The sequence below is a fragment of the Collinsella tanakaei YIT 12063 genome (genome assembly GCF_000225705.1).
Lineage (GTDB): Bacteria > Actinomycetota > Coriobacteriia > Coriobacteriales > Coriobacteriaceae > Collinsella > Collinsella tanakaei.
In genome coordinates, this window is record NZ_JH126472.1 from 57672 (window position 1) to 115342 (window position 57671).

Consider the following 57671-nt stretch of genomic DNA (forward strand, 5'->3'; position numbering starts at 1 on the left):
CAAAATATAGGTGCCCTCGGGGCGACGCACGCCCACGTCCGGCAACTCGCGCTCAAAGAAATCAATCACGTCGTCGATGTTCCGGTCAATATATGCGCAGCACCGGTCAACCCACTCCTCGCCCTGGTTATACGCAGCGATCACCGCACTGATGGCAAAGGGGCTGGGCTCGGCATGGCCCAAAACGCGGCTGAACAAAGCCTTGTCCTTTGCATCGCTGAACACCAGGTTGGTGGCAGCAAGACCCGCCAAGTTAAACGTCTTGTTCACCGCGGTGCACGTCATCACGCGAGCGTGGGGCGCCACCTGAGCCAAATGATGCACCTTCACGCCAGCGCGCAACAGGTCGCCGTGAATCTCGTCCGCGATGATCATCACCCCGTTGCGCGTGCAGATATCCGCCACGCGAACAAGCTCGTCCACGCTCCAAACGCGGCCCACGGGGTTGTGGGGATTGCACAAAATCATGAGCTTGGCGTCATCTCGCTGGGCCAGCTCCTCCAGGCCGTCAAAGTCCATGGCGTAGTACAAGTCGCCGCACTCATCTTGATTAGTGTGGCGAATAAGCTGGTTGTTGAGTACGTTGCGCCCAAGCTCCTCAACGCTGTGAGTAAAGGGCGGGTAGACGGGACGCTGGATAATAACGCCATCACCCGGTTCGGTAAAAGCTTCGACAGCATACTCCAGCGCTCGGACGGTGCCCGGGCAATACAACATCAAATCCGTGTTGATGGTCCATTGGTCACGACGCGCAAACCAATCACGCACGGCGTCCGCATAGGACGGGCAGCCATCGATGGTGCTGTAGCCAAAAATGCCATGGTCAACCGTCGCGTGCAGCGCATCCAAAATGGCGGGCGCGCAGCGAAAGTCCATGTCTGCCGTAAAAAGAGCAATATGATCATCGGTAATCTCGCGCAAGCCGCAGTGCTCCGCGATCTCTCGAGACGTGCTCCATTTGCTGGAGTAGCTGTATGCGTCGTGCCTGCGATCAATGACCTGGTCAAAGTCGATGCATTTCTCTTGAGTCATGTTGCCCCCCCTTTTTTAACGCTTGCGTACTGCATGGTATCACGCTCGGCGCGCGATACCGCACCGCCACGGCAGACGGTAACGCGGCCTAGCGCCCCAACAGCAGCGCTCGCGCCGCCGTCTCACCCGCACACACCAGGTTATGGCGCGTCTCGCGAGGCTGCACGGCGCGATCAAGCGGCATGGGCCTGCGCAGCGCCGTCACCACCACATCGACGCCGCACTTGTACACCGGGTCCAGCTCATAGGCTCGCGACGCCGCGATCAGGGCCACCGGCTTGTGCTGGCGTTTCGCCCGCCTCGCCACGCCCACGGGGGCCTTCCCATCAGCCGTTTGGCCGTCCACGGCGCCCTCGCCCGTAATGATCAGGTCTGCATCGCGAATAAGGTTGTCAAAATCGAGCAGATCGAGCATGGCCTCGACCCCAGAGGTAAGGGAGCCTCCGCACGCAAGCACCGCTGCGCCCATGCCGCCCGCGGCGCCCGCCCCAGGAACCCCCGCCACGCTGCCAAAGCGCCTTGCTTTGGGCAAAGGTTCGGGCAGCAGGTGGGCATGGCGCTCGCGCGCATCATCAAGCAGACGGGCAAAGGCGATCATCCAGCGATCGTAGGATGCATAGGTGGTTGGATCCGCTCCGCGCGGGGTGGGCAGGTCTGCCAAACCTTTTTGCTCGCCAAAGACGCGCACCGCGCCGCGGCGCCCCACCAGCGGGTTGCTCACGTCGGTAAGGGCCACAAGCTCTACACCCGCGAGCACGCGTAGCGCCGGCTCCAAATCCAAGGCTGCAGCGCGCTCCAAGCCCGCGAGCCCCCACGGCACGTCTCGCCCTTCCTTGTCCAGGACGCGGGCGCCCAGAGCGCGCAAAAAGCCCTGTCCGCCGTCCGTGGTGGCGCTGCCCCCCAACCCCAGGTAGATAGCGTTCGCGCCGGCGCCCATGGCATCCATGACCAGCTGGCCCACGCCATAGGTGGAAGCTCGCAGGGCGGCATCATGCGTGCAATCGGAAAACTCTATGCCTGCGGCAGACGACATCTCGAGAACCGCCTGTCCTGCCGCCGTCAACAGGTAGCGCGCTTTTACGGGATTGCCCATGGGGTCCGCAACCTGGACAACGCGATAGGTTCCATCCAGCGCCGCGCACGCGGCGTCAACCGTGCCCTCGCCGCCATCGGCCAAGGGAATACACGTGATATTGGCATTGGGGAATACGCGGCGCACGCCCGTGGCGATCCAGCGCTCCGCCTCCTCGCTGGTAGCAGAGCCTTTAAACGAATCACTTGCCACAACAATGGCTGGCTCCAGGACACTTGGGTCCGCAGCGGCAGCGGATGCTCCCTGCCGGCGCCGGGGGTAATCATCCGGAATAACAAGGTTGCGCTCGCCGTGCGCGCGCTGGGCGCGAACTTGGGAGAAAAACCGGCTCAGCTGGGCTGCGCACTCATTTTCAAGCACTCCTTTGGTTACCGAGAACGCATGGTTGAGGCGCTGGTCGCTATTGAGGTTATAGAGGCTCCCCAGCGCACCGCCCTTGGGGTCCGCTGCTCCATAGACGCACCGGTCTATGCGCGCGTTGACCATAAGGCCCGCGCACATGAGGCACGGCTCCAGCGTCACGTAAACCGTGCAGCCCGCCAGGCGCCAGCGGCCCAGTACTCGCGACGCTTCCACCATGGCCGAAAACTCCGCATGGGCAGATGGGTCCTCATTGCATTCGCGCAGGTTGTGAGCGCGGGCGATAACCTCGCCGTTGTAAACCACCACGGCGCCAATGGGTACCTCGCCCGCGCGCGCAGCGGTTCGCGCCTGCTCCAGGGCCTCTTGCATAAAGCGTTCGTCTGCGGCGCGCTGGCCGCCCGCTGCGGCACCGCGTGTATCTTGTTGAAGCATCGAACCCCTTCTCGTCATTTTCTATGATTCGATGCTATCATTACCAAACACGGAGAGATGGCAGAGCGGTTGAATGCGGCGGTCTTGAAAACCGTTGGGCGCGTAAGCGTTCCGGGGGTTCGAATCCCCCTCTCTCCGCCATTTAAAAAACAAGCGCGCCGGGCCCGTTCTCAAGCCCGGCGCGCTTTTTACCTATTCGCCCAGCAGGCGCTCGGCAAGCTGGTTGCACGTGCGCACAAACTCATCTTTACCAGAGCGACGGTCCTCTTGGTCCCACCACAAAAGCAATAGGCGGATGATACCGCCGGCCGCGAATTCGCAACGGCAGATCAAGTCATCCGGGCCGGGAGCCTCTATCCTCAAGTCGTGAGCGGCCTTCTCATTAAAGGACTGGGCCATCTTTTCGCAAATCACCACAAGCATCATGCCACAGGTAGAGCTGCTAAAGATGTTGTCCATGAGCGTCTCGTGCTCAAGGAAGTAATCTGCCATGGCGTCCAGAATGGCAGCGCGCTCCGCGAAAGCGGTGTGGGCGGCGCCGGGTTCGAGCTCGTCGATGGCAAGGCGACCGCGCTCGACCATATCGCCGCGCAGGCTGTCGACGTAGAAGGAGAAGAACTCCGATTTGTCAGCAAAGTGCTTGTAGAAGGTGGTGCGCCTAATCATTGCCCTGTCGCACAGCATGGCAACGGTAATGTCCTCAAAGCGCATGTCAGACATAAGGTCCGTGCATGCGGCGATGAGAGCACTATACGTCTTACGCACGCGAAGATCCAATCGTATCCCCCGATCTTTATGGAAACATATGCAGCTAGTCATAGATTTTGTATTTTAGAAAACAATTGTCAACGAACAATTTCTGTGTGATAAAAGACTTTTCTAACGAGAATAATCTTTTCGCTCTTCCGGAACGGCTGTGGTGAGCAGTGCATCGCATGACGCGAGGGGAACGACGGTCTCGCGTGTGGCGCGACCGCGCTTTCGACCCCACCGTCTGGCGCCTTTTGCGCACGCGGTTATACTATGAAACATCTATATATCGCGCACTATCGACCGCGTGAGCAGGACAGGGGTAACTCATGGGCTGGATTATTGGAATCATCGTCCTTGTTGCGATCGGCATCGCCGTCGCCGGCATCTACAACAACATGGTCACCTTGCGCAATCGCATCGATAACGCATGGCAGAACATCGATACGCAGCTGCAGCGCCGCAACGACCTTATCCCTAACTTAGTAGAGACCGTCAAGGGCTATGCCGCGCACGAGAAGGAGGCGCTTGGCGCCGTGGTCTCCGCGCGCAACGCCGCCGTATCCGCCTCGAGCCCCGATGATAAGATCGCCGCGGACAACGTCCTCTCCGGCGCGCTTCGCCAGCTCTTTGCCGTCGCCGAAGCCTACCCCGACCTTAAGGCAAACGCTAACTTTGCCCAGCTGCAGAGCTCTCTTGAAGATACCGAGAACAAGATTTCCTACGCTCGCCAGAGCTACAACGATTGCGTGCTGAACTACAACAACGCAATCCAGACCTTCCCCGGAAACATCTTCGCCGGCGTCTTCCAGTTTAAGGAGCGCTCTGGATTTGAAGCCGCCGAGGCTGCGCGCGAGGCGCCCAAGGTCAAGTTCTAACGCACACGAAAACCCGGGACGCCCCTTTGCCGCAAGCCTGCGCAAAGGGGCGTTTTTACACCGTCGACTCGCACCCAAACCGTACCAAAACCGCACCCCGCCACACCCAATGGACTGCATATGAATGAACAGCAGCTAGAACCCCATACCACCGCGAACCAGCCCGAGCCCCGGCCGATGCCTCAGGCGAGGCCCCAAGCCGCCCAAGCCGCCCATCACGCCTCCCGTCCGCACGCGTCGCAAACCAGGCCGACCGCGCAGGCAAGGCGGCATGCGCAAACCGGTCATCGTCCAAAAACCGAACACGCCCGCGCAAAGGCGGTGAAGGCGCCAAAAGAAAAGCCGCAAGGCGGCAGATCGCGCTACCTGCCGGCACTCGACGGCGTCCGCGCGCTGGCGGTTGTTGCCGTGGTTCTGTACCACCTTAACTTCACGTGGATTCAAGGCGGCCTACTTGGCGTCACCATGTTCTTTGTGATCTCCGGCTACATCATCACGCGCCTTCTTTTGAACGAATTCGAGCAGAGCGGGCGCATTGACCTTAAGTCCTTCTGGATTCGCCGCGCTCGGCGCCTGCTGCCCGCAATTGGCGTCCTTATGGTGGTCACCATTGTGCTGTGCACGTTCTTTAACCACGTGATGCTCACCAAGATGCGGCCGGACATACTGCCCTCGCTTTTCTTTGTGAACAACTGGTGGCAGATCGCGCAGAACGTCTCGTACTTCGACGCCCTGGGCGACCCCTCGCCGCTTACGCATTTTTGGTCGCTCGCCATCGAGGAGCAGTTCTACCTTATCTGGCCGCCCTTGCTTTTGGGCCTGCTCTCTATGCATGTGAAGAAGCCGACCGTCCGCCGCATAGTCCTGAGCTTGGCCGCTGTATCCGCGCTCGCCATGACGCTGCTGTACAACCCCGCCGTTGACCCCAGCCGCATCTACTACGGAACGGACACGCGCGTTTTCTCGTTGCTTTTGGGCGTTTGGCTTGCCTTTATTCCGCCGCGCGACATGTCTCCCGCACGCCTAGCGCGCGCCTTGGGCCTGGATTTGCTTGCGAACAAGGTCAAGGCCGCAGCGGAAAAGGAAAGCGCGCTCAAGGACACGGGTGCCACCGTGGCAAACGCCGCCGGTGACGCAACCATGGCCGAATCTCTCACCGATACGCCCGCGCGCGGCACCATCGCCCTCACTTCCGTCGACCTTGTTGGCGTGGCGGGGCTTGCCGGCCTGCTTGCCCTGTTTACCATGAGCAACGGCTACTCGGCCTTTCAATACCGTGGCGGAATGCTGCTGTGCTCCGTCTTCACCATGATGCTTATCGCCGCCTGCGTTCAGGACGATGGCCTGTTGGTGCGCTTGTTCTCACTCAAGCCCTTCATTTGGATTGGCAAGCGCTCCTATAGCATCTACCTGTGGCACTACCCCTTGCTGCTCCTTATGAACCCCGTTGCCGACATTCGCCAGACCCCTTGGTGGATGACGGCGATTCAGCTGGCCGTTGTCCTTGCGGTGGCCGAATGCTCCTATCGCTTCATCGAGACGCCGTTTAGGCGCGGGGCGCTTGGAGCGTTTTTCCGCCACGTCCGGCAGGGCGAGGAGCCGCTGCAAATCATTCAAAAGCACGTTATCCCCTTTGGCATCGCCGGCGCCACGCTGCTGCTTGCGCTGGGCGGCCTGGTATTTGTTCCCGACACCTCGGCGCTAAGTGAAAAGGGGGCAGCGTTGCTTGAGGGTAACGCCGGGAACGAGTCTCAGCAGCCGTCCGCAACCGCCGACGCACCCACGGACGGCGGCGAAGTGGAAACGGATAAAAACGGCTTTCCAACCGGCGCCTACGACGTGCTGATGATTGGCGACTCCGTGTCGCTGCGCACCATCCCCAACTTTGAGCAGACCTTTCCCCACGGCCACATTGACGCCGCCAAGAACCGGCAGTTCACCACGGGCGTTGACCTGGCGTCGCAGTATATCGCCGGCAATCAAGCGGGCAAGATCGTAGTTATTGCACTGGGCACCAACGGCCTGGTTACGGACGAGAACATCGACCAGATGATGAACCTGCTGGGCGACAAGCGCGTAGTGGTCTTTATAACAACGCGCAGCCCTCAGCCCTGGGTTGGACCGACCAACGAGGCCATCACCCGTGCCGCGGAGCGCTACCCCAACGTTCGCATCATCGATTGGTACGGCTATAGCGAGGGCCGCAACGATCTGTTCGACGGCGACGGCACCCACCTCTCATCCGACGGCGCCGCCCAGTTTATCCAACTGGTCTACGACGCGGTTCGCCCCGATTTGCCGCTGCACGCCGAGGACCACCCCGAGCAGCAGGTGATCGATAAGGTCAATCAGCTGGCTAACAGCGCCACGTCCTCCGTCACCGCAGCCGCCAAGGCGGGAGCCGGCCAGGAGCCCGCGAAGGACTAGGCGACGGCAGAACCCGCCTTCATTCATCCGAAACGCAATCGCGCGCCGACCCCTCCTTTGGGGGACGACGCGCGATTTTTTAACCCGTACGGTGTACACCTTGTGAATTACGCGCCGCACGCCGGAAGTTCAAAATCCTCGCTTGACAAAACCGGTTTACTAAGTTTGACTATGTATTGGGCAGCAACCCCCAGTTACACGCTGCCCACTCTTCGATAATCCGGCTTGGAGGTTCATTATTATGGCAGAAGAAACCGGTTTTGCATTCTCTATGGACAGCTTCCGCCTCGACGGTAAGGTTGCCCTGGTTACCGGCGGCAGCTATGGCATTGGCTTCGCCATCGCCACCGCCCTTGCCCAGGCGGGCGCGAAAATCGCCTTTAACGACCGTGACCAGCAGAAGCTCGAGGCAGGCCTGGCCAGCTACGCCGAGGCGGGCGTCGATGCCCGCGGCTACCTTGCCGACGTCACCGACGAGGCCCAGGTTGCCGAGCTCGTCGCCAACATCGAGCGCGACCTTGGCGGCGTCGACATCCTGGTCAACAATGCCGGCATCATCAAGCGCATCCCCATGCTCGAGATGAGCGTCGAGGACTTCCGCCAGGTTGTCGACGTCGACCTCAACGCCCCCTTCATCGTTGCCAAGGCCGTTCTGCCCGGCATGATCGAGCGCGGTCACGGCAAGATCATCAACATCTGCTCCATGATGAGCGAACTTGGCCGCGAGACCGTCGCCGGCTACGCCGCAGCCAAGGGCGGACTCAAGATGCTGACCCGCAACATCTGCTCTGAGTTTGGCGAGGCCAACATCCAGTGCAACGGCATTGGGCCGGGCTACATCGCCACCCCGCAGACCGCTCCTCTGCGCGAGCGTCAGGCCGACGGCTCCCGTCACCCGTTCGACCAGTTCATCGTCTCCAAGACGCCCGCTGCCCGCTGGGGCACCCCCGAGGACCTCAAGGGCCCCGCGGTCTTCCTGGCTTCCGACGCATCCAACTTCGTTAACGGCCACATCCTGTACGTCGACGGCGGCATCCTCGCCTACATCGGCAAGCAGCCTGCGTAACGCAGCGCCGACACGTCCGACACGCTTGCATACAGAGCCACGCGCGACCTTAGCCGCCGTGGCTCTCCTTTTAGCGTTTCACCCTTCTGCGAGCATTCGCCAACCCATGCTCTTACATAAGCAGCTTCGTTCTAAGGACTCCCCATGGCAACCATCACCCTAAGCCTCGTCAATAAAGACGGCGACGTTTTGGGAACATCCACCGGTGACACGCTGGTGCATCTCGACACCCGCTACTCCGAATACCAGCCGGGCGACATCCTCGTCCTTGAAAGCGACCAAGACTCCATCGAACTTGAAGTTCAGCTGGACGAGAGCCTGCCGCCAAGCGTCATCGTCCTCAAAGGCGGACGCTTCGAGTTCCCCATCCCCTTTTGTGCCGATCGCGACGGTTATCCCATCCAGGCCTTCACCGGCGACTGCCACTGGGGCTACGCGCGCGTGCTCGATCCGCGCGAGCGCTCCAACTTCCGTAACCTCGCCCTAAATTCCCACGACCTGATGGACCAAGCCGCCATCTATCCGCACGCGGTGACCAATACGGGCGCCACCAACCCGCGCTTCATCGCGCGCAATGCCATCGACGGCACTTTCCAGAGCATCCATCACGGACGCTGGCCCTATGAGAGCTGGGGCATCAACGGTCGCGACGACGCCTATCTTGAGATTCAGTTTGGCCGCACGGTCCACGCCGAGCAAGCGGCCATTGTGCTGCGCGCGGACTTTCCGCACGATTCCTGGTGGCAGCAGGTACGTCTTGTCTGCTCCGACGGAACCGACGTCACCGCGCGCCTCGAGAAGACCGGAATGCCGCAGCTAGTCGATTTGGGCGGTGTCGACATCGAATGGATCCGCCTGTGCGACTTGGTTCGCGCCGACGACCCCTCGCCCTGGCCGGGGCTTACCCAGCTGATGGTGTTGGGTCATCTGCTATAGACGCATCGAGGCGCTTTTTAGAAAAGAACGGCACGCTCCGATACCGATTTTCAAACGTGTATCGGAGCGTGCCGTTCTAGCGTTGCAGAACGGTCCGTCGCAACGCCTCCGCGCCTTCCCGCGGCGGGCATGCAACGGACCGCCTTTGATCTTAGGCGCGCATCAGATGAAGCGCTCGCTTGCCGTCGCGCTCTGAGACAACCGCCGCCTTGCCATGGAAGGAGACGCCCTCCAGCGCAAACGCCTTGACGCCGCTATACACTTCGCGGTGAAAGAACGCTACAGTGTAAACGGATCCGTCGCGCGTCGTGATGCGCAAGGCGCTTGCCAAGTCGCGCCCTACCGCCTCGTCCGCATTGCGCCACACCTGCGCGTCCTCCACGCGCACCCCCGCGGGCGCCACGCACCACAGCCGCGCCGCGCTGTCGGTAAACCCGGACGTCACCTTTGCGACCCGCTGAGTCGAGAGCTGGTTGTAGTCAAGCGAGCACTCGCCCTCCTCCACCGTGCAATCGCCCTCGGTGCAGAACACGGCGACCTCTTCGCCCGCACGGCGAACGGAGTAGCGAACGCCCAAATCCCCGTAGGCATCGTCCGCACCCTCTTCAGCAAGCGCCTCCAACTCAAGCTGTGGATCGAAATGGAACAAAGACGTTAGCTGATGGTCGCCCGTGCAATGCGCCTCGTCGCAACCCACCAAAATTCCCTCATCGATAAAAAGGGCCTTGCGCACCAACACGGCGCAGGGGTCATGCTCCACCACGGCGCCCTCCCAATAATGGAAGCGACCGCTATGGCGCGCGTAGGTCTTAAGCGGTTGGCAAAAATCGCTATAGCCCCAACTGCCCTTGGGCGCGCTGGACGAGGATCCGTCGACCATAAGGCCGTTGTGGGCAAACGGCCCTTTAAGCCACGGGCGCATATCCACGTCCTCGCGATAGGTGTAGCGGCCGGAATCCACCAGCACGGGCAGGCCGTCGACCCACAAGGAAACGTGCAGGTTATCGCTATGGCCGTGGCCGCTGCCAAGGGGACCGTTGAGGAACAGCGCCGCGCCGGCATGCTGGCCCCACGATCCGCGCGCCGTGTACGTGCCGGAATCCTCGCCATCAAAGAAGCGTTGCTGCGGCACCACGGCGGGTACGCCGCAAAGCGCGTCCGCCACACCGCAACCGTATGCCATAAGATCAAGGGCGTCCAAGGTTTCCACTCCGGAAATGTACTTGAGCTCGCCCGAACGCAACAACGCGGCGGAAAGGGCAACCACGCCGTTGACCGCTAAGCGGTCGGAATCGCCCACGGCATCGATGACGCAGCCGGGCATGGTCTGCATGGCAAGGCCCCGGGACAACCCGCGCGAGGCGCTGTCGATCAAAGAGGGAACCTCGAGACCGCAGCGCTCCAGAGCGGCGCGGGTTCCGAGCACGTAGAGCATGACCTCGATGTGATACATGGGAGAAAGCTCCCAATCCACGCCATCTGGGTAGACCTGTGCGGGCAGCTGGGACGCCAGGCGCTCCAGGGCCCACGCGTAACAGCCCTCGTCATTGCCGGCGCCCGCCAGCATCAGCACGGTCTCCACGATGGCGCAAGTCTGGATGCTGCCCCAGTTGCTGGTCTCGTACTTGGGCAGGTAGCGCTCCCCCAGATAATCGATCTGGTCGCCGGCGCTGCGCAGGATGCGAGCCATGGAATCAAGCCCCAGCACGCCGGCGAATTCAAACACGGGTAGCACGCGCGCCCAACTGCGCAGGCGAATGCCCGTATCGAGCGTACGGGTCGAAAGGCGCGGCTCGATCGCCGGATGCGCCGCCACCCAAGCAAGCACAAGGTCGAGGGCGTGGCGGGCGTATTCAACGTTTCCGGTCACCAAGAACGCGGCGGCAAGGTCCTCAAGGTAGTCCATGCGATTGAGCATGAAGCACCATTCCTCGTCGTCGTTGTTCACCACGCACCAGTCGATCTCATACGGATTGGCGGGCAGCTCGAACGGCGTGGCGCAGCGCTCCATGTCCCATGGTTTGGTGAAGTAGAAGACGCCGCGCATCACATCGCCGGCGCGATTCACGATCGAGGTCGTGTCCATCAGCGCCAAGCGAGCCGGCATCTCCCCCACGCGCAGGGTCGCGGCGGCGGCGCGAACATGTCCTAACGCGACGTCCGCCCCCACGTGGGCAAAAGCGGGTCGCTCCGCGTGGCGAACCAGGCCGGTAAGGGCTCCGCGCAAAGCGGGATGCTGGGTTTGTTCCATAGATCTCACCATTTCTGTCTCGGTTCCGCCGGTCGACGCCATCGCCTGGCGCCCCATGCGAAACGGTGCGGACGAGGATACCGCACGAAGAACTCTAAGAAAAAAGCGCCGCCCAGTGCAACTGGAACGGCGCTTTAAAGGGGGTGGGCTCTTTTAGATAAGAACGCCGGCGCAAGACAACGCGACACCGATGATAACCGTGAGGATTACCAGCTTGTAGGTGTTCCAGCCGCGCTTCTTGATGAGGTAGTACATGAGGAGCATGTACAGCATGGGCAGCAGCGACGGAGCGATGTTGTCCATCATGCCCTGGATGTTGACGGTGGACTGCTTGACGCCCTCCTCGACCGCACCGGCGGCGAACTCGACGCCGATGTTGATCTTGACGAAGGTGGCGGACAGACCGGCGATAACGGTGACACCGACCATGCTCGCGGTCTCGGAAATCAAGCTCATCGACTTGCTGAGCTTGTCGACGACCGCGGCACCCAGCTTGTGGCCAAGGTTACACATGACGGTCTTGATAGCCAGCAGGGTCGCGTTGATGGCCAGGAAGAAGGCGACGGGCGCAAAGGCCAGGCCGCTGGTGGCCAGGGACGCGAAGATGGTGGAGTACAGCGGGGCGATGCAGAACTGGGACAGGGAGTCGCCGATGCCGGCCAGCGGGCCCATGAGGGCCATCTTGAGGCCGCGGACCTCGTCGTAATCCATGCCCTGGTCGGCCATCGCGAGGTGCAGCGACGTGATGAACGGCACCAGGACGGGGTTGGTGTTGTAGAACTCGCTGTTCTTCTCCAGGTCCTCGCAGAGAGCCTGCTTGTCATCGCCGTGAATCTTCTTCAGCGCGGGGTAGATGACGTTTGCGTAGCCAAGGCCCTGGTAGTTGCTGTAGTTGAAGCCATTCTGCAGGAAGTAGGAGCGCAGCATGGTCTTGATGTAATCGCGGTTGGTCAGCACGGGAGTCTGAGCCGCGCCGGTGTTAGATCCAGTCATCGTGGTTTACCTCCTGAGCAGCGACGGGCGCGTTCTCCTCCTGCTTCTTAACATCGAAGTAGTGCTTGAGGGCAAAGACAAGGCCGACCATGGCGATGCCCACGACGGGAAGCTTGAGGTAGGCTGCGGCGATGTAGCCGAGCAGCGCGAAGGGGATGAACTCCTTGGAGAGCATGACGCTCATGATCATGGCGAAGCCGATGGCGGGCAGCATGCCGCCGGCGACGGACAGGCCCTTGGTGAGCCAAACCGGGATCATGCCGACGAGGGTCTGGAGCAGGGGCATGGCATAGGCGGCGAGGAAGCCCAGGGCGAAGCCGCCGATAGCGAACAGGACGACGGTGATGTTGGCGACGGTATGCCACTTACCGAGGTTGCCGCTCTCGAGGGCGCGCTTGGCAGCCTCGGGGTTGCCAGCGCAGGCGGTGTAGATAGCCGTCTGCAGGAACTGGATCGCCACGGCGAAGGGGATGGAGAGGGCGAGGGCGCTCTCCGGGGTCACGTCAGCAGACGTGATAGCAAGCAGGGTACCGACGATACCCGGGCCGATGGGGTTGGGGGGAACCGTACCGCCCGCGCCAACGCCGAAGCCCATGAATGCAAGCTCGCCAACCGCACCGACGGCCAGGGCCGTGGGAATGTCGCCAAGAATGACGCCGACGCCAAACGAAAGCACCAAGCAACGGTTGGAGTAGATACCAAACAGCATGCCCGACCAGCACACCGCGGTCCAAAGGCCGACCAGCACGGCCTGAATGAGAGAGATTTCCACCTTTCCTCCTTATAGGTTGAATCTCACGTACATATATGCGACTGCAGGCTTTTTCGCGCTACGCGGACTGCTTGCAGAAAGCAACCAGATCGACCTCGACGGTGCCATCGGCGCCGCTGGGAGTGGTCTTGGTGTTGAAGGTCACGCCGTACTTGTCAGCCATCTCGATGATGGCAGCCTTGTCCTCGGGGCCAACGAAGATGGAGCGGGTAACCTTCTCCTTGCCGTCGGCGTTGTGGATGTTGCCAACGTTGAGCTCGGTGATGGGCACGCCTCCCTCGACCAAACGCAGCGCGTTGGCCGGATTCTTGACGATCAGGAAGATAGTCTGGGCGGGAGCGGCCTTGTGGATGATATCGATAACCTTTTGGATGGTGAAAAAACGCATCGCGATGTTGTTGGGAATGACCGTCTTCATCAGGGTCTGCGCCATGGGGTCGGCTGCAGCCTCGTCATCGGCGACGATAACGGTGTTGACGCCGAGGGCCTTGATCCAAAGCTGGCCCTGGCCGTGAACCAAACGCTCGTCGACGCGAGCCATAACGATGTTGGGAGTGCTCATAATTTAATCCTCTCCTACCAGTACGGGTTCCAGCGCTTGCTGCTGCGAACCAAAGCTTCCATAAAGTAGTAGTCGCCCCAGATGTTGCCTTCGTCCACGCCCTTGCCGGAATGCCAGCTATAGACGCCGTGGTACAGGATCGGACGAAGAGGAGCGTGGTCATCAGACGTGTAGCCGTTGATCAGCGAGCGCATGATGGCGTTGCAGGCGCCAGCGTATACCGGCGCGTCGGCGTCATCGGCGTCCAGCATGGGGGCCATCTCCATCATGCCGCAGACCGCTGCGGCGGCGGCGCTGGAGTCGCGGGGCTGACCGGATCCATCGCCAAAGATGAGGTCCCAGTAGCAGATGGAATCCTCGGGCAGGCGGTTGAGGAAGTAATTGCTCATCGCTCGCCAGGTCTCCAGGTAGGACCTATCGCCCAGATAGCGCATGTTCAGCGGAATGCCGTACATACCCCACGCCTGGCCGCGGGCCCACGCCGAATCATCGGAGTAGCCCTGACGCGTCGCGCCGTGATCGGGGCCGCCGGTCTCAGGGTTCATGTAGTAGGTGTGGAAGGCGCTGCCGTCCTCGCGAATGATGTTGTCGCAGGTGGTCTTGAAGTGCATAGCGGCGATGTCGTGGTACTTGGGGTCGCCGGTCTCCTCGCTAGCCCAGTAGAGCAGTGGCAGGTTCAGCATGCAATCGATGATGAAGCGGTAATGCTCGGCGCTGTCGGTGGGACCCCAGGCCTGCAGGAACTTGCCCTTGGGCTGCCAGCGGGTGAGCAGCTGGTCGGCAGCCATGATCGCGGCGCGACGGGCACCCTGGTCGCCGGTAAGCTTGTATGCGGCGACGCAGGAGGGCGTGTACAGGAAACCGAGGTCGTGGTGGTCCAGCTCGATCTTGTTCTCGACGCGGTTGGTGAAACTCGAAACGTTCTCCATGGCACGCGCACGGTACTTCTCGTCACCGGTTACCTCGTAGGCGAGCCACAGCAGGCCGGTCCAGAAGCCGTCGGTCCATTCGATGTTCTCGATAATAGGGTACTCCAGGCCCTTGGTAGCGGACCAGGGGAACTTGGTGCCGAAGGCATCCATGTTGGCATCGATTTGGGCGATGCAGCATGCCAGGCCGCGGTCGATTTCTTCTTTAGTGAGTGGTGCAGCGGATAACCAGCGCTCGCGATCTGCGATCTTTTCCGTGTTCACACGACCCATAGTGCAGATTCCTTTCGCTCCTGAAAGCAGTTGCGGCTTCCTCCTAACCGTACTTGCCTCCATGTGGGTAAGCAAACCAGTTTGTGTTTTGCGAAACCGGTTTGCTGGTTTGTATATTGCCAATCACCACCTATTAACGCAATAGGAATGAAGTTTACTAAACTGCGAATGGTAGCATTTGGTCAATAAACGGTAAGAACGTGGTGTTTCTCCTGCACTTACATTCCTTTACTTGACAAACCGTTTTACTAATTAGATGCTGTAGTTACCAAGTAAACGCGGGTAAACCGATTCTTCAGTTAGGAGTTATAGCATCATGAAGATCGCCCTCATCAACGAGAACAGCCAGGCCGCCAAGAACGCCGTCATCGAGGAGGCACTCAAGAAGGTCGTCGAGCCCATGGGCCACACCGTCTACAACTATGGTATGTACACCGCTGAGGACACCGCCCAGCTCACCTACGTCCAGAACGGCATCCTTGCCGCCGTCCTGCTCAACGGTGGCGCCGTCGACTACGTCATCACCGGCTGCGGCACCGGCGAGGGCGCCATGCTCGCGCTCAACAGCTTCCCCGGCGTCATCTGCGGCCACGTCGCCGACCCCTTGGACGCCTACACCTTCGCCCAGATCAACGACGGCAACGCCATCTCCATGCCCTTCGCCCTCAAGAACGGCTGGGGCAACGAGCTGAACCTCCAGTACACCTTCGAGAAGCTTTTCTGCGAGGAGTCTGGCAAGGGCTACCCCAAGGATCGCGTGGTTCCCGAGCAGCGCAACAAGAAGATTCTGGACGTTGTTCGCGAGAACAACTTCAAGTCCTTCCCCGAGCTTCTCGACGGTCTGGACGCCGACCTGGTCAAGGGCGCCCTCGCGGGCGAGCACTTCCAGGAGCTCTTCTTTGAGAACGCCACCAACGAGGTCGTTATCGCCAAGGTCAAGGAGATCCTGGGCCTCTAAAGCAACACATTGCTTCCATTCGCCCCCTTTTCCTGCACCGGGCACGGCATTCAACACCGCCGTGCCCGGTGTTTTTCATTGACCGATGCTAAACTGGTTTGTATGACCGTGTCTAACCTTGGAGTTCCCTATGGCAAGCAGCAAGACCGCCGCTGGTAAAAAGCGAATCACCATCAACGATATCGCCCAGATGGCGGGCACTTCCAAGACCACCGTCTCCTTCTATCTCAATGGCAAGACGGACCGCATGTCAGAAGAGACCCAAAAGCGCATCCGCCTCGCTATCGATGAGACCGGCTACCAGCCCAGCCCGCTGGCACGCGGCATGAATGCCAAGCAGAGCAACCTCATCGGCGTCATTATCGGCGACATCACCAACACGTTCTCCAACCTCATCGTCAAGGGTATCGAAAGCGTTATCGATGACGAGGGCTACCGCATGCTGGTCTGCAGCTCGAACTTCGATAAGAAAAACGAGCTCGCCTATATCGACCGCCTGCTCGCAATTGGCGTCGACGGGTTCATCGTCCAGCCCACCGCGCAGTTTAGAGAGGTCAGCAAATCGATCCTCGATGCCGGCAAGCAGTTGGTGTTCATCGATTCCAAGCTATACGACCATGCATCGAGCTGGGTCAAGACTGACAACTACGAATCTTCTTATCAGGCGGTGGACCAGTGCATCCACAAGGGCTACGAGCGGTTTATCGTGGTGACAGCAGAACCCGGCCTGATCTCTAGCCGCATCGAGCGCTTCAGCGGCTTTGTCGACGCGCTCGAAGCCCACGGCCTTGGTTTCTCGCAGTTCATTCTCGAAAACGACCGCGTTGACCCAGAGGCACTCAAGGCGTACCTGGCCGAGCAGATCGACGGCGAGACCCCTACCCTTGTCTTCGCGCCCAACTGCTGGGCCCTGCCGGACATCTACCGCGCCTGCAAGGACTTCTACCCGCTCATGCCCGACCGCGTGGGCCTCCTGGGCTTCGACAACACCGAATGGGCCGAAGTCGCCTCCCCTTCCGTATCCGTTGTAGTGCAACCTGCCCATGAGGAGGGCGAAGTCGCCGCGAAGGTACTCCTCGACCAGATTCGCCAAAAGGGCGAGGTCGACCCGCACCAGGTGCTGGACTGCTCCGTTTTGTGGGGTGCCACCACGCTCTAGTTTTTGGACGATGTCCCGGCCGGGCGCCTTAAGGCCGGCGCGGCCGGTGCGACGACCTTAAGGCGACACCCCGCTGCCGCCGCCCGACGCCGCCGGCTATTGCCGCGCATGGCAAAACGCCTCAAGCACCTCGAGGCGCGGGCGCATGTCTTCGATAAGGTCCTCGGCAACGTAGGCGGTCGATTTGTAAGCGGCGTCGCCCTCGGCAGCCTCCTCGACCGCAGATGCAATACGTTTCACAATTGGCCCTGCAAGGCCCACAAGCGCCTTGGACGATATGCCCAAGTCTTCCGCCATACAAAATAGAGCGCCAACGTCCACATCATCAATTGAATGAGCACCACCGATTTGCATCGCAAGGTCTCTGCTGTATCGTGGGTAGAGTGTGGTGCTCACCAAATCATACGCGGGAGCAAGGCGAAGCGTTGTTCGACCCGATTCAGCACCCGACCGCGAGACGATGGAATAGTTCTTCAAATGACGATCGCAATCGCCAATAGCATAGGCGAACAGGAGCATTTTCGCGAACTCAGCGATGTCGTTAAGGGGACGGGCGCTTTTTGCTCTCAAGAAGGTCGAGATTGCCCTAACGCTTCCCCCTGGCAACTCCGCGTATTTACTGACGCTATTAACGCCAAAAGCCTGTGCCAGATCCTCTTGGTGTAGCCGCACAACACTGATGTTGCGTCCTGTGCCGCGCACGCGCCTATCAAAGCGTCGCACGGCGACCACAGGCACGCCAACGTCCACAAGCGCCACCTCCGCCGCATGAATGCCGCAAGCAGCAGCTGCGTTCATGCACAGGTACTCCACTTCTGGAACGCTCAGTATGTGACTGGTTTTTAAGATGTGCGTTGTGGCGGACCATCCCTTGGGCCTCATCCAGCCGCAATTCATATCCTGCGAAGGGTCGTGAGCCAGGCCAACCTTGTTTTGAGCCCCGGCCAAGGACAATCTCGAAGCCGCATTTTCCTTAGCTGCACTGGGAAAAGACTCAAACATCTGCCGCAGATCATCGCGCGACACGCCGTCATAGCCGGCCTTCATGGGCGCGCGCTGTATCGAGTCACCTATAGATTCGTCGGATATAACCACATCGCCAATACAGTCTTTTCCGCAGGCAGCAAGCAGGCTCAAATAGTCGTTTTCCGGAATTTGAAGCTGGCTCATAAGGGCCTGACGCGATACACCCTCGGCAAGCAGGCCTTCAAAGTACGGCCTAAACTCGCCCTCGTTAAAAGGCTCCGGTCTCAGCGGCAGGGAATTCGATAGGGGAATCGTGTTCGCCGCAGCAAGATAGCCCTCATCATAGATAAACAGGCCATGCTCCCGGTCAATTCGTCCAACTACCGTGGGACGGTCTGATGAAAGCCTGCTTATCTCCAGATCCCTCATGCGTCGCGCTCCTCGGCATACAAATCGACCCCCAACGTCATAAGAACGTTGATAACTTTGCCAATCTCTGCGGTTTCCTTGCCGTTCTCAAGCTGAGAGATAAACGTGATGCCCACGTTTGACATACCGGCAAGCTCCGCCTGCGTGGCGCCCTGCCTGCGGCGCTCCTTGCGAACCAGCTTTCCAATATCAGCCGTGGTCAAAAGGCGGTGCATGGTCATCTCCCTCTTTTTATGCGTTCGCATATAAACAAACCCTCATCCTCATTTTATATGCGTTCGCATAAATCAAGCTCGAAAGAAACGCTTTTTATGCGTTCGCATAAATCCTTAGCACAGCCCATACAAACGAACGCGCACTGCCGACCAGGGAGTTTTCGACAGCGCGCGTTCGCCTCTTATATCGTGAAAAGAACCGCGGCGAGAGCGGAAGCCCGACGCAACCGCCCCCGGGATTAGTTTAGCCGCGGATCTTTTTCACCATGTTTATGGCCTCGACAGCCTGCTGCTGGACCTGGGAGAAATCGCCATCGGCGAACATAGAGGCCTTGACCATCCAGGTGCCGCCGCACGCGATGATCTTGTCGCAAGAGAGATACTCCTCCACATTTGCCAGGCTCACACCGCCGGTGGGCATGAAACGGTGGCGGGTAAACGGAGCGCAGATGGCCTTGATGGTGTTAAGGCCGCCATACTGCGCTGCGGGGAAGAACTTGGTAACCATAAGGCCCATCTTCTCGGCCGCGCCAACCTCGGATGGAGTGACGGTACCGGGCAGCACGGGCACGTCGATGTCGATGCAGTGCTGGACAACCTCGGGATCAAAGTTGGGGGCGACAATGAACTCGGCGCCCGCGGCAACGGCCTGGTCGACCTGCTCCACCGTCAAAACGGTGCCGGCGCCCACGGCCATCTCCGGATACGCCTCGCGCATGGCGCGAATGCAATCCGCGGCGGCGTCGGTGCGGAACGTGACCTCGGCGGAGCACATGCCCGCGGCCATCAGCGCGTCTGCCATGGGAACAGCCTGGGCGACATCGTCCAGAACCACAACCGGAACAATTCCAAGACCCTCAAGCTTCTTGTAAAAGGATTCAAACATTAACGGCTTCCTCTCTCACACGAGCGTATATCAACAGTTACCAGCAGTTAGCAGCAGTTTTTGGACGAGATAATCTAGCGCGCAACGCGGGTGCCGCCGCCGGCAGAGGCTGCCACGGCCTTGATTTCCGCCTCGGTGACCAGATTGGAGTCGCCGCGCACGGTCAGCTTGAGCACAGAGCCCGCGATAGCGTAATCGATAACGTCCTGCGGGTCATAGCCGTGCAGCAGCGCGTGCAAATAGGCGCCGGAGAACGCGTCGCCCGCTGCCACGCCCTCGAGCACGTGCATGTCGTACACGGGGCTGAAGAAATACTCGCCCGCGGAATCGGCCGGAGCGGGCAGCAGGTTATCGTTACCGGCACGATAGAGCATGCCCATCCACTGGGAGTCCTCGACCGACTTAATGTTGCGGATGACAGAGAGAACCTCTTTGCAGCCAAACTCCTCGCAGATCTGGCGGGCCATCTCAACGTAATCCATGCGCTCGTCGATGCCGTTATCCAAAGAACCGGACACGCAGGTCATGCCCAGAGCGGAGGGAGCGTCCTCATCGTTAGCGATGCAGACGTCCACCAGCGGCAGAAGCTCGCGCATCACCTGCTGGGCACGCTCGGGGCTCCACATCTTGCCGCGGTAGTTAAGGTCGCACACGGTCAGAATGCCGCGCTCGCGGGCGCAGGCCAGAGCTTCCTTGCACGCGATCGCCATCTCCTGGGACACGGCGGGGGTCACGCCGGAGAAGTAGAACACGTCGACGCCCTCAAAGATAGAATCCCAATTGAGCGCGGCGTGGGAAGCCATATTGATGGCGGAGTACTTGCGGTCGTACACGCAACCGTTACCGCGGACGGACGCACCGACCTCGAACACATAGCTGCCCAGGCGGTCGCCATCGCGCACCACGCGAGAGGTGTCGACGCCGTAGGCAACCAGCGAGCGCAGCGCGCAATCGCCCAAGCGGTTGGCGGGCACAACGGAGACGTAAGCCGCATTATCGCCCTGATAAGAAAGGGACAGCGCGGTGTTGGCCTCAGCGCCGCCATAGCGCACATCAAACTCAACGGCCTGCTCGATACGCAGGTTGTTCTTGGGCGACAGGCGCATCATGATTTCGCCAAACGTCAGAACACAGCTCTTCTTATCCATGGTCGCGCTCCCTTTCTTCTTGGAACGTGCACGTGCGAGACCCGTAGGAAGTCTCTTATTTATAAATCGATTTCCCATTGTATCTACCATTGGGAAATCGTTTTCCTAACTGATTCGTAGTATAGTATTTGAGAACACGGTTGCAAGAGGTTTTTTCTCTTTCATAAAAAAGTGGAGACAATGCGGGGGATCCATGGCACGCGTCACCATCAAAGACATCGCAGAACAGGCAGGCGTTAGCCCGGCTACCGTCTCGCGCTTCCTCAACAAGCGCTACGGCTCCATGTCGTCAGAGACCCGCGATCGCATCGCCCAGGTTATCGAGCACACGGGCTACAAGCCCAATAACGCTGCGAGGAGCCTGCGCCTGGACCGCACCAATACCATAGGGGTTATTCTTGCAGACATCCGCAACCCCTTCTCTAGCGCCATGCTCGAAGAACTCTCGCAGCAAGCGGCGCAGCGCGGTTGTTCCATAGTTACCGCCATCAGCTCCAATAATTCCCAGTCAGAGGCCGAGGCCCTAGAGCGGCTGGTCGATGCGGGCGTGGACGGTATCATCGTCAACACCTGCTCCAACGACCCCGCTCCGCTGCGCGCCGTCGCCGCCACCAAACCCGTGGTGCTGCTCGACCGCGATGTCGAAGGCATTGACCTCTCACTGGTTACCTCTAACAACGCTGCACTTATCGACGAGCTTTTAGACCAACTTCAGCAGGCGGGGTGCACGCGCTACCACCTGCTGACCGAATATGATGAGACCAGCTCGGTTCGCCGCGGACGTGCAGATAGGTTTGAGCATGAGATTCGCCGTCGCGGCCTTGCGGGATGCGTGCTGGCACTCGACCCAGACGCCGGACATGCCGCGGCGCAGATCAGTGCATGCTTGGAGCCGGCCGAAATTCCCAGCCATAGCGCCGCCGCGACAAGCTGCAAGCCCATTACGGGATTCATCGCCATCAACGGCCTTGTTTTCCTGCGCTTTGTAGAGGCCCTTGGCCTTACGGATACCGTGGTTCCGCGCGATGCGCTTGTGGCCACGTTCGACGAGTACCCCTGGAACCACGTTCTCTTTGGCGGCGTAACCACGGCCATGCAGGACACCGCAGGTCTCGCTACGGCAGTGTTGGAGCAGCTATTCACCGCGATCGACCAGCTGAACCGGCGTGGCGGATTCATGCCGGCACCCCAGCACATCGAGGTTCCGGGCACCATCATCCCCCGAGCTTCGAGCCGCCTACGCTAGAAATCAAACGCCTTCGCGATATCGCAAGATATCAGCAGGTCCGCGCGCGAGTCCTGCGGCGTTGGATCGCGGTTCACAATAACCAGCGAGTCGCCGTTGAAGTAGCGGGTAAGGCCCGCTGCAGGATAGACCACCAGCGACGTTCCTCCCACAATAAGGGCGTCTGCCTGCGAGATTGCCTCAATCGCGCCGATCATGACCTTCTCGTCCAAAGGCTCTTCGTATAAAACAACGTCCGGCTTAATCTCGCCGCGGCAATGCGGGCATACGGGAGCGCCCTGGTAATCCTCATGCTCACGGGCCATCACCCACTCCGCGTCAAAGGTGGCGCCGCAGCGCTGGCAAACATTCCTATGAACGGAACCGTGCAGCTCAAACACGCGTTTCGAGCCCGCCATCTGATGCAGGCCGTCGATATTCTGCGTCACCACCGCGCTCAGCACGCCCTCGCGCTCCAACTGGGCAAGCTTGAGATGGCATTGGTTGGGTCGGGCATCCAGCGCGATCATCTTGGTGCGGTAAAACTCATAAAACTCGCCGCGATTGGCAACGTAGAAGCTGTGGGACAAGATGGTCTCGGGAGGATAGGAGAACTGCTGGTGGTACAGGCCGTCCTGGCTGCGGAAATCCGGAATACCGCTCGCCGTCGACACGCCCGCGCCACCAAAGAACACCACGCGCGAATGCGTCTCAAACAGCTTGGACAGCTCCTGTGATGCCAGCTTCTCTTCGGTGATAGCCTTTGCCATGTATGGTCTCTCCCCTATCCGTCTGTTGTTTTTCGCCTGCAAACCGCTTGCTAGAAATGGGCGCCGTGGGGACGCGCCACTTCTTCATCATCGTCTTCACAGCTGCCGCCTGCCGCCTCATCGGCCGCATCTTCATCCGCAACGTCCGGCTCGACATCAGAAGCCCCCATGCCACCGAGCGCCGGCAGGGCTTCGGCCTCATCATCCAAAGCGGCATCCTGCATAAGACCCTGCGCAGACCCATGCAGGGGGTCAACGTCGACAGACACTGCAGGCAGGGGCGCCTGCGATGCCGCTACGGGGTCCGTATCAAACGTAACGACCGCTCCATACCGAGGCATCCGCCCATCATCATATTTGCCAAACAGATACAGGCCCGCCGCGGCCAGCGCCACGGCCAGTATGGCAAGGATGCCAAAGAAGAAATTGGCGCCAAAGATAAACCTGTTATCCAGAATGTGATCGCCCATATTGAACATCTGCGTTGCCTCTGCGGCGATTGTCAACACGGCGGGCGCGCAGGGGGCTAGCCGCAGATAGCGCTGGTTATCCGTGCGCGCGATGCCCACAAGGCCCATCACGCCGGCAGCGGCGAACAGCACCGCTTGCACCGCCGAATAGATAAGCAAAATCCTAGTGCCGCGCAGCTCCTCTGGAATCTGCGCGGCGCTAATCAGCGCGTAGTTCATGCCCGCCACGCCCAGATACACCACCGCGGCAGCCAACATGAACCAGCACAGGACGCAAAACAGCGTGCGTAGCACGCCGGCAAGGGCCATATGGGGCGCATCGACGCGTGCGTCGTCGGCGACGGCGCCCGCGACCCCAACGCCCGCCGCCACCGCAGGGGCGGCAGATCCGGACTCGTCCGGCTCGATATCATTCACAACGGTCGCTTCATCAACATCGACCGCAGGGGATTCAAAGATGTCCATCCTTGTTCCTTCCTCTCCGGCTGGCAACCGCCGGGTTGGGAAATGGCGCTCGGTGATGTTCTAGTATAGTGTGAGTCACAATTGGTAAACCATGAGAAACTACGTATTTTCCTGCAATTATATTCGGAGGAACCATGACAAACAGCAACGCCGCGCGCACCTGGAAGCTCGCCTCTTGGAACGTCAACGGCCTGCGCGCCGTCCTAAAGAAGGACCCCAGCTTTATCGACATCGTCCACCAGCTTGATGCCGACGTAATCGCCCTGCAAGAAACCAAGCTGCAGGAGGGCCAGGTAGAAATCGACCTGCCGGGCTACCACCAGGTATGGAGCTATGCCCAGCGCAAGGGCTACTCCGGCACCGCGGTCTTTACGCGCGTGGAGCCCCTGTCCGTTCGCCACGCAGACAGCCTGCTGCCCTTTGCGGGCGAAGGCGAGGCGGCAGAGCTCTTAGCCGTCGCCGCAACCGAGGGCCGCGTCTGCGCGCTCGAGTTCGACCGCTTCTGGTTTGTGGACGTCTATACGCCCAACGCGCAAAACGAGCTCGCCCGCATCGACACGCGCATGGCGTGGGACGACGCATACCGCGCCTTCCTTAAAAGTCTTGAGGACGAGACCGGAAAGCCCGTCATCACCTGCGGCGACTTCAACGTTGCCCACAACGAGATCGACCTCAAGAATCCCAAGAGCAACCGCGGCAACGCTGGTTTTTCGGACGAGGAGCGCAGCAAGTTCACCGAGCTGCTCGACGCGGGCTTCACCGACACGTGGCGCAGCCTCAATCCCGATGTAGAGGGCGTCTACAGCTGGTGGAGCTACCGCTTCAACGCCCGCAAGAACAACGCGGGCTGGCGCATCGACTACTTCTTGGTGAGCGATGCCATCGCGAGCAACGTCCGCGACGCGCGCATCCGTAACGATATCTTTGGCAGCGATCACTGCCCCGTCGAACTGGAAATCGAGCTCTAGCGCTCGACGCCCCCGCCGTGGCGCTCGTCTCTATGCTGCGAGCGCCACTCGTCCAAACCCTCGTCCTGCGCGCGGCGACCACCCCGATTGCGAATGTACGCATACGCCGCGAATCCCACAACAAACACCAGCACGCCCACGCCAAGGCCGGCACCGTTGGGCAGCGTGATGCCGGCGAGGCTGCTCGCCAACGTGTCCAGGCCCTCGCTACCGCCAACCGGCGTGGACACCGCGCGAGAGCTGTCGGGCGAAACGGCGATCAGGTGCGCCGAGCCCGCAGAGGGGTTTCCGTTCTCGTCCGAATCTGCAAGGCAAAAATAGACAGAGCCATCGCGCGCCACAACCGGCGCCGCCGAGCTCGCGGGAGCCTGCGCGGCATAGCAGGCAAGGGACGAGACCCCCGACTCCACGCTCTCCGATTCGCCAAACGCCTCATCGCTCGCCGAGGTCCAGGCAAGCTCCACCTTGCCCAACACGCTGCTCGAACCATCGGTCGCCACCTGGCATCGGTACAGATCGCCCTCAAAGGTAACGGCGTAGAGCTCGACGGTTGCCTCGCGCGCGTTGGCGCCGTACGCCACGGCGACCGACGCGGCGGGTATGCAGCGCGGATCCAGCGCGCTGTCGGCATACGCAACGGCGGGAGCCCCCTGCTCATCAACCAGGTCGACCGCGCAAAACCCGCCCTGCACCCCCAGCGCGGCGCCATAACCGGAGCCTTCGCCCTCAAATGCAGACGTCGCAGAGAAGTACGCGCGGCCTCCCAGCACCACCGGGGCCGCGGGAGCCAGCTGCAGCGCCTGACCGCCGGCTCCGCCAAGCGAGCACTCCGACGCCACCGCAAGCTTTCCCTGCTCAAATGCAACCATATACACGGTGGGCGCCGACGTTCCGACAACGAGCACGGAACCCCCGTCCGCCAATCCCGTCATCGCGGCGGGCGCCAAGGCCATCCTGCCCAGAATCGCGCCGTCGAGCTGCAGGGATGACGTAGCTTTAGCGCTTGCGGGGTCAATTGCGCTCAACGTCGAGTCGCCGGGGGCGACCACCAGCGTATTGTCCACATACATCAAAGACGGAGACGCCGCCTTACCGGATCCGCCGGCGCACACGCCGTCGATCATAGCGGCCGCGCCGTCCACGCCCAAGCTCGTCTGCCAAAACAACCCGCCATCAATGGATGCCGCAGAGATGACTTCGCAGCTTACGGGAGCACCTTGCTGGTCCAGAGCAAGCAGCGCCACGTAGACGCCGCCGCCATCGGCAACCACCTGCGACGCCGCGCCCCAAGCAGCCGCGCCCTGCGGCAGCACCGGCGCATCGCTCACCCACGCGATGTCCAAATCCTCGCTCATCATGGCTATCTGGCCCGTTTGCATCACCGCCACCAGGGCGTTGTCGACCACCGCAAGCGAAGATCCGCTGCACGCGGCGGCCGGCAGCGAGACCTCGTCCACCTTATCCCAGCTACCGGCTGCGTACTTTGCAACGGAATCGCCAACCATCGCGTACACGTAATCCGTCTGACCGACCTGGCGCAGCAGGACGCTCGCCGCGCCGCCCGTGGCAAGGCTGCTCGCCTGGGCGGATGCGGGGGCGCTCACGGGAACGGCGCCGGGCACAATGCTGCCCTCAGCCGTGGACGAGTATCCCGACCATGCCGTGTACGCACCATGGAACGCCGCATCTTGCGTCGCGGGCGCGTCGTCTGCCGCCGCAGGGGAGGGCGCAGCCATCACCGGAAACGCCATAGCGGACAGAGCGCAAGCAGGGACCGCGCACAGAGCAAGGGCCAATGCGGCGGTGGACAATATGCGGCTGGTGCCTTTGCGATGCGTTTTCATGTCTCCCTCACAATCCGGCGGCAACCTGCGACAAGCCACCGGCGGCAAATTAGTATCGATAAGCAGTGGCAACGAGCCGGAATGGCTCCTCAAATGCGCAATAGTCTCCTCATTGTAGTATGCGAGCAGCGCTCCTGCGCATGTTGCAATCCGCGTACACAATATGTGAGAAGCCAAAGCAGGCCGTGGAGCTGCGGTATCATCGTATGGCACCGCGCCCAGGCCGTGCCCGGGCGCTCAACCTATCAAACGGGAGCATCTATGAACGCAACCGCAATCATTCTCGCTGCGGGCGAGGGCACTCGCATGAAATCAAACCATGCAAAGGTAAGCCACAAGATCTTGGGCAAACCCATGATCCAGTGGGTTGTCGACGCAACCATCCAGGCAGGGTGCGAGCGCGTCATTGTTGTAGTGGGCAGCCACGCGGACGAGGTCCGCTCGATTCTTGACCAGGCGTACGCGCAATCTTCCGTGCAGGTAGAAACCGTCGAGCAGGCGGAGCGCCTGGGCACCGGGCACGCCGTGCGCGTAGCGCTTGGGGCTTGCAACGTTACATCTGGCCCTGTAGTGGTCCTCAACGGCGACCTGCCCCTTATCCAGGCCGAAACCGTGCGCATGTTTGCCCAGACCGTGGCGGACGGCAAGCTGGCGGCCACCGTGCTCACCATGACCCCGCCCGACCCCTTTGGGTACGGCCGCATCGAGCTCGATGCCGACGGCGTCATCGCCCGCATCATCGAGCAGAAGGACTGCACGCCCCAGCAGGCCGAGGAGCTGCTTGAATGCAACGCCGGCTGCTACGCCTTTGACGGCGCGCTGCTGAGCCGCCACATCGGCGACGTCACCTGCGATAACGCCCAGGGCGAGTACTACCTGCCTGACATGCTTGAGATCCTCAAGTCCGCCGGCCATGCCGTGGGCATCTACCACTGCGAGGACTACCGCGACGGCCTGGGCGTCAACTCGCGCGCCCAGTTGGCGCAGCTCACCGCCATCGCCCGCGACCGCATCAACAACCAGCTCATGGCCCAGGGCGTCACCTTCATCGATCCCGCCCAGGCTTGGATTGGCCCGGACGCCACCATCGGCCGCGACACCGTGGTATGGCCCCAAACCCACCTGATCGGCGCCACGCACGTTGGCGAGGACTGCCAGCTTGGCCCCAACACGCGCCTCACCAACGTGGTCGCCGGCGATCGCTGCTCGCTTGACGAGACCGTAGGCATCGACGCCGTTATCGAAAACGACGTCACCTGCGGCCCGCGCTGCTACCTGCGCCCCGGCACCCACCTGCTCGACCGCGCGCACGTGGGCACGCACGTGGAGATCAAGAAGTCCACCATTGGCGAGGGCTCAAAGGTGCCGCACCTCTCCTACATTGGCGACACAACCATGGGCGCTGGCGTAAATGTCGGCGCTGGTTCCATCACCTGCAACTATGATGGTAAGAATAAGCACGCAACCACCATTGGCGACCGCACCTTCATCGGTTCGGACACCATGATGGTGGCGCCGGTCAACATTGGCTCGGACGCCATCACCGGCGCAGGCGGCACCATCACCAAGGATGTTCCCGACGGGGCGCTTGCCATCGAGCGCACCGATCAGCGCATCATAGAGGGTTACACCGAGCTCAGAAGGGCTCGTCTGTAATATAGTAAGAACGTACCGGCACAGGCAGCCAAGGCAGCAACGAACAAAGGAGCAAGGGAAATGCCGACAACCGATCCCAAGAAGACGGTGGATATGAACAAGATCCTCCGCGTCTATTCGGGTTCTTCCAACCGTCCGCTGGCAGAGAAGATCGCGGGCCTGCTGGGGGTGGAGCTCTCCGGCCTCACGCTCAAGCAGTTCGCCAACGGCGAGATCTACGCTCGCTACGATGAGACCGTCCGCGGCGCCGACGTGTTCCTGATCCAGTCTGTCGCAGGCGCCAACGTCAACGACATGCTGATGGAGCTCCTCATCGCCACCGATGCCGCCAAGCGCGCTTCCGCTCGCTCCATCACCGCGGTTATCACCCACTACGGCTACGCCCGCCAGGATCGCAAGGCCGGCCCGCGCGAGCCCATCACCGCCCGCCTGGTCGCCAACCTGCTTGAGACCGCCGGCGTCAACCGCATCATCACCCTTGACCTGCACCAGGGTCAAATCCAGGGCTTCTTCGACATCCCGGTGAACCACCTCTCCGCGCTGCCGCTGTTTGCCGATTACTACAACGAGATGAACTTCGACACGGACAACCTTGTTGTGGTCTCCCCCGACGTGGGCCGCGCCAAAGCCGCCAAGAAGCTCTCCGACATGCTGGGCTGCAGCCTGGCCATCGCCCACAAGGGCCGTCCGCGCCACAACGCCGCCGAAGTCATGGGCATCATCGGCGACATCAAGGGCAAGACCTGCATCATCAACGATGACATGATCGACACCGCGGGTACGCTCTGCGCCAACGTCAAGGAGCTCAAGGCCCTGGGCGCCGGCGACATCTACGTGTGCGCCACCCACGGCATCTTCTCCGGCCCCGCCATCGAGCGCCTCAACGAGGCCCCCATTGTGGAGTGCGTGGTCACCGACGCCATCCCCGTCGAGACCGGCGGCAAGATCAAGACCATCTCCGTTGCCGGCGAGTTCGCCGACACCATCAAGGCCGTGTATCACGAGCGCTCCGTCTCCTGCCTGGTGGGCGGCGACTTCGCGCTGTAATCAAACAACGTCGAATGGCTTACGTGGCAGCTTGGCCGCGCGCATACAAGCATTTACAGGAGGTCCCAGCTTTACGGCCGGGGCTTCCTTCTTTTTAGCGGCTCTCTTGGCGCAAGAAAGCCCGTTTCTTCTGCTGCGCGCCCTTCTCGCACCAACGATGTGTGCAAAAGTAGAGGATAATTGCATCGATTTTGGAACATGCCAAGCAGGACACTTTTTTCGAGCGCCCTCTATCGTTTTTACTAATTGCTACAAGTTTGCTATACAAAGCCTTTCTTGATAATAGTGCAATTATCCTTAAGAACTGCACAGAGAGCTTCTCGGAAGAAGGCCAAAAGCCATGATTCGCACCTTGTTGATATAGTGAAAGGCCCTAGACAAGACACGTTCTCGTCTATGGCCCCCTCATCGCTTCATTTTGCGGCGCGCAATCCGAAACCCGCACCGCAAGCGTTACAGCACGTACTCCAGCTGGCAATCCATTGGCTCTCGCTGAACAGCGGCCTCGTTGTACTCCTCCGCCTCGACGCAGCCCATGTGCTCGTAAAACGCCTGGGTTTCAACAGCGGAGTGCGACGAGATGTAGAGCTTCTTCACGCCCAGGTTGCGCGCAAAGTCCGCGGCGAGCAAAAAGAGCACCGCACCCATACCATGACGGCGCATATCACTCGAGACGTGCAGGCTAGTGAGCTCCATGTACTGGCCCTCGCTACCAAAGGCCTTGCGCTCGACGGATGCAAATCCCTTCAGCTCATCGTCCACAAACGCACCCCACACAACGCCACCGCTGGCGAGCGTGTTCTTAAGACATTCGACCAGGTAGGAATAGTCGCTATCAGACCAATCATCAATAAACGGATCGGCAAGCACCGTCCACTCACCGTCGACCTTGCGCTTGCAATCGGTTACAACCTGTTTGCGTTCAAAGTGGTCGAACAACTCTACGCCAAGCTCGCTGTTGGTGAGCTCGCGGTACTGCGGCATGGTGAGGATCCTTTCCAAATAAATGATCTTATGTTCACAATAGTATCGTGCAATAGGCAAATTCGACAAAACTGCACGTGTTTAGGCTCCTAACAGTTTTCAGCACAACCGTCGACAGGAGCGATTTTGCATGTAATCGCACCGCCACCCTTTGACAGCCCGTAGCGCCACGGGCAACATAGACTGCACAACATGGAAAGCATGAACACTCTAAGCAACGCATATAGGAGGCAGCATGGCAGCAGCCACGCCTAAAAAGATTCGTATGGTCGCGGGTCTGGGCAATCCGGGCGAGGAATACAAGGACACGCGCCACAACGCCGGATTCAAAGCAATTGACGAGCTTGCTAGACAGGCTGGCGTCACGTATTGGAAAAACCAGCTGGGTGCGGAAGTCGCCACCATCCAGGTGCACGATCCAGAGGCAGAGGGCGGACGCCGCGAGGTCCTTCTGGTCAAACCGCAGTCCTTCATGAACACCAGCGGAGGCCCCATCTCCAAGCTGTGCGCTCAGAACAAGATCACGGTCGAGGAACTGCTGGTTATCCATGATGAGCTGGACATTCCCGAGGGCGACGTGCGCGTAAAGGTTGGCGGCGGGCATGCCGGGCACAACGGCCTGCGCTCCATCATCGATAAGATGGGCAGCCGCGACTTCAGCCGCATCCGCACGGGCATTGGCAACCCTCCGGGCCGCATGGCGGTTGCGGACTTTGTTCTCAAGCAGTTCCGCCCCAAAGAGCTGGAAGACTTCGAGAACACCTGCGCTCGCGCTGCGGACGCCGCAGGCCTAGCCCTTACACAGGGCGTTGTCTACGCGCGTGACCACGTCAACGGCGGGGCCGCCAGCAACGGCAAGCACTAATCCACCGCACGCCCGCGCTAAACGCAGCGAACGCTCGCCACGTCCTCGTACCCCTCGGGCATGCTGGTGGTCAGCACTTCAACCTGGCCCAAAGACGCAAAGCTCACGGGCGCCACGCGTCCAAACTTACTCGTATCCGCCAACACCAACCGGCGTGCGCTACGGGCCAGCGACGCGCGCTTCACCTGCGACTCCTCGCGCTCCGGACTGGTGCACCCCGCCCGCAGGTCAATGCCGTTGGCACCCCAAAATCCAAGCGTAAAGTTATAGCGCTCCAAGGCTTCAAGCGCCTCCGGCCCCACCATGGCAGACGTGGACCCCTTTAGCTCGCCGCCCAGCAGCACCACCGTAAAGCCGCGCTGCGCCAAGGTGAGGCCGTGCACGGCGGAATTGGTCACGTAGAGCGCGCCCTTCTCCGTAAGGCAATCGACCAGCACCTTGGTGGTTGAGCCAGAGTCCACATACACGCAGTCGCGCGGCCCCACCAGCGACGCGGCGTAGCGCGCCAGCAGCTGTTTTTGATCCGCATGCAATTCAGAGCGTTGCTGCAGGGTAAGGTCATAGCTCACGTGCGCGTCCTCCAAGCACACCGCGCCGCCGTGCACCTTGGTAAGCTTGTTGAGACTGTCCAGCTTATCCAGGTCGCGGCGCACCGTAGACTCAGAAATCCCCAAGTCGCAGGCAAGCTGCGCCACCGTCACCGTGCCAGATGCGTTGACCTTCTCAACTATGCGCGCAAAGCGCTCCTCCGCAAGCATGGCCTAGCGCTCCTCCGGGTACACAACGCCCCAGTCTGCGCGCAAACGCGTCATGACGTCCATCACGTCGGCGGCGATGTCTATCAGCCCCGCCTTGGAGGTGTCACCCGCAACGGCGGCCTCAAGATCGGCCATCTCATAGCACAGCGCGTAGGCCTCCTCGCCCGCCTGCACAGTCTCGCGGCGACCGTCTTCCGTCCACACAATGGTCGCGGTATCGGCGCGCGGGTACTCGCTCACCTCGATATAGCACTTGTCAAAGCTGATGACGGAGCGCTTGGGCTGCTTGGAGTGCAGGCTTAGGCTAAACACGCCCAGCTGGCCCTCCGCGTTACGGGTAACAAAACCGCTGGTCTGGTCCACGCCGGTTGAAGCAAGGTTTGCCAGCGACACAACCTCGGTGGGCGCGCTGGCCATAAACAGACGGGCGATCGAGAGCGCGTACACACCAATATCCAGCATGGCGCCGCCGGCAAGGTTGATGTTGTAGAAGCGGTTGGTGAGGTCGCCGTACTCCTTGTAGCTGCCAAAGTTGATCTGCGCCAGGTTCATGGCGCCAAACTCGCCGCTGTCAACGCGGCGCACCAGCTCCTGGTACAGAGGCATGTGCAAAATGGTGGTAGCGTCCATCAGCACCACGTTGTGCTCGCGGGCGATGGCGCGGGCCTCGTCCAGCTCGGCGGAGTTCAGCGTGATAGACTTCTCGCACAGCACGTGCTTGCCCGCGGCCAAGGCATCGCGCAGGTAAGTGATATGCGTGTTGTGCGGCGTGGTGATATAAATGGCGTCGATATCAGGGTCAGCGTAAAGCTCTTCGCACGACTCGTATACGCGCTCAACACCATAGCGCTCGGCAAAAGCCACGGCCTTCTCCTGCGTGCGGTTGGCAACACCCGCCAGTTTGCGGCCGGCAAGCGCCAGCGACTGCGCCATCTGGTTGGCGATCACGCCGCAACCAATAACGGCCCAGCGCAGCTGCGGCGCGCAGAACACATCGGAAGGAAACGGCTTGTCAGCCACGCTTGCAAACGCCGCCTTGGCGGCTGCCGCGGAATCAAGCGGCGCGGCGGTAGTCTGGTCCATACTGCATCCTCTCTCCCATGGGCTCCTTTTCAGGCTCCCCCTGTGGACGAGAATCCCAATCACTTCTGGTCGCCCACATATTCTGTGCTCATTATTGCTTATTTATGACGTTTTTTGGAGGGAGGAATTTGGTAGAATTGGCATGTTCTTCCAATTTTCATCATCTCCGATCAGCATGCCGCCAGCAGCATCACCCACCGATTCGCGTGGTCGCGTTGGCGGGTTTGCCTGTACGGTCTATACAAACCCCCTTACGCCAGGGGGTATACTAAACGCTGTATGCGTGTTTGTCGTCTAGCACGCATAGCCATGCATTCGTTTGCAATTTGGAGCATGCGGCAACGCTTGTTTTCGCATCTCCAGAAGGTAGAGAGGGGTTCTATGTTTCAGATCCTGAAGAAGACGCAGTTCTCGGAGAAGGTCTTCGAGTTCCGCGTCCACGCCCCGAGGATGGCTAGGAAGGCTCACGCCGGCCAGTTCCTCATGGTGCGCATCGACGAGACGGGCGAGCGCGTGCCGTTCACGTTCGCCAACTGGAACGCTGAGGAGGGCTGGATCGAGTTCATCTTCATGGTAGTTGGAAAGACCACCGAGTGCCTCTCCCAGCTCAATGAAGGCGACTACATCCAGGACGTCACCGGACCGCTGGGCAAGCCCACGGAGATCGAGGGCGATTCCGTTGCCGTCGTGGGCGGCGGCGTTGGCCTGGCCATCGCCTACCCCGTTGCCCGCATGCTGTGCGAGCAGGGCAAGAACGTCTACGTCATCATGGGTGCCCGCACCAAGGACCTGGTTATCCTGCACGAGCAGTTCGACGCGCTGCCGCTGGCCGGTCTGTACGTCACCACGGATGACGGCACCATGGGCGAGAAGGGCGTAGTAACCCTGCCCCTGGCACGCCTGTGCGAGACCGATGCCATCGACCACGCCTTCTGCGTTGGCCCCGTTCCCATGATGAAGTTCTCCGCCAAGACCTGCCGCGAGCACAAGATTCCCATCATCGCCAGCCTCAACCCCATCATGGTCGACGGCACCGGCATGTGCGGCTGCTGCCGCGTCGAGGTCAACGGCGAGACCAAGTTCGCCTGCGTCGACGGCCCCGACTTCGATGCAAGCGCCGTTGACTGGGATGACCTTGCTCATCGCCAGGCCAGCTACCGCACCGAAGAGGCCGAGTCCACTACGCGTCACAAGGAGGACTGCGCATGCCACAGGAAGTAAAGTATCGCCCCAACATCGGCGCTCCCCGTACCGCCCCCAACGAGGAGCCGGCCGCTGAGCGCGCGTGCGATTTCCGTCCCGTCGACACGGGCTTTACCAAAGAAGACGCCATCGCCGAGGCCAACCGCTGCCTCGACTGCAAGAAGCCCCTGTGCATGGAGGGCTGCCCCGTAGGCGTCAACATCCCGGGCTTCATCCGCAAGATCCGCGAAGAGGACTGGGGCGGCGCGCTCGAGACCATCAAGGGCGACAACCTGCTGCCGTCCGTCTGCGGTCGCGTGTGCCCGCAGGAGAACCAGTGCGAGGGCAAGTGCATCCTGGGCCGTAAGGGCGAGGCAGTCGCTATCGGCCAGCTGGAGCGCATGGTTGGCGACATGGCCTCCGAGGTTGGCCGCGCACCCGTCTGCAAGCCCAAATGCGGCAAGAAGGTCGCCATCGTTGGCTCCGGCCCGTCCGGCATCGCCTGCGCCGGCGAGCTTGCTCGCGAGGGCTTCGACGTCACCGTCTTCGAGGCGTTCTTCACCGGCGGCGGCGTGCTTACCTACGGCATCCCCGAGTTCCGTCTTCCCAAGAAAATCGTTAAGCGCGAGATCGACGGTCTGGAGCAGCTGGGCGTAAAGTTCGAGTACAACTCCGTCGCCGGCCGCCTGTTCGACGCCGACGAGCTGTTCGAGGAAGAGGGCTTTGACGCCCTGTACCTCGCCGTGGGCGCTGGCCTGCCGCGCTTCCTGCACGTTCCGGGCGAGAACCTGCCCGGCGTGTACTGCGCAAACGAGTACCTCACCCGTACCAACCTTATGCACGCCTATGACTTCCCGGTCTATGACACGCCCATTCGCCACGGCCGCGACGTGGTAGTCTTCGGTGGCGGCAACGTCGCTATGGACGCCGCCCGTACCGCCCTGCGTCTGGGCGCCCAGAGCGTTACCCTAGCCTACCGCCGTACCGAGGCCGAGATGCCCGCGCGCCTGGCCGAGGTGCACCATGCTAAGGAAGAGGGCGTCAAGATCCTCGAGCTCTCGAGCCCGCTGCGCTTCCTGCCCGGCCCCGATGGCTTTGTTTCCACCATCGAGCTCGAGCGCATGGAGCTGGGCGAGCCCGACGCCTCCGGTCGCCGCCGCCCCATCCCCGTTCAGAACTCCGAGTTCGCCATCCCCTGCGACGTCGCGATCACCGCTATCGGTACGCGCGCCAACCCCTTCGCCGAGCTGTGCGCTGACGTCAAGCTCAACCGCTGGGGTCTCATCGAGGCGGACGAGGACGGCCGCACCTCCAACCCCAAGGTTTGGGCTGGCGGCGACATCGTCACCGGTGCCGCAACCGTCATCCTCGCCATGGGCGCTGGCAAGAAGGCCGCTGCCTCCATCAAGAAGGAGCTGCTGGGCGAGTAATCGCCGCGCGCCCCTTCGCGCCCGCATGCAACGGCTAGCGCCAGGCACCTGCGACTCACCTGCCACACGCTAGCCGCCAACGCATAACGCCCGCTGGTTCGCAATCGAGCCAGCGGGCGTTTTCTTCTAACGTCAATTATCGGCCGTTTTTTGACGTTAGAATCACTCAAGCCCCGCTAACGTCAAACAGTTGACGCCATAAAGGCGTGGACGAAGACCCCTTCCTACTCCTCTTGGGATAACGCGAGAATACGGGGCCGTGCGCTCATCCAAAAAGGAAGCCATGTCTCCATGGCTCCCTTTGAGATTGATTAGTTTGTTTGCGTGTGCCGCGACCCGCTAATGGACCCCGGCGTCGCACTACTGGCCGCCACGCCCTTGCCCGCGCTTTCGCACCGTAAGCCAAACGCCCGCTGCGATGCCGGCAACGCCAAGCGCGGCCACTCCCAGCACAACTGCCATAGCGATGTCACCGGTTCCAGGCAGCCCGGGCTTGCAGCCGCCCTCGCCCTCCTCCGCATCGCCCTCGCCCGGCCTCTCTGGGTTGACAGGCGTTTCCGGGTCGATGGGCTTGTCGGGATCGAGAGGCGTATCGGGGTTGTCGGGATCTGGCGCCGGGTCGGGATCAGGTTCGGGATCGACAGGTTTGTCAGGGTCTGGATCCGGGTCGGGATCTGGGCTCGGATCGACCGGCTTGTCGGGGTCGGGATCGACCGGAGGGCCCGGCACCTCGCCCGTATCGTACACGTTGGTGAAGTGCGCCAGGTTACCCTGCGGGATATCATCCACCTCAACGTAAGCGATTAACTCGCCCACGCCCAGCTCCTTTACCTCAACCTTAACCGCGACCTCCCGGGTTGAATACGTCACGTCTTCCAGCGCGTTGACGGGCTTCACCTCGCGCACGCGGTAGATATACGTACCGGGCGCGTAGAACGTCACCGGCTCAAACCCAAAGCGCTTTACACCGGCAACAACCGTCCCATCATCGTCCAGATAATCAGGGGAGGCATCGGTCACATCTGTAGGCTGCGGCAAGGGCATCGCATCAAAAGCAGCGCCGGAAGTCTGCGGCCGCCGGTCATCTTGCCCCTGGTAGGAGACGCGCTCCATCACAAAGTCGAACTTGTCGCCCTCCTGCCACGCCCGGCCCTTAAGGTGCTTTGTGAGCGTGCACCACTCGTCCGTCAGAGTAACCGGCGCGGGCGAGTAGCTGTTGGCAAACGCGGCAACGCGCACATCGTCGCCCGCCTCTGGTTCGCCATTGGCAGGGTCATGGCTGTACAGCAGCGTCTTGCACGCCGACCCATCAGACTCGCGCACCTTGTAAAGCTCCGCCTTAAGCGCGAGCGCACCCATGCCGTTGTCGACGGGAGTCAAGCGATACTCATACTCCGTACGGTCATACACCACACCCGACAGCGCGGAAGCATCGCTTTCAGGACTCGGCACGCGCTCGCGGATTCGATAGGCGAACGTACGACCCGCGTCGTCCTGCGTAAAGATCAGGTCCTCGAGCTTGCCCTCCATAAGAGCGACGCCATCCGTGGCTCTAGGGTTGGTAAACGCCTTGTCAGACTCGTTCAAAAGCTTCGCCTGCGCGGCGTCTGCATCTTGTTGGGTGCCCTCGCCCAGTGCGCCGGCAATCTCAAACGTGAACTCGCCTGGATGGAGATCGCGTCCATCAAGCGTCTTCTTCACCGTAAGGCCCAAGCCGTCACTAGTGCAGAATGACTGGTGCACATTGGTGAATACCGCACGCTTTGCGTCTGTGGACGAGGAACCGTTGTCGTACACAACCATCGCCTTCAACGTTGGCGCGCTCTGGTTGTCACTAGATTCAGCCTCGATGCTCACCTTGACATACGTTGTGTGCGCATCGTACGTCATACCCGGCTTAGCATCGCCTGCAGATGGAATAACCTCGTTGATTGCAAACAGATACTCGCCAGCGCGAGAGAACGCAAGGTTAGGGAATGCGAAGTCTCCTATGTAGGTTGGCGAGTCACCCTCTTGATCAAGACCAGTCACCTGCGCCCGCAGCTTCCAATCTGCACCGGAAACGCTTGCAGAAGAATTGGACGAGGTCAAGGTGATCGCTCCTCTCACGATAGCCTTGGCAGTTACCTCATCCGCAGCAGCGAGGCTAAATTGATAGCTCTCACCTTCAAGCAAGTCGCGGCCACGCAATACCTTGGTGCCGGTCAGCCCAACCTCAACGGGGTTCGCGCGAAACTCGTTGTGGAACACCGCCTCGGATACCTTCTTGTCATCCGTCAGACTGGCATCGTCACGGCCATCCATCTTGTAATAGGCAACGTCCACCTTAACGCGCGGTTCCCCGTCTACGGTTTCCGATCCAACCGTTGCGCGCGCAATATAGCACGTAGGGTCATAGGTCATGCCATCAACCGTGTAGTTGTTCTCCCTTGTCGCCTCAGCCGGAAGATTCTCGTAGAACTTATAGTCAAACGACTTGCCAACCATGGCGTTAGAGAACAGCGCCTGGCGAGCCTCTATAGCAGTGCCCTTGTTTTCAATCTTAAAGGTCATGTCCTCCGTTGCCACGGCAGGTGCACCGTCTTCACTTGGAATTGGATTGCCCTTCGGCACTTCAACCGTAAAGGAAAACATGTTGTCTTCCAAAGGATTCACGCCGGAATGGTCGATATAGTCCTTCCGCGCAGACGGTGCATATCCTACCACCTGCTGATCAAACGTATTGACAAACCGTGTTTTATCGACCGTCTGGGGCTGCTCGGGCGCGGAGCCCGCATCGTCCACCAGCTGCTGGATCGCTGGGGTGACAGCCAGCTGACCGTTGCCGCTATCCGTAACGGTCAGCTCTACTTTGTAATACGCAACCGAATACGTCACGCCTGGCAGCGGGCTATCTGGACGAAGCTCCCTTACACCATACGTATACGTACCGGGCAGGTTAAACGATATGCTGCCAAACGCACCTTCTAACCTCTCTGCCACATTCGACGCGGCTGTGGACGACGAAGGCTTGATGGCGAGCGCGGACACCCCGTCGATGGCATCGCCAGGCATGGGAGCGTTATCCCAACCGTAAAGCTCAAAGGTAAATCCGTCCTTCGCTATACCCCATTCGCTAAAGGTCTTCTCAACGAGAATCTGATAGCTGCCGGCTGCACGGTACTCGTTGGTAAACGACGCCCGAACACCAACCGCACCGATGGTTCCCTTTACATTTGAACTCGCGATCTGCTTAAAGCCCAAAGGCTCAGCAAGAGCGATTTCGCTCTCCTGCCCATTGGTTCCCGCGGGATCAAAATCAATCTCCTCTACCGTATAGCTCGCACCCTGCGGCAAGCCGTAAACCTCCAACATCTGGCCATCGTGCAGATAGAACTTGCCATCATTTGCCTGAATGTTCTCAAACGTGTGGACGCAATTGGGCACGCCGTCGATATTCTCCCAAACAGAGGCCTCATACGCCCCATCAAGAGGCTCGCCCTTAGCATCCGTCAGCGCAAGCTTCATCCAAAACTGCTTGTACGGAAGCGTCGAGCAGGACTCCCCCTCGCTTCCGGTGGCGGTCGGCCCCACCAGACCGGGAGCGATTTGGGCATGCTTCTCTACCGTCAGGCTTGGCTGACGCTTGTTCTGAACCATTACGCAGGTTGCCCCGGTGTAGAGCGATGTAAGGTCCTTGTCGCCCAAGTCAACCCAATCTGCATTGCCGTAGCGCCGGGTAAAACCTGGATCAACGCCAGCCATATAGGCGCCGTTCTGGCGGACGCGGCACATAGCAAGGCCCTCCGGCACAATGTATGCGATTTGGCTTGCACTGTTGGGCATGTTGGGGTCCGCACCGTAATCCAGCACCTTGTCCGTTGCTCCATACGTAAGCCACAGGTCGTCGCTTGAATTCGTATCCGGCTGCCACGGAATTTCAAACGTACCGTCAGAATTCACCTTCACAGAGCTGGACGCAGCGGTGTCGTACGATGCGAGGACGTCGTACAGCGTCATGTCGATGTCATCCGCCGCAGCAAACTGAGACATAGAATCAACCAGCGAGCCCGTACTCACCATTGCGGTGACTCCGTCGGTCTTTGTACCAGCGTCAACGTGCACGCCCTGGGCGTCGACCAGCACGCGCGTTGCCGTTTCATTTTTCACGTAGCCCGCCGGGGCCTTGGTCTCAACAAGATAGTAGATACCAGGGTCGAGAGGCCCCATGTAACACAAGCCCTTGCCTTGAACGGGCTGATCATCGCCCATTGTTTCCGTTGTTTTCCTTTGCACGGGCCGAGCCGTTGGCTTGGGCTGCACAGCAGAGCCCTCATCCTGCATGTCCTGCGCCCTATAGAGGGAGAACTCGGCTCCGTTAACTGGGCGCTCGCGCTCGTCCACCTTTTGCACTGCAAACACGTTGACGATATCCGTCACATAGAGATTCGCTGCCGTCTGGCGCTTAAACTGCGCGCCCGGCAGACGATGCGTGTTGCTCGTGCTGATCTTGCTTTGATCGACCTTGCCACCAGAGACGGCCGTGGTGTAGTAAAAGCCCACTGTGTACTTAGCGCTGCTGGCATCGCCCTTCATAAGGTAGTAATACTCCGGATTGCCTGGCATGTCATCGATGGTCAGCGCGTAGGTTCCGTCCTTATCATCGTCCTCAAACGTGTAGATCTGAGCATCGCGCAGCTGCGACACGTTGGTAACGGGATCGGCGGACATCTTCCAGCCCTTGTAGTTATCGCCAGACAGGCTATGCCACAGCGAGTTCACTTCACCCTGGTCCGCGCCAGAACGGCGGTATATAACCGCAAACACCGCACCATCGTCCACCTTATACTGAGGACCCTGACCCGCAGACGTGGTCGCGGCTCCATATACGTAGTCGCCCTCTATGCCCAGTGTCTGCTCTGCACGTGCGTAGACGCCGGAGTCCCAGTAATTATCCGAAAGGATGAAGCCTAACGTTTTATCAGTAGCGCTTACCCGGTACTTCAGCCTGCCATCAGGGCTTGGCCTGTGACCCGCGGGCGCCACGCGCTCGCGCAGTACGTAGCGTGCGTATCCCTTGTCTGCATAGAGCTTCATGAAGCTCAAGGGGCTGCCATCGCCCAGCGTGAACGTAAAGCGACCCGCGGCATCTGTGCGACCCGTAGCCAGGGGCGCGGCGTCAGGCGTCAGCGAGTAGTTAGCGTCCGTTGCGTACAGATCAAATACCGCGCCCTCTACCGGTCTGCCCATCTGGTCGACCTTGGTCATGGTGCTCTCCGGCACGCTCACCAGGTTGAACTTAAGGGCCATATTCGAGTTGTTGTTTCCACGCTCCAAATAGTAGAACTGCAGCGTGTGGTGCGTTCCGTCGCGAAACGTATCGCCCGAGAAATCGCCCTCTGCGAACTTGTCGCCCAGCGCTTGCTGAAACATTGCCTTAATGGTGGTGTCAGAATAAACCGTAGGACTGGCGGCGTTTGCACCGCTGCTGCCGTCGTACGTGTAGACCCTACCGGTATGGAAGTCGATGCTAAGGCCTACGCGATCGTGGATGCCACCCACATCGCCCACCAGCACGCCGTCGATAAAGACCCACACATCATCATCACCGGTGAACTGGAACTTCATGTCTTCGCCGTTAGAAGTTTTGCCATCAGTCGGCTGCATAAAGTTTGTAGTGAGTTGCGTGCCAAAGTAATGGTGCATGACGGGACTGTACGAGCCCACTTTTTTATTAAACGCCAGCTTGCCGTCAGCCGTTACACCCTTGGTAAACACATCGCCCGGACCGTTAAAAGGAAAGAACTGTCCAAGTTGCTTATCGCCCAGAGCGGGAGAATGGACCGCCGGGGCGTCGTAGAGCACAAATGAGTTGGCCTCTTTGTTATACGCGGCATAGTTCTGCTTGCTGTTGTAGTAGTAATAACCCTTTTCATCAAGCTGAAGCAAGCCGGAGGTATTTTGATAGGCGCGCTTGCCATCGAAGCTGGAGCCGTCGAACAGGTAGTTGAGCGACTGGTCCTCCGTTTTCTTTCCAGTGACGCCGTAGTCCCTACCAGCGGTGATATGCGGATAGCCATCCTCTCCCAGCGTATTTTGGACAATACCGGCGCACGGCCCCTTCGCCGACCCCGTCCAGCCATTGATGTGGGAGCCGTTGACGTTTTTACCGAATTTAAGGTAGCGATCTGTCCCTTGCGCAGCATTGATACCCATACCCCGATATCCGCTGAGGCCCCCATCGGTATCATCCTTCGCGGTTTCGCTGACAAGCCAGTAGTCGAACAGGTCGAGACGGACGCCGCGGGGCGACACCGTATCCGTTACCTCATGCTGCTTGAACACGTCTTCCGCTTGATCTTTAACAGCGCTATCCGCCCATACCTTAACAAAAGGCGCTAGCGGCAGAACGGCAGCGGCGATAGCCACAGCGGCCGTGATTGCTTTGAACCTGCGACTGGACCCAAGCGTGAACCCCTTTTGACGCCAACGTGCGGTAAAGGTTCGATTGCCATCGGAAGCCATATGCAATTCTCCATATCTACCCGCTAAGTACTTTTAAGCTGCGGTTGGGATAGAAACTACTAGATATTGAGGGACATTAGCATATGGGAACGTTTACATTTATCGCTCTGACCAGCAGGAAGCATCATTTTTGACGCCAACGGCCAAGGTGTTAGGCACAGGTATTGCAACTATGCGACCACATTTGACACCCTATTCATTTTCGTCCAAATAATATGCGCTGACGCATTGTTATACCCCCTGTAGGAATGAAGGGTATAAAGGGGTATAAGCCTTGCGGTCCAAGGCGGGCAGCAACGCTTTTTTAATCCGCGCAATATCGACGATAGGCGGCGGCGCGATGCGGACGGCACTCCCTTTGCAGTTCTCGTCAAAAAAAACGCGCCCACATAAAGTGGACGCGCATTCAGTGTGTCTGGGATGCATATACCGCAATTTAGGAGCGCCGGCGCTATCGCAAAACGGTGGATGAATAAACACCGGCGCGGCGATACGTGGCGGCCTTTAGGCCCTGGTCTCTACGGTGGCGTTGACCGTAATGGGAGCGTCCGCAGCGGCCTCCTCGGCAACGCGGGCGACCTCCTCCTCATAGATGCCCAGCTCGCGCAGCTTGGCGTTGTAGGCAGCGGCGATCACGTCCACGCAACCCTGGCGGCCCAGCTTGGCGCGGTTGACCACAATGTCCTTGCCGTCGGTCATCTTCCACTTGCCAGCAGAGTAGCGCTTGTAAAAGGTCTCGCGCGCCTTCTGCATCTCACGCACCAGCTTGGCCCCCTCGTGCTTGTTAAGGCCGCGCTTTTTGCGGACGATCTCCACGCGATCGTCGAACGGAGCGGTCACCAGCACGGCGATGTGGTTGGGGTTGTTGCGCAGCAGGTAGTCGGACAGACGGCCCTCGATAATGCAGCTTTGGGTGGCGCCCAGATCCAAGATTACCTGTGACATGCTGCGGAACAGCTTGTCGGACAGCGTGCGTGAATCCACACGATCGGGCAGAAACGCCATGAACTCGGCAGCCATGCGCTCGTCATAAGCGGCCATCTTATCAACGGACTCGCCCGTGCGCATGGCGGAACGCACCAGCAGCTCGTTGTCATACAGCGGAATGCCCAGCAGGGTGGACAGCATCTTGCCTATCTCATGTCCCTCTGCGCCAAAGTCGCGAGCGATGGTGATAACGACGGGCTGGCCCGCGCGCTCCGCAGCCTCGGCAGCCACGCGCGCCTCGATTGCCTGCTTGATGAGTCCCATGGAAAGCTCCTTAGATAGTGAGCGTACAAGTACCCTGCTGGACGCTTGCCTGAATGGCTTCTCGTCCACATCGAGTCTAGCGCATTTTACGAAGCGGGCGCGAAGCGATTGCCCAGTGGCTCATCGTCCGCGCCCGTGAAGAGAACTATGCCGATATTACGGCTATGCAGCGACCACGCGACGCTGGTATGCGCGCACCAGCAGCGAGATGCTGAAGTTGAGGGCGAAGTACAGCGCGAACACAAAACCGTAGAGCATGAGCACCTGACCCAAGTTGGTGGTCTGCGCCATAACAACCTTGGTGGTGTACATGAACTCGGCCACGTTGACACCGGCCAGGTACGAGCTGTCCTTGATCACCGTGGTGCACTGGCTGAAGAGCGCCGGGATGATGGTCTTGAACGTCTGAGGCAAGATGATGTAGCGCATGGTGGCGAAGAAGCCAAAACCCTGGCTGCGCGCTGCCTCAAACTGGCTGGCGGGAATGGAGTTGAATCCGCCGCGGACGATCTCTGCCATGACGGCAGAGGTGAAGATGGTGAATGCCAAAACGGAGATGAAGACGTCTGAGCCCTTGACCGTGAAGTAGATAAAGAGGATCCACAGCAGGTTGGGGGTGCAGCGGAACAGCTCGATGTAGGCGCTGACTATCCAAGACAAGGGACGCAGCTTGCCGGTGCAGTACTGCTTGACCATGGCCAGGATGGTGCCCAGGATGAGCGAGAAAATAATAGCGAGAACGGATATCTGAATGGTCTTGAAAAAGCCGTTCATGATAAACGTCATGTTGGCGGCGTTGAACAGTTCCATGGATTACGCCTCCTTTGCGGGGTCGGGCGTAATGCCGGGAATCACCTTGGCGCGCGGACGCTGCTTGGAGCGGCGCTCCAGGTACTGGACAAGAATTGCCAGCGGGAAACAGATGATGAAGTACATGAAGCAGCACAGGATGTAGCCCTGCAGGTAGCCATACGTGGAAACAAAGTTGTCCGCGTTGTACATAAGGTCGCCGCCGGCGATGAGCGCCAGGACGGAGCTGTTCTTAACCAGGTTGAGCGCCTGGTTGCACAGCGGCGGCAGGATGATCTTGAACGTCTGGGGCAAGATCACGTAGCGGTACGCCTGCACGCGGGTGAAGCCCTGCGACAGTGCCGCTTCCATCTGTCCACGCGGAACTGCTTCGATACCGGTGCGGATGACCTCGGCGATGTATGCCGCGTGGTACAGGCCCACGCCCATGAAGCCCAGGACAAACGCGGGAATGCGCACGGGCATGGCGGCGCCGGTGATGGCCTGCAGGATCTGCGGGCCGGCCATGTACATGAAGAACACCTGCACCGGCAGCGGGGTGTTCTGGTAGAACTCAACGTACACGCGGCTGATTGCGCGCAGGATGCGCGAGCGCGTGGTGGAGAACACGCCCAAGATGGTTCCCAACACAAGGGAGAGCAGCAGGCCGGCGATGACCACCTGCAGGGTAAAGGCAAAGCCCTCCCACAGCGGACCGCTTTCGGCCAGCGTCAACTCCCATCGCGCGGGATCGAGGAGTCCCTCTAGCATATAGATCCTTCCAACGTGCCATTATCGTACTGAGCGTCCGGGCAGATGGCTCCGCCCGGACGCACCGTGTTTGCGGACGAGAACCCGCGGGTGCACCGCGATCACGGCAGACGCGCCGCCACATGCGATGCGCGGCAAGGGTCCATCGTCCAAAAAATCTAATTAGAGCAGGTCCCAAGCCTTGATCTCTTCGTCCAGCCAGCCGTTCTCAAGCAGCTCGTTGACGGTATCGTCGACGGTCTTGGAAAGGTCGGAACCCTTCTTGGTAGCGATGCCGTAATCCTGAGCGCCAAACTCGATCTCGGGCTGGAGCAGCTCGCAGTCACCGGTGGTGTAGCCCTTGAGGGTGGAGCGGTCCATGGCGAACGCATCGATGTTGCCGGCGTCCAGGGCGCTCTTGATGGACGGGTAATCCGGGAACTCCTGGAAGCTGGGGGTGGCGTCGACGCCCTGGTCCTTGAGCATCTCGCCGACAAGGTCCTTGGTGGTAGAGCCCTGGGAGACGCCGATGACCTTGCCGTCGAGGTCGGCCATGGACTTCATGCCGGCAGCCTTCTTGACCAGGATGCCCACGTGGTCGGTGCGGTAGGGCGTGGAGAAGTCCCAATCCTCCTGACGAACAGGCGTGATGGTGTAGGTAGCGCAAATGATGTCGAGCTGGTCGTTGTCGATCAGCGGACCGCGGGTCTTAGGCGTGACGTCGGTGAACTCGACCAGCTTCTGCTCCTTGGCCTCATCATAGGAGACGCCAAGGACAGCAGCGGCGATCTGGTAGCACAGGTCGATCTCGAGACCCTCGTACTCGTTGGTAGCGGTATTGAGGTAACCGTAGCCGATAACGTCCTTCTTAACGCCGGCCTTAAGCTTGCCGCGGCTCTTGATTGCCTCGAGCTTGGAGGACGTGTCAGAGGAACCGGAGCCTGCGTTGCCGCCGCAACCGGCAAGGGAGCCGGCGCCGGCGATGCCCAGGGCGGCGAGACCGAATACCTGAATAAACTGACGACGATTCATATCCATGGTGGTACCCCTTCCATTGGTACTACGCTCGCGTGCCGGCCGCGCGGGCGGCATGCGACTGATAACTATTGATGGAAATCGAGTGAGATCCCCTTGCACGGGTTAGTGCAGGATCTTGGCGAGGAAGTCCTTGCAGCGAGGGTTCTGCGGATTCTCGAAGAAGTGATCGGGCGTGCCCTCTTCCAGGATCTGACCATCGTCCATAAAGATGACGCGGTCTGCCACCTGGCGGGCAAAGCCCATCTCATGCGTGACGCACATCATGGTGATGTTCTCCTGCGCCAGCTCGATCATAACGTCGAGGACCTCCTGGACCATCTCGGGGTCCAGAGCGGAGGTGGGCTCGTCGAAGAGGATGATGGGCTGCTTGGTGCAAAGGGCGCGGGCGATGGCTACGCGCTGCTGCTGGCCGCCGGAGAGGTTCTGGGGGTATTCACCGGCCTTGTTTGCCAGGCCGACGCGCTCGAGGGCGGCCATGGCGATCTTGTTTGCCTCCTCCTTGCTCTTCTTTTGGAGCTTGATGGGTGCCAGCGTGAGATTGCCCAGCACGGTCATGTTGGGATACAGGTTGAACTGCTGGAATACCATGGAGCTGTACTTACGAGCCATCTCCAGGTGGTTCTTCTTGGTAAGCACGGTGCCGTCGATGACCACCTCACCGGTGGTAGGCTCCTCAAGGAAGTCGACGCAACGGATGAGCGTGGACTTGCCGGAGCCGGACGGACCGATGATGACCAGCTTCTCGCCCTCCTTGACGTTGAGGTTAACGTCCTTGAGGACATGCAGGTCGCCAAAGTACTTGTTCAAGCCTTTGATCTGAATCATATCGGCCATAGATGTTTCCCCTCCATACTGCCAATGCAACGCTCGAGGACCGAGCGTTTGGCTGTGCTTTATTCTACTAATGTATCTCCTGCACGTTTAGTGCGGTTAAGGCTTTGCAACGGCCTGGTAACCTATCCTTTACGAAAGCCCTTTAGAGTACAGCGCGTAGATTATCCAATACTAATCAGGCAATTAGTTGGATTTGTCCATAGTCTATTCCCTATTGTAGGGTGCATTATCCATACTGCACCAGCAGCCCCACGAAGAAACCGCAGGTTTCACTACAGATGGCCTTGGCGCCGACGCCTCATATGGCTCTGTGAGCAACCCTAAAACCTTGCAGCCCCCGCAACCGAGCCCCAACAAGAAAGGGCCGTCCGCCCTCAAGCTCCGATGCCTCGAAGTGCGCGATGCGCACCGAACACACCTGGGCTTGAAATGCGAACGGCCCCGTTTCCTCGTCCAAGAAACGCTTAGGACAAGCGAGCGCCAACCTCCTTGGCGGCAGCGGCCTTGTCGAAGTTTCCGCCGGTAGCAGCGTTAAGGGCGCCCATGACGCGACCCATGTCCTTGCGGGACTCGGCACCGACCTCGGCGATGGTCTTTTCGATCAGGGCGACCAGGGCATCGCCGCTTACCTGCTCGGGCAACAGGGACTCGAGGATCTCGACCTGCTGGGTCAGGACGTCGGTGCGCTCCTGGTTGTTGCCGGCCTGCTTGGACATCTCGAGCGTTTCGCTGGTCTGCTTGATCAGGCGCTTGATCATGCTGTTGACGTCTTCCTCGGTAACATCGCGACGCTCGTTGACCTCGATGTTCTTAACCTCGGTCATAACCTGGCGAATGATGGACAGACGGGTCTTGTCCTTGGCCTTCATCGCCGCGACCATCTGCGCATGCAGCTCTTCGTTAGTCATGTCTCTCCAATCTCGCGCGCGGAGGCGCTTGTAAAAACGCCGCGGCCCGCACTGAGCAGGACGCGGCGCACGTTCTACGCATCAACCGATCTTGTGCAACAAGGCTCGACGACGTAAGCGGTTCTTACTCGGCCGAACCGCTATTGGCATCAGCATCGCTGCTGGAGTCATCGCTGCTGTCGGCGTCGCTTGAATCAGCAGCGTTCATGTCCACATTATAGGGAACGTCTGCCGGCATGGCGTTGATCTTGAGATCGTTCTTGTCGATGTACTCCTCAAGCCAAGCGCTGTAGTCCTCGTCGACCTGGGAGCTCTTGAGACTCGAGACGATCGCGTCCTTGATCTCGGTGGGAATCTGGTCGATGGAATCGGCCTTCTCGTCCACATGGAAGTAGTCGGTGCACTTGATGATGTGATAGCCGTAGGTGGTCTCGACGATGCCGCTGATCTGATCCTTAGACAGGGCGCTCAGAGCATCCTGATACTCGGTAACAAAGCTGGTGAGCTTGTCCCAGCCCACGTCACCGCCATCGTCCTTGGAACCGGTGTCCTCGGAATACTCCTCGACAGCGTCCTCGAAGGAGAGCTCGCTAGAGTTGATCTTGTCCAGAGCCTCCTGCGCGGTGGCCTTCGCCTTCTCCTTATCCTCATCAGAAGCGTCCGAATCAACCTTAATCAGGAGGTTGGAGGAACGACGGGCGTCGTTGTAGGTGGAGACGTTGTCGTTGAAGTAGGTCAAGACCTCGTCGTCCGTGGGCTCCTTCTCGGGAGCAACCTCCTCTTTCAGCTTCTGCTGCTCAAGGCTGCTCTTGATCTGCTCCTTGTAGGAATCCTCGGTGTAGCCCATCTGACTCAGCAGACTCATCATAGCCTCGGTGCCACCGTAGTTGGAGGCGGCGTTCTCGAAGGACTCGTTCACGTCATCGTCAGAGACGGTGATGTTGTACTCCTTGACCGCCTTGGACAGCAGGTAGTTGCCAGCCAGCGAGCGAATGGTCTCCTCGCGCAGGGACTCGGGCGTCTTACCCTGGCCCTTGAGATAGCTTGCCCATGCGGCATCATCGTCATAGCCGCCGGAGGTGCGAGTGCTCATGATCTGCTTGGTGACGGTGTCCTCGGTAATGTTGGTGCCATCGATTGTGGCGGCAACGCCACCGGTGAGATGATACTCTTCAGTCGAATTTGCCTGGTTGAGGATGCCGGAGCAGGCCATAGCGGTCACGGAGAGCAGCATGGCTGCGACGCCGATCGCGACCAGGATGATCTTACCGGTCTTGGTAAGCTTGGACTTGGCCTCTTTCTTGCGCTCGGCCTTGGTGGGCTTGGGAGCTTCCTTCTCCTCGCGCTTGATCTTCATGTTCTTCTTCATCACCATGGGCGAATCCCTTTCCTAAGGGCGGAATACGCGATTACTTGCCAATGCGCCACAGTCGATTAAACGGTTCGCATGGAATCGCCTTTTTTAGCGACGCACGTAAACAGAGATTGTCGCATATCCATCCTGCGCAAGCGCTATTTCTGCAGTATTTCTACAGAGCACCACCGAGGTTTCTCATTTTCTCTTGGCTATCGGCAGAAATCCACTCGTCCCCACATCCCGAAAACCCTGACAGACGGCGTTTTGCGTTGTATGGAAAGATGGATGCGCCTTGAACAACAATGCGCCCCATCCTAATTGAACGGGGCGCAGAAAAATCGCTTTTTTGTTATCGCTCGGGGCGCGCAAGAAGCAGGAGAAGCTACTCGGGCAGAATCTGAACGCGGTTGTCCTCATCGACATGTACGCGGCCCGCAGAAAGCAAGTCCACTACCTGCGGATACAATACGTGCTCCACAGCATGGATATTGGCCTCGAGCTCATCCACGCTCATGCCTTCCTCGATGCGCACGGTCTCCTGGGCGATAATGGGGCCCTGATCGTAAACCTCGTTGGCGAAGTGCACGGTCACGCCCGTCACCTTAACGCCGCGATCGTATGCATCCTGGATGCCGTGGGCGCCCTGGAAGCTAGGCAGCAGCGCGGGGTGTATGTTGACCACGCGGTTCTTGAACAGCTGGAGCAAAGGTGCGTGCACCATGCGCATGTAACCCGCCATAACAACGTAATCGACCTGGTGCTTTAACAGCTCGAAGGCGATAACCTCATCGGCTGCCAGCGGGTCCGCGTAAACATCCTTGGAAAGCGTCAGCGTTTGGATGCCCGCCTTCTCGGCGCGCTGCAAACCCTTGGCGGACGGACGGCTGGAAACCACCAGCTCCACGCTCGCGTTGAGCGTTCCGTCGGCAATGCGGTCGATGATAGCCTGCAGGTTGGTGCCGGATCCGGAGATAAGCACGCCCAGCTTGAGAGGAGCGGCGTCGCCCGCTGCACGGCGTTCGCGAATAGCCTGCTGAAGGGCATTGTTATCCAAGGCGTCCTGCGCGGCGCGCGATGTAGCGACAGCGCTATCGATCTCACGCATGCCGGCAGCCTCAAGCTCGGCGCCGATGAGCTCGTTACTGCTCATCCGTGTACACCACCTTGCCGGTGCCCTCAACGCAGGTACCGACGCGGAACGGGCGCTCGCCCATGGTCTCGAGGGCGGCGACGATATTCGCCTCATCCTCGGGAGCGCAGATGATGCACAGGCCGACGCCCATGTTGAAGGTCTTGCACGCCTCGTTGGGAGCGAGCTGAGCCTGCTGGGAGATGTAGGTGATGACGGGGGGAACGGACCAGCCCATCTTGTCCCCGTCGCGCGTCACCAAAGCGTCTACGTTCTTGGGCAGGGCGCGGTCGAGATTCTCGGTAATGCCGCCGCCGGTGATATGCGCGAGCGCGTGCACCGGAGCGCCGCCGCGCAGCAGCTCCAAAACGGGCTTGACGTAGATGCGAGTGGGAGCCAACAAGGCGTCTGCCAAAGAAACGCCACCCAGGTCCTCGCGGACCACTTCGAGCTCAGCACGTTTGGCTTCGGCCTCGGGGGTGCCCGGAACCATGCCGTCGACGCCAATGACCTTGCGAACCAACGAATAGCCGTTGGAGTGGACACCCGTGGAGGGCAGGCCCAGGATCACGTCGCCGGCTTGTACGTTGGCGGGGTCGATCATCTTGGGTCGGTCGACAACGCCCACGGCAAAGCCCGCCAGATCGTAGTCATCGGGGCGCATGACACCGGGGTGCTCGGCCATCTCGCCGCCCACCAGCGAGCAGCCGGCGAGCTTGCAACCGTCTGCCACGCCCTTGACGATCTTGGCCATCTGGGAAGCCTCGATGTGGCCGATCGCCACGTAATCGAGGAAGAACAGGGGCTCGGCGCCGGAAGCGAGAATGTCGTTTACGCACATGGCGACCAGGTCCTGACCCACGGTTTCGTGACGGTCGAGCAGCTGGGCGAGGACCAACTTGGTGCCTACGCCGTCGGTACCGCTGATGAGGATGGGGTCCTCCATGTCCTTCAAGGCTGCGGCGGAGAACAGTCCTCCAAAGCCGCCGATGCCGCCGACTACCTCGGGGCGATTGGTCTCCGCGACCATCTGCTTGATCGCGTCGACGGCGCGGGCGCCCTCGGCGGTGTCGACGCCGGCGTCCTCGTAGGTAACGTGCTTGGATGTGTCGGCCATGTCAGGTTCCTTTCAACCCAGGGATTCCTACTTCAGCATGATAACAGCTAGACCTCTACCTTCTTGTACTTTCTATTTCTATTAGTGGTTGCAGCGGTTGGCACCAACTCGCCCTCGTCCACCAACCGTGCCAACGCGTAGCGAATCTTGGGCAGCGAAACGCCCATCATGCTCGCCAACTCCCGAGCTCCGCGCGTCTCGCCGTCAGACATGGAAGCAACAATCTGCTGGCGCAACTCGCGTGGACGCATGGCTTCGCAAGAATCAATCTCCATGTCCGCCTGCACGTCGACATCCATTTGCGCACGCTGCGTCTGTCCCCTATTCCGTTCTTTGCACACCTGCGGAAACCCCGAAGCCCCCGCCGGCTCACATGGCTTTGCGGAAACCTGCATCTCCTGACGCTTGAAAATGACTTTGAACAAATCCGACTTCGCCACAAATATAGGCGCATCCAAGCCATGTTCTTCCATTTCTCGAAGCATGGTGATGATACCCGAGCCCTTGCTTTCCACCAGATAGCCCGCACCGTGCCGCAAAGAAGCAGCGCCCATCAAGCTCATAAGCCTTGCGTTTCGACACCGTGAGCTGCCGTCCGCCAGGGTCTCTAGCGTTTTTCCACCCCACAGTCCTCCGGGATTTGTCACCTCTATCCTATTCGGATAAATATCGACACTCACCGCCTCGCCAGCGAACATGGGCGAATACTCTCTGTGTACAACAGCATTTACCAGCGCCTCTCTTAGAACGCTCTGGGGAATCTCCCATTCCTCAAGCCTGGCGACGCCCACCACGTAAGACGCTTTGCGAATGTTTCTACCAATCGCATTCAGGGCACCTTCCACACACTCCGCTATCGGCCCGTCGCACACCTGACGATCGAGGAAGCGCGGTAACCCGGGCTGCGCCTTCTCAGTTCCCGGATGAACCGCGACGTCAATCACCAACTTTGGGAAGTACTGCTGCGGATACACGCCAGCAGCCAGCAACCCACCCATACGAACGCCGCCCTGCTTGTTAAGTATGTTCACTCGATCGAGTTGCTGTTCACGCGTTGCAGCTCCTTTGAGAACGCGGGGGCTCTGTCTGTTTCTGTTGGCGAGAATACTGTCAACCAGTTCATCATCCAGATCTTCAAGCGTTGCCTCCGGCACCACGGATACGTCCGCATCACTGGGAACAAGCACAGTCTGCATCTCATACATCTCCGATGCAGAAAGGCGAATGTCCTTATCATCAATGCGTTTATAGCTACCCGCCTGGGCACCGCGAGCTACGATGTAGCAGGGCTTTTGTTGGGCACTCAGCTCAGCGATCTCTACAAGCAGCACGGACGAGCCATCGACCTCTCCTCGCGACATCTCGTAACGCGGGGGCTGTGCGACAAGGCACGGCCGGCCGCCGTCGCCCATGCCGGTCACAAACTGATCGCGTACGCGATTGATATCGAAGTGCTGAGCGGGGGCAAACGCCCCGTCATTCTCATCCAGGCCCAGGAGTAGGAGGCCGCCCGCTGTATTCGCGAACGCGCTAACTGTTTCCCACACGTCGGCGCTCAATCCACACGAACAGGCCTTTACCTCGACAAACGCATCATCGGTGCGCTGAGCGCGCAGGCGAGACACAACCTTCGCCAGCTCTTTGCCATCAATCATCCCAACCCCTCGCATCTCTCGAGAACACTCGAAGTCGACCTTCCACTCTCAGATTATCTCTCAGATAATTCCCATTACACTCAGAAAATCTCTCAGATTTGAGAGTAAACGGCAAGCGGGGGCCATCCAGTTCGCAACCCATTACTTAATTACATAGATAGCTGCACGAACAATCGCCGCTTTTCGAATTGCAGACCGGCCCTCATTCAAAATGAAGATGGAATCGAGCTTTCTGTACGCCAAAAACAAGTCACCCCGCTTCGGGTTGGTCAATGAGGGCACGAGGTGGGGATCAGATTTTTATACATGACTTATTTGGGACGAAGCTCGCAATGAAAGATACCGTGGGAGGACCTACAGCTATCAACAAATGTCGCCTAACAAACAGTTTATAGTGTTTTGTATCCATGCAAGCGAAGTGATTGTGTGCGGGAATAGCCCGCCGAGAGCTCTTAAGCTACCTGACCACCAATCGCGCGGCGCTTGGAGGAAACCAAGACACCAGTTTGAACCGCGATCAAGCCCGTCCTCACCCACCTCGTGGCACTCATTGACCATCCCGACAAGAGACGGTTTTTCACCTTCGTTTTCACGTGGATACTCCCCCAAGAACACGCGGGTCGCAAAAGGGCTCGATGCACATTCGTAGCCCCAGCCCTCGCCAAAAACAAAAAGGGCGTGGACAACATATCTTGCCCACGCCCTAAAAGTCAGTTTAGCCGCGCCTACGCCTCGGGATGCTCCTCTTCCCAGCTGCGGTCATCCGCCTTATCGACAACGCAGTGGCCGGTGACGGCCTCGGGCTTGGACAGCAGACGGGGCTCGTAGCCCTCGATAAACTTGTCGCGGCCAAAGCTCTCCGGAATAGCCACGGGGTACTCGCCCGTGAAGCACGCGGTGCAGTAACCCGCCTTGGGTACGCACTCAAGCAGCGCGTCAACGGAGAGGAACGCCAGGGTATCGGCACCGATGAACTCGCAGATCTCGTCCACGGTCTTGGTGGCGGAGATCAGCTGGCTCTGCTCGCCTGTGTCCACACCGTAGAAGCACGGCCAGATATCCTCCGGGCTGTTGATGCGCACGTGGATCTCTTTGGCGCCCGCCTGGCGCAGCATGCGAACCAGCTGCACCATAGTGGTGCCGCGAACAATGGAATCGTCCACAACCACAATGCGCTTGCCCTCGATAACGTCTTTGAGCGGGTTGAGCTTGAGGCGCACGCCCATGGCGCGCAGCTCCTGAGTGGGCTCGATGAACGTGCGGGCGACGTAGCGGTTCTTGATCAGGCCAGTGCCGTAGGGGATGCCGCTCTCAAAGGCGTAGCCCTCGGCAGACGGCAGGCCGGAGTCCGGCGTACCGATAACCATGTCCGCCTCGACCGGGCACTCGAGCGCCAGCTTGCGACCCATATCATAGCGGCAGGCGTAGATGGACTTGCCGTCCATGATGGAGTCCGGGCGAGCAAAGTACACCTGCTCGAAGATGCAGTGAGCGGTCTTCTCTGCCGCGGGCACGCCCTGCTCGGAGACCAGGCCCTCCTTGGAGATGCGCAGGATCTCGCCAGGACGGATGTCGCGCACGTACTCGGCGCCAATGATATCGAGCGCGCAGGTCTCAGACGTCACAACCCAACCGGCGGCGCTGGCGACGACCTCGTCGCCAACCAGGTCGTCAGCAGACTTGGCGTCGCTGGGCAGAGCGGACGCTGCAGCGGCGGCGTTGGCGGCGGCCACGCCCTCGTCGCTGGTAAGACGGCCCAGCACCAACGGGCGGATACCATGGGGGTCGCGGAACGCGTAGAGCGCCTCCTCGTTGATCAGCGCCATGGCATAACCACCGCGGATGAGCTCCATGGTCTTGCGAATGCCCTCGCGCAGGTGGTGGGTCTCCTGGGTAAAGTAGCCGATCAACTTGACCGCTACCTCGGAGTCAGAATTGGAGTTAAAGGGAACGCCCAGCTCAATCAACTGGCGACGAAGCTCGTCCGTGTTGACCAGCGTGCCGTTGTGGGCAAGCGCGACAATGACGTCGCCAATGGTGGAGAGGTGGGGCTGCGAGGCTTCCCAGCTCTTGGCGCCGGCGGTACCGTAGCGCACGTGACCAATTGCAAGCTGGCCGGAAAGCGCGTCGATATCGGCGTTGGAGAACACATGGCTCACCAAACCAAGGTCCTTACGCACCATCACCGTGCCGCCGTCGCCGGAAGCGATACCGGCGGACTCCTGGCCGCGGTGCTGCAGAGCGCGCAGACCAAAGTACGTAAGGCGGGCGACGTCGCGATCGGGCGCCCATACGCCAAAGATGCCGCACTCCTCATTCAATTCATCGGTAAGCTGCTCGTCGACTTCGCAACTCGTAACGGTCCCGGCCATATTGGCCGCGCGGACGGTTTCTTGAGACATATCTTCCCCTGTCTGCCTCTTGGACGAGAAATACCCATTTATTATACGCACCCGTCCCTTAGGTACCCCCTGCAACTCGCATACCTAAAAACGCTCATCTTCGTTAATTCGCATAAGGCTGCTTAAGAGCTGCGAAAATGCGCTATATGATTGACTACCAACTGTTTTGTCGTTTCGGACCGCACGCATACGGCATAAAGTGCGGACGAGGATATGCGCAAGGAGATGACATGGACGGCGTAACCCTTTATGACGGCGGCGTCTACCTGCTACAAGGCACCACCGTTGTACCCCAGAACGACCATGAGGCACTGATTGGTCTTACGGGCGGCGTGCCCAACCGCGAGGAAGCACGCCGCGGCACCATCGCCCACGGTATCATGCAGGCCCACAACGCCTCCGGGGACGAGTCGCGCCTCAAGGTCACCTTCGACTGCCTCACCAGCCATGACATCACCTACGTGGGCATTGTCCAAACCGCCAAGGCGAGCGGTCTTGAGAAGTTCCCCATGCCCTACGTGCTCACCACCTGCCACAACACCCTGTGCGCCGTCGGCGGCACCATCAACGAGGACGACCACCTCTTTGGCCTCTCCGCGGCAAAGCACTACGGCGGCATCTACGTACCCCCGCACATGGCCGTTATCCACCAGTACATGCGCGAGATGATGGCCGGCTGCGGCAAGATGATCCTGGGATCGGACTCCCACACGCGCTACGGCGCCCTGGGCACCATGGCGATTGGCGAGGGCGGCGGCGAGCTGGTAAAGCAGCTGCTGGGTCAAACCTACGACGTTGCCACCCCGGATGTTGTCGCCGTCTACCTTGAGGGTTCCTGCCAGCCCTTTGTTGGCCCGCAGGACGTGGCGCTCGCCATCATCGGAGCCGTCTTCTCTTGCGGCTACGTCAAGAACAAGGTGATGGAGTTTGTGGGCCCCGCCGTCGCGACCATGACCACGGACTTCCGCAACGGCGTGGACGTCATGACCACGGAGACCACCTGCCTCTCCTCCATTTGGCGTACGGATGATGACACGCGTCGCTACCTTGCCGACCATGGCCGCGCGGACGATTACCGCCAGCTTGATCCGGCACACGTCGCCTACTACGACGGCTGCGTGCGCGTGGACCTCTCCAAGATCCGTCCCATGATCGCCCTGCCCTTCCACCCCAGCAACGTCTACACCATCGACGAGCTCAACGCCAACCCGCGCGACATCTTGGCGGAGGTCGAGCGCGCGGCGGACAAGATCGCCGGCCGTGCAGGTTCGCTGGACCTTATGAGCAAGGTCGACGCCGCCGGCATCCACGTGCAGCAGGGCGTAATCGCCGGCTGCGCGGGCGGCAACTACACCAACGTCATGGAAGCGGCCAACGCGCTGCGCGGCAAGAGCTGCGGCTCCGGCGAGTTCGCGCTCTCCGTCTACCCCTCGTCCCAGCCGGTCTTCGCGGACCTGGTCAAGAAGGGCGCCGTCTACGACCTCATGCAGGCAGGCGCCATCGTTCGCACCGCGTTCTGCGGCCCTTGCTTTGGTGCGGGCGACACGCCGGCAAACAACTGCCTGTCCGTGCGTCACACCACCCGCAACTTCCCCAACCGCGAGGGTTCCAAGCCCGGTAACGGCCAGATGTCCGGTGTGGCGCTGATGGACGCCCGCTCCATCGCCGCCACCGCTGCCGCAGGCGGCGTTCTCACCGGTGCCGACGCGCTGGATTGCTGGGGCGACGTTCCCGAGCACGAGTTCGATGCCACCTCTTACAACAACCGCGTGTTCTGCGGCTTTGGCTGCGGCAAGAAGGAAGACCCCCTGGTCTACGGCCCCAACATCAAAGACTGGCCGCAGATGGAGCCCTTGGGCGAAAACCTGCTGATGCAAGTCTGCTCCAAGATCATGGACCCCGTCACCACCACCGACGAGCTCATCCCCTCCGGCGAGACCTCGTCCTATCGCTCCAACCCGCTTGGCTTGGCCGAGTTCACGCTCTCCCGCCGCGACCCGGAGTACGTGGGTCGCGCCAAGGCGTTCGCCGCCGTGGAAGCACAGCGCCTCGAAGGCAGGCTTGCCGCCGAGGTTGCCGACGCGTTTTCGGCAGCCCAGCAAGTCGAGCCCGCGGCATCGCTTGAGAACACCGAGATGGGCAGCATGATCTACGCCGTGAAACCCGGCGATGGCTCCGCCCGCGAGCAGGCTGCCAGCTGCCAGCGCGTGCTGGGCGGCGTGGCCAACATCGTTGAGCAGTATGCCACCAAGCGCTATCGCTCCAACGTCATCAACTGGGGCATGCTGCCGCTGCAGTCCGATGACGCCCCTCAGTTCGAGGTGGGCGACTACGTCTTCATCCCCGGCGTGCGCAAAGCCGTAGAAGCGGGCAAGGAACGCTTTGCGGGCCACATCATCCGCAACGGCCAGGTAAGCGGCACCATCGACCTGTACATGGCCCCGCTTACCGCGGCCGAGCGCCAGATCATCCTCGACGGCTGCCTCATCAACTTCAACCGCAACAAGAAGTAGAGCGGTGCCCAACCCGCCTAATCGCGCAACCAAAGCGGCGACGTCATCCTATTCGGTGGCGTCGCCGTTGCCTTAAAGCCTACGCGGGCTTCTCGACCTCGCTCACGCATTCGTTCTTGATGGTGCCTACCAGCGACTGCAGGGCATCGATCACGCGGG

The 57671-nt window shown here is 60.1% G+C and carries 45 protein-coding genes and 1 tRNA gene (2 of these 46 cut by a window edge); 15 read left to right on the forward strand and 31 right to left on the reverse strand.

Annotated elements, in window-relative coordinates; all coding sequences use genetic code 11:
* Both HMPREF9452_RS08870 and tadA read right to left on the reverse strand, forming a co-directional pair.
* A protein-coding gene (locus HMPREF9452_RS08870; RefSeq protein ID WP_009141805.1) for a MalY/PatB family protein crosses the window boundary here: on the reverse strand, positions 1 to 1032 show its 5' portion. It extends 210 nt beyond the left edge of the window; 1032 of the gene's 1242 nt are visible here — the first part of the coding sequence; the start codon lies at positions 1030 to 1032; its stop codon lies off the left edge, out of view.
* 88 nt (positions 1033 to 1120) lie between these two features.
* On the reverse strand, positions 1121 to 2920 hold the full coding sequence (gene tadA / locus HMPREF9452_RS08875) for a tRNA adenosine(34) deaminase TadA (RefSeq protein ID WP_009141806.1): 1800 nt from the start codon (positions 2918 to 2920) through the stop codon (positions 1121 to 1123).
* Between the two features lie 51 nt (positions 2921 to 2971).
* Between tadA and HMPREF9452_RS08880 the strand changes: the two genes are divergently transcribed.
* A tRNA-Ser gene (locus HMPREF9452_RS08880) sits at positions 2972 to 3061 on the forward strand.
* Positions 3062 to 3112: 51 nt separating this feature from the next.
* On the opposite strand, the gene HMPREF9452_RS08885 is transcribed toward HMPREF9452_RS08880, so the two are convergent.
* Positions 3113 to 3685, reverse strand: coding sequence for a TetR/AcrR family transcriptional regulator (locus tag HMPREF9452_RS08885; protein ID WP_009141807.1), 573 nt, complete (start codon positions 3683 to 3685; stop codon positions 3113 to 3115).
* A gap of 314 nt (positions 3686 to 3999) precedes the next feature.
* On the opposite strand from HMPREF9452_RS08885, the gene HMPREF9452_RS08890 reads away from it, so the two are divergent.
* The 4 genes from HMPREF9452_RS08890 to HMPREF9452_RS08905 all read left to right on the forward strand — a co-directional run bounded on the left by HMPREF9452_RS08890 (position 4000) and on the right by HMPREF9452_RS08905 (position 8977).
* Positions 4000 to 4548, forward strand: a complete 549-nt coding sequence (locus HMPREF9452_RS08890) for a LemA family protein (RefSeq protein WP_009141808.1) — start codon at positions 4000 to 4002, stop codon at positions 4546 to 4548.
* Positions 4549 to 4869: 321 nt separating this feature from the next.
* Positions 4870 to 6975, forward strand: coding sequence for an acyltransferase family protein (locus HMPREF9452_RS08895; protein WP_232205051.1), 2106 nt, complete (start codon positions 4870 to 4872; stop codon positions 6973 to 6975).
* A 241-nt stretch (positions 6976 to 7216) separates the two neighbouring features.
* A complete protein-coding gene (locus tag HMPREF9452_RS08900) occupies positions 7217 to 8041 on the forward strand; it encodes a gluconate 5-dehydrogenase (protein ID WP_009141810.1) in 825 nt (274 codons plus the stop codon).
* Between the two features lie 144 nt (positions 8042 to 8185).
* The gene (locus HMPREF9452_RS08905; protein ID WP_009141811.1) at positions 8186 to 8977 is read left to right on the forward strand and encodes a hypothetical protein; all 792 of its coding nucleotides are present in this window, start codon (positions 8186 to 8188) and stop codon (positions 8975 to 8977) included.
* A 151-nt stretch (positions 8978 to 9128) separates the two neighbouring features.
* Here the strand turns inward: HMPREF9452_RS08905 and HMPREF9452_RS08910 are convergent, their stop codons facing one another.
* The 5 genes from HMPREF9452_RS08910 to HMPREF9452_RS08930 all read right to left on the reverse strand — a co-directional run bounded on the left by HMPREF9452_RS08910 (position 9129) and on the right by HMPREF9452_RS08930 (position 14757).
* Complete coding sequence (locus HMPREF9452_RS08910) at positions 9129 to 11228, reverse strand: heparinase II/III family protein (protein WP_187116517.1); 2100 nt, start codon at positions 11226 to 11228, stop codon at positions 9129 to 9131.
* 153 nt (positions 11229 to 11381) lie between these two features.
* Positions 11382 to 12221 carry a PTS system mannose/fructose/sorbose family transporter subunit IID gene (locus tag HMPREF9452_RS08915; RefSeq protein WP_009141813.1) on the reverse strand — a complete coding sequence of 280 codons (840 nt, stop codon included), beginning with the start codon at positions 12219 to 12221 and terminating at the stop codon, positions 11382 to 11384.
* Complete coding sequence (locus tag HMPREF9452_RS08920; RefSeq protein ID WP_009141814.1) at positions 12208 to 12993, reverse strand: PTS mannose/fructose/sorbose/N-acetylgalactosamine transporter subunit IIC; 786 nt, start codon at positions 12991 to 12993, stop codon at positions 12208 to 12210. The genes HMPREF9452_RS08915 and HMPREF9452_RS08920 overlap by 14 nt, the downstream gene beginning before the upstream one ends.
* A 58-nt stretch (positions 12994 to 13051) precedes the next feature.
* Entirely contained in the window at positions 13052 to 13555 is a 504-nt protein-coding gene (locus HMPREF9452_RS08925; protein ID WP_009141815.1) for a PTS sugar transporter subunit IIB, read from the reverse strand.
* 14 nt (positions 13556 to 13569) lie between these two features.
* On the reverse strand, positions 13570 to 14757 hold the full coding sequence (locus HMPREF9452_RS08930; RefSeq protein ID WP_009141816.1) for a glycoside hydrolase family 88 protein: 1188 nt from the start codon (positions 14755 to 14757) through the stop codon (positions 13570 to 13572).
* Positions 14758 to 15073: 316 nt separating this feature from the next.
* Here HMPREF9452_RS08930 and HMPREF9452_RS08935 point away from each other — a divergent pair, with 316 nt between their 5' ends.
* The gene (locus tag HMPREF9452_RS08935) at positions 15074 to 15715 is read left to right on the forward strand and encodes an RpiB/LacA/LacB family sugar-phosphate isomerase (RefSeq protein WP_009141817.1); all 642 of its coding nucleotides are present in this window, start codon (positions 15074 to 15076) and stop codon (positions 15713 to 15715) included.
* Positions 15716 to 15845: 130 nt separating this feature from the next.
* Positions 15846 to 16874, forward strand: a complete 1029-nt coding sequence (locus HMPREF9452_RS08940; RefSeq protein WP_009141818.1) for a LacI family DNA-binding transcriptional regulator — start codon at positions 15846 to 15848, stop codon at positions 16872 to 16874.
* 96 nt (positions 16875 to 16970) lie between these two features.
* Here the strand turns inward: HMPREF9452_RS08940 and HMPREF9452_RS08945 are convergent, their stop codons facing one another.
* From HMPREF9452_RS08945 to HMPREF9452_RS08960, 4 genes are all read right to left on the reverse strand, one after another.
* Positions 16971 to 18269, reverse strand: coding sequence for a HipA domain-containing protein (locus HMPREF9452_RS08945; RefSeq protein WP_009141819.1), 1299 nt, complete (start codon positions 18267 to 18269; stop codon positions 16971 to 16973).
* A complete protein-coding gene (locus tag HMPREF9452_RS08950) occupies positions 18266 to 18484 on the reverse strand; it encodes a helix-turn-helix domain-containing protein (RefSeq protein WP_040362897.1) in 219 nt (72 codons plus the stop codon). The genes HMPREF9452_RS08945 and HMPREF9452_RS08950 overlap by 4 nt, the downstream gene beginning before the upstream one ends.
* A 244-nt stretch (positions 18485 to 18728) precedes the next feature.
* Entirely contained in the window at positions 18729 to 19370 is a 642-nt protein-coding gene (gene eda, locus HMPREF9452_RS08955; RefSeq protein WP_009141821.1) for a bifunctional 4-hydroxy-2-oxoglutarate aldolase/2-dehydro-3-deoxy-phosphogluconate aldolase, read from the reverse strand.
* Positions 19371 to 19444: 74 nt separating this feature from the next.
* Positions 19445 to 20518, reverse strand: a complete 1074-nt coding sequence (locus HMPREF9452_RS08960) for a sugar kinase (RefSeq protein WP_009141822.1) — start codon at positions 20516 to 20518, stop codon at positions 19445 to 19447.
* A 193-nt stretch (positions 20519 to 20711) separates the two neighbouring features.
* On the opposite strand from HMPREF9452_RS08960, the gene HMPREF9452_RS08965 reads away from it, so the two are divergent.
* Positions 20712 to 21764 (forward strand): LacI family DNA-binding transcriptional regulator, encoded by a 1053-nt coding sequence (locus HMPREF9452_RS08965; RefSeq protein ID WP_009141823.1) that lies wholly within the window; start codon positions 20712 to 20714, stop codon positions 21762 to 21764.
* Here HMPREF9452_RS08965 and HMPREF9452_RS08970 read toward each other — a convergent pair.
* Positions 21761 to 22513 (reverse strand): NAD-dependent protein deacylase, encoded by a 753-nt coding sequence (locus HMPREF9452_RS08970; RefSeq protein ID WP_009141824.1) that lies wholly within the window; start codon positions 22511 to 22513, stop codon positions 21761 to 21763. The genes HMPREF9452_RS08965 and HMPREF9452_RS08970 overlap by 4 nt on opposite strands.
* A gap of 50 nt (positions 22514 to 22563) precedes the next feature.
* Complete coding sequence (locus tag HMPREF9452_RS08975; RefSeq protein WP_009141825.1) at positions 22564 to 23448, reverse strand: hypothetical protein; 885 nt, start codon at positions 23446 to 23448, stop codon at positions 22564 to 22566.
* Between the two features lie 134 nt (positions 23449 to 23582).
* Between HMPREF9452_RS08975 and HMPREF9452_RS08985 the strand changes: the two genes are divergently transcribed.
* Positions 23583 to 24416: an exodeoxyribonuclease III gene (locus tag HMPREF9452_RS08985; RefSeq protein ID WP_009141826.1), complete on the forward strand. Its 834-nt coding sequence runs from the start codon at positions 23583 to 23585 to the stop codon at positions 24414 to 24416.
* On the opposite strand, the gene HMPREF9452_RS08990 is transcribed toward HMPREF9452_RS08985, so the two are convergent.
* Positions 24413 to 26260: a hypothetical protein gene (locus tag HMPREF9452_RS08990; protein ID WP_009141827.1), complete on the reverse strand. Its 1848-nt coding sequence runs from the start codon at positions 26258 to 26260 to the stop codon at positions 24413 to 24415. The genes HMPREF9452_RS08985 and HMPREF9452_RS08990 overlap by 4 nt on opposite strands.
* 261 nt (positions 26261 to 26521) lie before the next feature.
* Between HMPREF9452_RS08990 and glmU the strand changes: the two genes are divergently transcribed.
* Positions 26522 to 27916: a bifunctional UDP-N-acetylglucosamine diphosphorylase/glucosamine-1-phosphate N-acetyltransferase GlmU gene (gene glmU / locus HMPREF9452_RS08995; protein WP_009141828.1), complete on the forward strand. Its 1395-nt coding sequence runs from the start codon at positions 26522 to 26524 to the stop codon at positions 27914 to 27916.
* Between the two features lie 60 nt (positions 27917 to 27976).
* A complete protein-coding gene (locus HMPREF9452_RS09000) occupies positions 27977 to 28963 on the forward strand; it encodes a ribose-phosphate diphosphokinase (protein ID WP_009141829.1) in 987 nt (328 codons plus the stop codon).
* Positions 28964 to 29416: 453 nt separating this feature from the next.
* Here the strand turns inward: HMPREF9452_RS09000 and HMPREF9452_RS09005 are convergent, their stop codons facing one another.
* Entirely contained in the window at positions 29417 to 29947 is a 531-nt protein-coding gene (locus tag HMPREF9452_RS09005) for a GNAT family N-acetyltransferase (protein WP_009141830.1), read from the reverse strand.
* Between the two features lie 235 nt (positions 29948 to 30182).
* Between HMPREF9452_RS09005 and pth the strand changes: the two genes are divergently transcribed.
* Positions 30183 to 30812: an aminoacyl-tRNA hydrolase gene (gene pth, locus HMPREF9452_RS09010; RefSeq protein ID WP_009141831.1), complete on the forward strand. Its 630-nt coding sequence runs from the start codon at positions 30183 to 30185 to the stop codon at positions 30810 to 30812.
* A gap of 17 nt (positions 30813 to 30829) precedes the next feature.
* Here pth and HMPREF9452_RS09015 read toward each other — a convergent pair whose 3' ends face one another.
* Both HMPREF9452_RS09015 and HMPREF9452_RS09020 read right to left on the reverse strand, forming a co-directional pair.
* Entirely contained in the window at positions 30830 to 31570 is a 741-nt protein-coding gene (locus tag HMPREF9452_RS09015) for a DeoR/GlpR family DNA-binding transcription regulator (RefSeq protein WP_009141832.1), read from the reverse strand.
* A gap of 3 nt (positions 31571 to 31573) precedes the next feature.
* A complete protein-coding gene (locus HMPREF9452_RS09020) occupies positions 31574 to 32653 on the reverse strand; it encodes a Gfo/Idh/MocA family protein (RefSeq protein ID WP_009141833.1) in 1080 nt (359 codons plus the stop codon).
* Positions 32654 to 33034: 381 nt separating this feature from the next.
* Here HMPREF9452_RS09020 and HMPREF9452_RS09025 point away from each other — a divergent pair, with 381 nt between their 5' ends.
* The gene (locus tag HMPREF9452_RS09025) at positions 33035 to 33874 is read left to right on the forward strand and encodes a sulfide/dihydroorotate dehydrogenase-like FAD/NAD-binding protein (RefSeq protein WP_009141834.1); all 840 of its coding nucleotides are present in this window, start codon (positions 33035 to 33037) and stop codon (positions 33872 to 33874) included.
* Positions 33859 to 35265, forward strand: a complete 1407-nt coding sequence (gene gltA, locus HMPREF9452_RS09030; protein ID WP_009141835.1) for an NADPH-dependent glutamate synthase — start codon at positions 33859 to 33861, stop codon at positions 35263 to 35265. Before HMPREF9452_RS09025 ends, gltA begins: the two co-directional genes overlap by 16 nt.
* Positions 35266 to 35625: 360 nt before the next feature.
* Here gltA and HMPREF9452_RS09035 read toward each other — a convergent pair whose 3' ends face one another.
* From HMPREF9452_RS09035 to HMPREF9452_RS09090, 12 genes are all read right to left on the reverse strand, one after another.
* Positions 35626 to 41769 carry a Spy0128 family protein gene (locus HMPREF9452_RS09035; protein WP_009141836.1) on the reverse strand — a complete coding sequence of 2048 codons (6144 nt, stop codon included), beginning with the start codon at positions 41767 to 41769 and terminating at the stop codon, positions 35626 to 35628.
* A 504-nt stretch (positions 41770 to 42273) separates the two neighbouring features.
* Positions 42274 to 43020: a cytidylate kinase-like family protein gene (locus HMPREF9452_RS09040; protein WP_009141837.1), complete on the reverse strand. Its 747-nt coding sequence runs from the start codon at positions 43018 to 43020 to the stop codon at positions 42274 to 42276.
* Positions 43021 to 43182: 162 nt separating this feature from the next.
* The gene (locus HMPREF9452_RS09045) at positions 43183 to 43830 is read right to left on the reverse strand and encodes an amino acid ABC transporter permease (protein ID WP_009141838.1); all 648 of its coding nucleotides are present in this window, start codon (positions 43828 to 43830) and stop codon (positions 43183 to 43185) included.
* Between the two features lie 3 nt (positions 43831 to 43833).
* Entirely contained in the window at positions 43834 to 44580 is a 747-nt protein-coding gene (locus tag HMPREF9452_RS09050) for an amino acid ABC transporter permease (protein ID WP_009141839.1), read from the reverse strand.
* 162 nt (positions 44581 to 44742) lie between these two features.
* On the reverse strand, positions 44743 to 45597 hold the full coding sequence (locus HMPREF9452_RS09055) for a transporter substrate-binding domain-containing protein (protein ID WP_009141840.1): 855 nt from the start codon (positions 45595 to 45597) through the stop codon (positions 44743 to 44745).
* 102 nt (positions 45598 to 45699) lie between these two features.
* Positions 45700 to 46431, reverse strand: coding sequence for an amino acid ABC transporter ATP-binding protein (locus HMPREF9452_RS09060; protein WP_009141841.1), 732 nt, complete (start codon positions 46429 to 46431; stop codon positions 45700 to 45702).
* A gap of 464 nt (positions 46432 to 46895) precedes the next feature.
* A complete protein-coding gene (locus HMPREF9452_RS09065; RefSeq protein WP_009141842.1) occupies positions 46896 to 47339 on the reverse strand; it encodes a GatB/YqeY domain-containing protein in 444 nt (147 codons plus the stop codon).
* Between the two features lie 124 nt (positions 47340 to 47463).
* On the reverse strand, positions 47464 to 48714 hold the full coding sequence (locus HMPREF9452_RS09070; protein ID WP_009141843.1) for a peptidylprolyl isomerase: 1251 nt from the start codon (positions 48712 to 48714) through the stop codon (positions 47464 to 47466).
* A gap of 364 nt (positions 48715 to 49078) precedes the next feature.
* Positions 49079 to 49846: a phosphoribosylglycinamide formyltransferase gene (gene purN, locus HMPREF9452_RS09075; RefSeq protein WP_009141844.1), complete on the reverse strand. Its 768-nt coding sequence runs from the start codon at positions 49844 to 49846 to the stop codon at positions 49079 to 49081.
* Positions 49836 to 50942, reverse strand: coding sequence for a phosphoribosylformylglycinamidine cyclo-ligase (gene purM, locus HMPREF9452_RS09080; RefSeq protein WP_009141845.1), 1107 nt, complete (start codon positions 50940 to 50942; stop codon positions 49836 to 49838). Before purM ends, purN begins: the two co-directional genes overlap by 11 nt.
* Positions 50943 to 50989: 47 nt before the next feature.
* Entirely contained in the window at positions 50990 to 52597 is a 1608-nt protein-coding gene (locus tag HMPREF9452_RS09085; protein WP_009141846.1) for an ATP-binding protein, read from the reverse strand.
* A gap of 725 nt (positions 52598 to 53322) precedes the next feature.
* Positions 53323 to 54969 carry an amidophosphoribosyltransferase gene (locus tag HMPREF9452_RS09090; protein WP_117679775.1) on the reverse strand — a complete coding sequence of 549 codons (1647 nt, stop codon included), beginning with the start codon at positions 54967 to 54969 and terminating at the stop codon, positions 53323 to 53325.
* Positions 54970 to 55229: 260 nt separating this feature from the next.
* Between HMPREF9452_RS09090 and HMPREF9452_RS09095 the strand changes: the two genes are divergently transcribed.
* Entirely contained in the window at positions 55230 to 57512 is a 2283-nt protein-coding gene (locus tag HMPREF9452_RS09095; RefSeq protein WP_009141848.1) for a hydratase, read from the forward strand.
* A gap of 79 nt (positions 57513 to 57591) precedes the next feature.
* On the opposite strand, the gene HMPREF9452_RS09100 is transcribed toward HMPREF9452_RS09095, so the two are convergent.
* Positions 57592 to 57671, reverse strand: the final stretch of a protein-coding gene (locus HMPREF9452_RS09100) for a molybdenum cofactor biosynthesis protein MoaE (protein WP_009141849.1). The gene runs 325 nt beyond the window's last position; the window shows 80 of its 405 coding nt (coding positions 326-405); its start codon lies beyond the right edge, outside the window; it ends in the stop codon at positions 57592 to 57594.

Excerpts from the sequence above, each read along its gene's own strand:
- tadA (WP_009141806.1), bottom strand. The coding sequence starts at position 2,920 with ATGCTTCAACAAGATACACGCGGTGCCGCAGCGGGCGGCCAGCGCGCC.
- HMPREF9452_RS08890 (WP_009141808.1), top strand. The coding sequence starts at position 4,000 with ATGGGCTGGATTATTGGAATCATCGTCCTTGTTGCGATCGGCATCGCC.
- HMPREF9452_RS08900 (WP_009141810.1), top strand. The coding sequence starts at position 7,217 with ATGGCAGAAGAAACCGGTTTTGCATTCTCTATGGACAGCTTCCGCCTC.
- HMPREF9452_RS08905 (WP_009141811.1), top strand. The coding sequence starts at position 8,186 with ATGGCAACCATCACCCTAAGCCTCGTCAATAAAGACGGCGACGTTTTG.
- HMPREF9452_RS08910 (WP_187116517.1), bottom strand. The coding sequence starts at position 11,228 with ATGGAACAAACCCAGCATCCCGCTTTGCGCGGAGCCCTTACCGGCCTG.
- HMPREF9452_RS08915 (WP_009141813.1), bottom strand. The coding sequence starts at position 12,221 with ATGACTGGATCTAACACCGGCGCGGCTCAGACTCCCGTGCTGACCAAC.
- HMPREF9452_RS08925 (WP_009141815.1), bottom strand. The coding sequence starts at position 13,555 with ATGAGCACTCCCAACATCGTTATGGCTCGCGTCGACGAGCGTTTGGTT.
- HMPREF9452_RS08930 (WP_009141816.1), bottom strand. The coding sequence starts at position 14,757 with ATGGGTCGTGTGAACACGGAAAAGATCGCAGATCGCGAGCGCTGGTTA.
- HMPREF9452_RS08935 (WP_009141817.1), top strand. The coding sequence starts at position 15,074 with ATGAAGATCGCCCTCATCAACGAGAACAGCCAGGCCGCCAAGAACGCC.
- HMPREF9452_RS08940 (WP_009141818.1), top strand. The coding sequence starts at position 15,846 with ATGGCAAGCAGCAAGACCGCCGCTGGTAAAAAGCGAATCACCATCAAC.
- HMPREF9452_RS08945 (WP_009141819.1), bottom strand. The coding sequence starts at position 18,269 with ATGAGGGATCTGGAGATAAGCAGGCTTTCATCAGACCGTCCCACGGTA.
- HMPREF9452_RS08950 (WP_040362897.1), bottom strand. The coding sequence starts at position 18,484 with ATGCACCGCCTTTTGACCACGGCTGATATTGGAAAGCTGGTTCGCAAG.
- eda (WP_009141821.1), bottom strand. The coding sequence starts at position 19,370 with ATGTTTGAATCCTTTTACAAGAAGCTTGAGGGTCTTGGAATTGTTCCG.
- HMPREF9452_RS08960 (WP_009141822.1), bottom strand. The coding sequence starts at position 20,518 with ATGGATAAGAAGAGCTGTGTTCTGACGTTTGGCGAAATCATGATGCGC.
- HMPREF9452_RS08965 (WP_009141823.1), top strand. The coding sequence starts at position 20,712 with ATGGCACGCGTCACCATCAAAGACATCGCAGAACAGGCAGGCGTTAGC.
- HMPREF9452_RS08970 (WP_009141824.1), bottom strand. The coding sequence starts at position 22,513 with ATGGCAAAGGCTATCACCGAAGAGAAGCTGGCATCACAGGAGCTGTCC.
- HMPREF9452_RS08975 (WP_009141825.1), bottom strand. The coding sequence starts at position 23,448 with ATGGACATCTTTGAATCCCCTGCGGTCGATGTTGATGAAGCGACCGTT.
- HMPREF9452_RS08985 (WP_009141826.1), top strand. The coding sequence starts at position 23,583 with ATGACAAACAGCAACGCCGCGCGCACCTGGAAGCTCGCCTCTTGGAAC.
- HMPREF9452_RS08990 (WP_009141827.1), bottom strand. The coding sequence starts at position 26,260 with ATGAAAACGCATCGCAAAGGCACCAGCCGCATATTGTCCACCGCCGCA.
- glmU (WP_009141828.1), top strand. The coding sequence starts at position 26,522 with ATGAACGCAACCGCAATCATTCTCGCTGCGGGCGAGGGCACTCGCATG.
- HMPREF9452_RS09000 (WP_009141829.1), top strand. The coding sequence starts at position 27,977 with ATGCCGACAACCGATCCCAAGAAGACGGTGGATATGAACAAGATCCTC.
- HMPREF9452_RS09005 (WP_009141830.1), bottom strand. The coding sequence starts at position 29,947 with ATGCCGCAGTACCGCGAGCTCACCAACAGCGAGCTTGGCGTAGAGTTG.
- pth (WP_009141831.1), top strand. The coding sequence starts at position 30,183 with ATGGCAGCAGCCACGCCTAAAAAGATTCGTATGGTCGCGGGTCTGGGC.
- HMPREF9452_RS09015 (WP_009141832.1), bottom strand. The coding sequence starts at position 31,570 with ATGCTTGCGGAGGAGCGCTTTGCGCGCATAGTTGAGAAGGTCAACGCA.
- HMPREF9452_RS09020 (WP_009141833.1), bottom strand. The coding sequence starts at position 32,653 with ATGGACCAGACTACCGCCGCGCCGCTTGATTCCGCGGCAGCCGCCAAG.
- HMPREF9452_RS09025 (WP_009141834.1), top strand. The coding sequence starts at position 33,035 with ATGTTTCAGATCCTGAAGAAGACGCAGTTCTCGGAGAAGGTCTTCGAG.
- gltA (WP_009141835.1), top strand. The coding sequence starts at position 33,859 with ATGCCACAGGAAGTAAAGTATCGCCCCAACATCGGCGCTCCCCGTACC.
- HMPREF9452_RS09035 (WP_009141836.1), bottom strand. The coding sequence starts at position 41,769 with ATGGCTTCCGATGGCAATCGAACCTTTACCGCACGTTGGCGTCAAAAG.
- HMPREF9452_RS09040 (WP_009141837.1), bottom strand. The coding sequence starts at position 43,020 with ATGGGACTCATCAAGCAGGCAATCGAGGCGCGCGTGGCTGCCGAGGCT.
- HMPREF9452_RS09045 (WP_009141838.1), bottom strand. The coding sequence starts at position 43,830 with ATGGAACTGTTCAACGCCGCCAACATGACGTTTATCATGAACGGCTTT.
- HMPREF9452_RS09050 (WP_009141839.1), bottom strand. The coding sequence starts at position 44,580 with ATGCTAGAGGGACTCCTCGATCCCGCGCGATGGGAGTTGACGCTGGCC.
- HMPREF9452_RS09055 (WP_009141840.1), bottom strand. The coding sequence starts at position 45,597 with ATGGATATGAATCGTCGTCAGTTTATTCAGGTATTCGGTCTCGCCGCC.
- HMPREF9452_RS09060 (WP_009141841.1), bottom strand. The coding sequence starts at position 46,431 with ATGGCCGATATGATTCAGATCAAAGGCTTGAACAAGTACTTTGGCGAC.
- HMPREF9452_RS09065 (WP_009141842.1), bottom strand. The coding sequence starts at position 47,339 with ATGACTAACGAAGAGCTGCATGCGCAGATGGTCGCGGCGATGAAGGCC.
- HMPREF9452_RS09070 (WP_009141843.1), bottom strand. The coding sequence starts at position 48,714 with ATGGTGATGAAGAAGAACATGAAGATCAAGCGCGAGGAGAAGGAAGCT.
- purN (WP_009141844.1), bottom strand. The coding sequence starts at position 49,846 with ATGAGCAGTAACGAGCTCATCGGCGCCGAGCTTGAGGCTGCCGGCATG.
- purM (WP_009141845.1), bottom strand. The coding sequence starts at position 50,942 with ATGGCCGACACATCCAAGCACGTTACCTACGAGGACGCCGGCGTCGAC.
- HMPREF9452_RS09085 (WP_009141846.1), bottom strand. The coding sequence starts at position 52,597 with ATGATTGATGGCAAAGAGCTGGCGAAGGTTGTGTCTCGCCTGCGCGCT.
- HMPREF9452_RS09090 (WP_117679775.1), bottom strand. The coding sequence starts at position 54,969 with ATGGCCGGGACCGTTACGAGTTGCGAAGTCGACGAGCAGCTTACCGAT.
- HMPREF9452_RS09095 (WP_009141848.1), top strand. The coding sequence starts at position 55,230 with ATGGACGGCGTAACCCTTTATGACGGCGGCGTCTACCTGCTACAAGGC.